The organism is Micromonospora sp. CPCC 206061 (assembly GCF_036906915.1).
GTDB lineage: Bacteria > Actinomycetota > Actinomycetes > Mycobacteriales > Micromonosporaceae > Phytohabitans.
This window is the reverse complement of record NZ_JBAKHX010000009.1, coordinates 1-57,671: the sequence shown is the minus strand read 5'-3', so window position 1 is coordinate 57,671 and position 57,671 is coordinate 1. Positions and strand designations below refer to the sequence as shown.

Sequence of the window (57,671 nt, the reverse complement as noted above, 5' to 3'; positions counted from 1 at the left end):
ACGACGACACCCTGCAGGTCGCTGAGCTGATCTCGCGGATGGCGTCGCTGGCCGACACGGTTGCGATGATGCGGCGTGCCCAGCGGCGGATTGCGCAGGCCGCGGAGGCGGCCGGGGCGGCGGCGGAGCTGCGGGCGCAGGTGGGCGTCTACACGGGACGCCGGGTGAGCGCAGCAGCGACTGCTACACCAGCCCCGGCGCCGTCGCGGCGCCCTCCGTCCCGACCACCCCGGAAGGGTGGACCGTCACGATAAGGAGATGCGAGTTCGATGAGTGACGTAGTGGAGCAGCGGTTCCCTGACCCGATCGGGGAGGCCTTGCGCCGGCAACTGAACAACCTGACGGTGGCCGCGTCGTTTGCCGAGGCGGTGGCGCGGTGGCGGTATGTGCGGCTACAGGAGCGGGCGGAGCGGGACGCCCGCGCGGCGGAGCAGGCGACCCGCGCGGCCGAGCAGGCCGCCGCCGACGAGGAAGTGATCCGCCGGTTCAATCAGGCGCAGCGGCGGGCGGCCGGTGGGGTCTACGGTCGCGCGTTCGACAACGACTTTCTGCTGCGGGCGGACCTTCGGACGCTTGGGGAGACGTGGGTAGCGGCGGCCGCGTACCGCGACGATCCGCGGGCGGCCGAGGCGATGACGCGGGTCGAGATTCGGCTGCGGGTCCTGCACCCGGAGGCGATGGCCCGGTACGACCAGCTGCGGGCGGATGGGATCACGCCGGGCGAGGCCATGTTCAAGGCGGTCCGGTTGATGGATCCGGGAGGTCCGGAACCTTCGGAGGGGCAAGAAGCCCGGCCGGCTGGTCACCGTGCTGGCGCGGTGGACGGCGGACCGGCCGCCGGTGGTGAGCTCGTACGGGTGGGCAGCTCGGCTGACGTGCCGCGCCCTGCAGCTACAGAGGAGATGTTGGCGCATCTGCGCAATGTGGACGTCTACCTGTCCAGCGTGGCGGCGGCGTCACCGGGCGACGAGGCCGCGGCGGCTCGGATCGCCGAGGTGCGGGCCGGGGTGCGCCGAAACATCGACCACATCGAGGGCGTGCTGCGTAGCGGAGGGCGCAGTACGTCGGTGGGTTGGGCGTACGAGCGGGCGATGGGCCGTTGGGTGCGGTTGGAGACCCAGACGCCGCCGAGCGGGCCGGGCGCCGACGTCGATCCGGCGGGCCGGTTCAACGAGGCTCAGCGGCAGGCGGCGTCCTCGGTGTTCAGCAGGGCTTTCGACGACGATTGGCTGCAACGAGCGGATGTGCGGCAGCTGGGCGAGACGTGGGCCGCGGCCGCCGCGTACCCGGGTGACCGGCGGGCTGTCGCGGCGCGAGAGCGGGTCGAGACCGCGCTGCGGGGCAGTGAGCCGGCGGCGATGACGGTGTACGACAGCCTGCGTGGTCTGGGCCATGAGCCGGGCGACGCGATGCTGCGGTCGGTGCCGCTGATGGAGCCGGGCCGGGCGCCGCTGAGTCCTGGCGAACTGCCGAACGTGGCGGCCGCGACTAGGCTCGGCGACGTGCCGGTACCGCCGGTCGCGGAACCGATGCCATCGGGGCGATCTGGCCGGCAGCACGTCGAGAACCGGTTGCGGGAGCTCGACCAGCACCTGGCCGCGATCGTCGCGAGCGGTCCTCGTGGCCGCCAGTGGCAGGAGCAGGCAGGGCAGGCACGGAATGTGATTCTGGGCGAGATCGTCGCCGGTGAAAACGGGGCTGGCAGCGACGGCTTGGCGGGCCAGGACGGCGGCGACGCGACACGCTTGCCGCGTAACGCAGCGGATCTGGCTGGTGAGGGGTTCCCGCAGACCGCCGAGACGGAGGTGGCGAACGCTCGGCAGACTCGCGCGTCCGACGCGTCGACGCAGGCGGCGTCGCCGTCGACGGCGGGCCCGACACCGCCGGCTCCTGGACCGGCTCCAGGACGGTGATGGAGTGTCGCTGAACGTTTACCGGGAAGACCCCGACCGGCCCGAGGGTGTGGTCACGTGCGACGCCGAGTACGCCGAGGACTGCCACTTCGTGGAGGAACTGGGCGTTCGGCCGGGCGCCAGCTACGCCGACTTCCATGAGCTGGTTGTGGGTGCGACGTTTGGGTGGAGTTTCGAGGCGCGGCACCAGCAGTACGCCTGCCCGCCGTGCACGGTGATCGGTCAGCAGCGCCGGACGGCGACGGCACTGGCTCGGGAAGGGTTTCCGGTGCCGTTCGGCGTGGGCCCGCGTAGCGCAGCGGCGCCGACGGGTGACCGTGCGGCAGATGGCTAGCGGTGCAGGGGCGATGCGCTGAACCGGGACGGCACGACGGCGAGCCGGTCGCTGGTGTTTCTCCGGCCCCCGGTTGGTACCGGGGGCGCTCGTGGAGGGGACCGCACCGGCTCGGTGCGCCGCAGCGGGCACGGCGTGGTCGCTTGGGTCAACGGTGTGTGTGCCGGAGGCTTGCCGCCCACCTGTTCGTTTGCTGGGACCAGTGCGGGGCGTTTGGATGGAGGGCGGTGTTGTGCCCGGCTTTCGGGACCACCATGATTCGCAGCTGTGCTTGGTCGCTGAAGTGCGGGCTTTCGCGTTTGGACACTGCGGCGGAGCTGAAACAGGGGAGCGTGTTTCCGTCGCAGACGAGCGTGTCCATTGCTCCCACGACAATGAGCACCGGAACGCGGATCGCACGGGAGTAGATGGGGTCCCGGGGTAGGTTAATGGTGGCCAGTTCTCCCGTTGTTACCGTTTGTTTGAGTCTTTCGTCGGTGGCCACGGTGCGCCTGTCCGCGTATGCGGGATTGTAGTAGTTGCGAATTCGTGTCCCTGGGCGTGTGGTCATGTAGCCCGAGGGCTGATGTCGGAAGCGCAGGATCGGGTCGTCGGCGGCTGGGTGCATGCTTGCCCGGGAGGCGGCCTGGCTAGCGGCGTTGGGCTGGTGAAGCCAGCCGGTCAGGATGATGGCATCCAGGTCGCCGTATCCGGGGCAGGCGGTGGCGGCCGTGTCCGGTGAGGGTGATCCGGCCGCGCATACCAGGATGCTGGAACCGAGTGAGTGGCCGACCCCGATTATCGTCCTGAACTTCGTGCCGCCGATCTTTCCGTTTCGCAGGTCCTGGACGATCTGGTGGACCACCCACGCGTGAACGGGCACAGTGAGTTGGTCGGCTGGAGGGCGGTCGCTTTCGCCGACGCCGAGCCGGTCGATCGTCAGCACAGTGAACCCTGCGCGCGTAGTCCTGTGTACGTAGGAGTAGCGGTCCCGGTCGACGTCGACGGGCATGTCCCAGTAATGGTGGTCGTAGGTGGCGCCGGAGACGAGTAGCTGGATTGCGTCACCGCGGACGTTTCTTGTTGGTCGGCATAGCCAGCCGACAACGTGGGAGGTCGTGGGGGCGGTTGGGGACAGCGAGACTGCGATGGGGGTGCGGACGCAGCTTGGCCTCGCTGTTTTGTCGGTCTGGGCGGCGATTGGCGCTAAAGGTGTGGCGAGGCTGGCGAGGATGATTGATATGGCCAGAATGAGGAGGCTTCGTCTCATTCCTGATCCTTTCTGGTCGGTGCCGGTCGGTAGCTGTTCGGTGGTGTGTCGCGCATTGGCGGTTTGGTGGCCCATGTCCAGGGCCGTCGTCTTCTTGCGCGACGGCCATGGCGTCCGGCTTGGCTGTCGCGAGCCCGTCACCGGTCGGGTTGGTGGGCCGTGTGGACCGGTGTCTTCGGTGCCCGTCGGGGGATCTCGAGGACTCGGAGCGCGCGCCCGGGAACGGGCGGGTGAGGGCCGGGCCGAGGCCGTGGTCGACACCAGGGCGGCTCGCTGTTTGTTGTGTTGATCTATAATTTCGCGCAACATGTGTTGCGCACAGCGAGGATACGTCAGGTGGGGGCCTGTCAACAGGTGTTTCGCGGATAGGATCGATCACGCAACGCCTGTTGCGCGCCGTGTCCGGCTGCCCGGTTGAGGCCACGCCCGCACCCGCCGGCACGACGGCGCGGGACGGGCTGCGCCCGCAGGTGCGGGTGGCGGTTCGGCCGCGACACCGAGGGACTTCTGGCGCCCGACAGTGTGTTGGCCGCCTCGCCCAACTGCGAAGAGACGGGAGGCTCAGGCGTCCGCCGACTCGGGTGCCGCGACCGTCAAGAGAGGCGTAGGAGGTTGAGTCGCAGTGGCTGACCGAGGTTCACGCTCACCGAACGCCGACCGCGCGCGAATCACCGCCGTGAACCGATCCGCACTGCTGTTCTACCGCGCACAACTGGTACCAGGTGGGCCCGCGGAGACGTACGTGCGGCACCGGCTCGGAGCGCTGCCGCGAGGCTGGTCACTTGGATACGCGCCGCGGGAAGGCCGTGGCGTGGTGGCCTACCTGGGCAGGCGCGGGTTCACCCCCGCTGATGTCGTGGCGGCTGGGCTGGCACGCCGTACCCGCGGCGGGCGGCATGTAGACCGGTTTCGCGGCCGGATCATGTTCCCGGTCCGGGACGTGGCCGGCGAACCAGTGGGGTTCCTTGCCCGCGCGTGCCCGCCGCACGCGAGTCGAGGGCCGAAGTACATCAACACCCCAGCCACCGCCGCCTACACCAAAAGCGAACTGCTGTACGGACTTGCGGAACAGCGGCGAATTCTCGCCGGCGGCGCTCGACCGGTGATCGTGGAAGGTCCCCTCGATGTGCTGGCCGTAGGGCTCGCCGACGAGGGCCGCGGCGAACTGGCCGGCGTCGCGGCGTGCGGTACCGCGTTCACCGCCGCGCACCTTGCGGCGCTGTCCGCGGCGGCCCATCTGGACGAGGGCATGGTCACCGCGCTGGACGCGGACGCTGCGGGGCGGCGGGCGACCGCCAGAGTGTGGCGGCTGCTGCGGCCGCATCGCGGATGGACGGCCGCTGCCCGCGCTGCGGCGCTGCCACCGGGCGGGGACCCCGCCGCTGTGCTGCGCGGCGGTGGTGTGCAGGCGCTGCGGCGCGCGCTGCTGGACCAGAGTCGGCCCCTGCTGGACGCCGTCGTTGACGCGGTACTGGACGATGCCGGCTACGGCGACGTCGCGTCAGTGGACCTGGAGACCAGGTTCGCGCTGCTGCGTCGTGTCGCGCCGGTGGTCGTGGCGACCGGGCTCGCCGAGGACATGGTCCGGCTGGTGGTACACCTGGCCGGCCGCCTGGACCTGATGCATTCGACGGTGACGGGTGCGGTGTGCGATGCGCTGACCTCACCGCCCGGGACGCACGAGCAGGCGACGCGGGCGGGTTATCCACAACCGAGCCGGCCGTCCACAGGCGACGCGCGGAACGTTGTGTCAGAGGCGAAGGAGCCGGTTCAGTGGCTGACATGAGTTCCTACATCAGCTTGCTCAAGGATGCGAAGCGAGACCTCGCCGGTGACTTTGCCCCGGACGGGATGCTCGCGCGTCAGGCGCTGTTGCTGGCCGAACGAACTGCGGCCGTGGCGGATAGCTGCCCGCCGGGGCAGGCCGCCGGTTGGGACATGTTCGGCGCCTACCTCGCCGACGCGGTGGCCGAGCTGGAGGCCGACCTGGACGACCCGGCGGTTCTGACGCAGGAGGTGGACCCCGCCGGGTCCGACGCCGACGAACTGCGTGAGGAGGCCGCCGGCTTGGCGCGGTGGCTGGCGGACCTGTACGCGTCGGCTGCCGCCGGCGAGGCCGGTTCGGGTTGGCGTCGGCTGGTCTGGGCGGCCGTCGCGCGACGGCTCGACGACGCCGCCGCGGAGCTGTCATGAACGTGGGTGACCGTCTTGAAGACGCGGCCGCGGGCCTGGCTCGCGCGTTGGCGCTGAGCCGCCGGCAGCCACCGATCGGGCCGCAGGAGCAGGCCGCGGTGGCGGTGGCGCGGGTTCGGCTGTACCAGGGGTTGGGGCAGCAGGCAGCCTTGCTGCGGGGCATGCTGCCTGGTCCCATCCCGCGGGTGCGAGACGTGGCCGCGTTTCGGCTTCCCGATCCACCGCAATTGAGCATGATGGCCTCGGAGCTGCGGGAGGCGACCGTGCGCGCGGCGGCGGCGATGCCGCACCGGCTGCCTGAGGTGCCGGCGAGCGGGCCGGTCGGCCGGGCGCTGACCGACGCCGCTGACGCGGTACACGCCGCGAACGAGTTGATCTCCGCGCACTTCGGCGGCGCCCGGCAGCGACCGCCCACCCTGGAAGGTGTGGCACTGTCGGCCGGGCACGGCAAAGACGACAACATCGCGTTGACCGCCCGGCTCGTGGGCGCGGTGGTCGACCTGGACGTCCGGTTGCGGCTTAGTCGCTGGCTGGAGCCGGGCGAGGACGCTGGCGTGTGGCGGCCGCTGCTGCTGGCGGTCAACGCGGACATCCGCCACACCCCGGATACGGCGCTGGGAGTTCACGCGTACCGCGTCGCTTTGGGTGGCGCCGGTGACCGGGCGCCCGTACGCGCGCTGGAACCGGTACCGCTGACGGATGATCCGGCCCGGTGGGCGAGCGTGCGGTCCGGGCGGGAAGCGATCGCCGCCATGGACGCCGCCCGGGCGTGGCTGCTGCGTCACGGGGACCGGATCACTGCCGGGCAGGTCGCCGCCGCCAGCCGAGCCGCGCTGGTGATGACCCACCACATCGGTCACGTGCTCGGACATACCACCGATGTGGACGGAGGCCAACTCGTCGAGGTCACGCTCAAGGTCGGCAAGGACTGGCGTGCGGCGACCATGGCCGCCGCCACACTGCGCAGCAATGTGCGGGCAAGAGACGACCACAGCACACTTACCGTGGCGCTGGGTGCGGTGGCTGGCTGGCTGCACGGGCAACTGCGCAGCGACGGGGGCTGGCGACCGGCTTCGGAGTGGGCCGGCAGCGAGCGGCAGCGAGCGGCGTGGCGGCGGACGGTGGGCCAGATCGCCGCCCGGTTGCCCGACGTTGCGGCGCTGATGCGTACCGGCCTGCAGCACGCACAGCGCAGCGGCAACCTGTTGCGCGTCGGTGACCTGCGTCAGACCGGCCGGATGCTGATTCAATTCCCGCAGTGGGTGCGCGCTGAGGAGACCCACCCGCAGTACGGCTACCTTCGGGGAATGCTGAGGCGGTTGGGCAAGGGGAATAACCCGCTCGCCGTGCTCGCCGGCGTCGCCAGGCCCCCGGGCTTGAAGGAGGCGGCCACAGCCGAGCGGATGGCCCGATCGGTGCCCCAGTCCCCTTGGCAGCTGGCGGCCGCAGGCTTCCCCAGCCCGACGGACGCTCGGACGGTGCGGGCCGGGCCCGGGCGTGCGGACCGGCCGGTCGAGGCCGCGCGGCTTGCCAGGTACCAGACACCCCTGAGCGAACCACCGCGCAAGGGCCGCTGAGCAGGCGCCGGCAGCCCGACGCTTACGGCGTCGGTGTCGCTCCCGGCGAAGCTCGCGATGGGCACGCAAAGAGGGTGCCCCCAAGACCCGGTCTGGGTCAGGCCTCGGGGACACCCTGGTCTAGGCGTGAGCGCCGTAGCCCTCCACCGCCCGGCCCTCAGCAGACGTCGCGCGCGACCGCGACGACGATGCAGTCCATCGGCTTGGCAACGATCAGCGTTGCCGGCGTGGGCCGCTGCTGACCCGACGCCACGGAAACAGACGTCAGGGCCGCCTCCGACCGCTGCATGTCGGTGCCGTCGGCGACCCTCAGCGGGGACGCCAACGCGGCAATCACCAGCGCCGCCCGTGCTGCCGCAACGCCCCTTTCGCGATGCGATCTCATGTCCCTCCCCTTTCTCTGCGGTGCGTGGCCGCCACCGCGGCCCGCCGCACTGCTGGCGTTTTGATGGCTTCTTTCTGATCACGGTCGGGGCATCCCGGGCGCCGGGCTGCGGGCAGTTGCCCGCAGCGCGTTCAGGTCACGCCTGGACCAGCGTCCGGAACTTGGGGCCCGCGTACCGAATGAGGATCGATGCCACCTCCTCCCGGCTCAGCCGAAGGTTTTCCAGCTCCACCAGGACGTGCCCCTTGGGGCCCGGGCCGGCGGGCGGGAACGTCGGTCGGTGCCGCATGCGGACCCCATCGGCGACCCACAGCACGAGCACGTCCCGTGACATCGGCGGGTCACCGGCCGGCGGGGTTGCCTCGATGCTGATCGCTTCGACGTCGGACCAGGGACCCTCGAAGACTTGGCCGTCCGCGCGGACGTGCAGGCCCGCCTCATCGAGGCGAATGCGGAACGGGCGCAGGCTCAGTACCAGGAACAGCAACCCGAGTAGTAGGAAGAACACCCCGGTCACCCACAAGAACACCGCCGCGAACGCCACCAGGGGTCCACCCAGCAGCAGGACGAGGCCGGTACCCACGAGGGGTGCCAGGATGCCGTAGCCGATCCCGACCAGGCTCAGCTTCTGGTCGTTCCTGTTGCGATGGAGCTCCATTTTCCTCCTTCTCTTTGGTGCGGGCCCGGGCCCAGTCGGGACCGGCGCACGTCAAACATCGAGGCCGCCCAGAACGGCGAGCGCGGCCAGCGCGAGCAGCCCCAGCAACGCCGCCGAGGCGACGGCGACCAAGCCGGCGAGCGCCACGAGCTTGCGGTGCCGGGGCGGCGGCGGGTCCGTAGAGGCGGGAGGCCACGTGCCCACCGATAGCGGCGGCGTATCGGCGCCCGTCGTGCTGGACGCGGCGGCGGCGGGTGCCGACGGTTGTTTCGGGCCCGGTGGCATGGCCCGCACGATGAGGGCGGCGAGCAGCGGCGACACGGCCACCACGGCGAGGGAGCCGTACGGGCCCAGTGGGCTGGACAACGCGCTGGCGGCGGCCGAACCGATCGCCCCGCCGACGAAGAACGCCATCGTGAGCAGGCCGATCCCGGCGCCGCGGTCAGCTGCCGCGATCGCGGCCGACACCCGGGCCGTCAACGCCACCTGCGCGGCCGCCACCGCCGCGAAAGACAGCGCCGCCCCGGCGACCAACACCAGCGCGCCGGCAGGCAGGAACGCCGCTGAACCAAGACAGACCGCGCAGGCAGCGGCGCACGCAGCCAGCAGCCGCAGGCCGTGGTCGGACTTTTCGCGGCGCCCCACCAGACGGGCCACGACCGCGCCGACCACCGCGCCGGGTAACAGCACCGCCCCCACCGCCTCGACGCCCCAGCCGTAGGTTTGGGCCAGCAGGTGAGGGACCACGTACATGGTGGCGAACAGCCCGCCATAGATGCCGGCGCCCGCTGCCGCACCCGCGCGCAGCGTCGGATTCGTGACCAACCGGCGTGGCACGAACCCGTCGGGGCGGCGTGAACGCCGCGCCAGCATCGCGGTCGCGCACACCAGCAGCAGCACGGCCACCGTCACGGCCGGCGCTGGCAGCGCGAGGGATCTGGCCTGGATCAGCACGAGCACAGCGGCCACCGCTGTGGCCAGTAACGCGGCGCCGAGGGCGTCGACCTGTCGATGCGCGCGGGGCCGGGACGCGGTCACCGGAAGGCACAACGGCACAGCCAGCATCGACAGTCCGGGTAGCGCGCAGGTCACCCGCCATGAGGTGGCCGCGGTCACCAGACCGCCAACCAGCGTGGCGCTGGCCGAGAACACCGACATGACGGTGCCCAACACCGCGAACACCTGAGCCCGCTGGGCGATCACGCCGGACACCGCGAGGCTCAACGCACCGCAGGTCATCGCACCGGACCCCGCCCCCAGCAGCAGCCGACCCATCACCAGGACCGGCAGCGTCGGCGCGGCGAGGCACAACACCGCCCCTGCGCCGAGGGCCAAGGCGCCGGCGAGCAGGGTGCGACGGGCCCCCCAAGAGTCGGAGATCCGCCCGAACAGCGCCGTGCCGATACCCAGCCCCATCCCATGCGCTGTCAACACCCACCCGCCGGCGGTAGAGGCGACGGCGAGGTCGGCGGTCAGTACGGGCAGAGCGACCCCAGCGGCACTGGCGCCCCAGATGGCCGGCCCGTACAGCAAGCCCAGCCGCACACCGATGAAAAGCGCTCCTGTGTGGCCGGGGTTCACCGCGGCAGGGCTGGCGCTCGTCATGCTGGTCACGCCGTCACCGGACCGCCGGCAGGTGCGACGCCGCGCCCGGCTGGTTGACGATGTCGGCCAGGTTGGGCGCCGAGCCAGAGTCGAAGACGCGGATACGCCGTACCTGTCGCAGGTACGGCACACCCTCGGTGTAGCCGGTACCGGGCCGGTCGCCGAGCATGCGGACCGCCAGTCGATGATGCGTTTGTCGCCAGTGCACCAACGCGGCGGCGAACCGCCGCATCGCCCGCTCGAACTGCCCACGCGAGCGAGGGTCGAGGCGGCCCTGCTCGCACGCCTGCCGGTAGACGTCGCTGATCGACGGGATACCGGTCAGGACCGCGTCGCGTAGGTCAGGCACGGACCGGTATGCCGGCGAATCGAGGCGGTCGGGGTCCGGGCGTCGGCAGAGGGCCTCGACGAGTTTGTACGAGCGGCTTTGGATGGCGCTGGCGCCCTCGGTCCAGGTACGGAACTCGCGGAACGCGTCGACCTGCATCGTGGCCAGGAGGCTGAACAGCGGGGCGGCCTCCTCCAGGCTGGCGGCGGCCGAGGTCAGCTGCCCGGCGGCGGCATGCGGGTCGCCGCCGCGCCAGGCGTCCGCGACAGCTCGCAGGTGGGTGGCCAACAGCGCGAACCGGTTCTCCCACAGCTGTAGAACCCGCAGGAACAGGTACTCGTCGTGCACGGTCGCGACAGGCAGCATGGACAGGCGTACGGCGAACCGTTCGTCGACCAGCATGCTGGCGTTGGCCACCGTCCACAGTTGGCGGGCGGCCTCGGTCAGGTCGGACGCGTTCACCGACGTCGCCATCCCCGTGCGCCGCGCCGCCGGCTTCACGGCCCGCAGGGCCAGACGCAGCCGCTTGCTGGTTGTCTTGCGGTCCGGGCGCCGCCGCGGCAGCAGATCCGTCGTTCCGGCCGCGGCGGCCACCTCGAAGCGCAGCAGGTCCGCGAGCAGGTTGACGCTTAACCGGTCGTGTGCGCGCAGTGCCGTGGCGGGTGTGCACGCCGCGTCGAGGGGCACCGGTAGGGGCAGCATCGCCAGCGCGAGATAGGTCCGGTAGTCGTAGCGGCCGTCGTGCTTGTCCAGCAGGCAGTCCAGGTAGCCGTGCAGCCGCCGGCCCGCCGGCGTGTCGGGCGATGGGCCCAACTCGCGGCGAGCCTGATCGAGCACGACGAGCAGCCGCTTGGCAACGAAGTGCTTGCCGGCCCGCTGAAACGCCTCGTGGACCGCCTCGAACGGAAACCTCGCAGGGCTCCGGTCGCGCATCCAGGTGGTCAACTCGTCCATGCGGTCGCCTTCCGGTAGGCGGTGATGGTGGCGCAGGCGGCCTCCACGTCCGCGGGGGTGTTGTAGGCGTGAAAGGCCAGCCGGACCACGTCACCTCGAGGGGCCACGATGACCCGGTGGTTGGCCAGCCAGCGGGCCATGGCTGCGGCCGCCGGCTCGACGAGGGCGACGTGCGCGCCCCGCGCCGTTCGGTTCGCCGGCACCCGGACCTTCTCCCCCTGTGCGGTGAGCATGTCGGTGGCGTAGTCGACGAGGCCGGCCACATGGGTCCGCACCGCCGCCAGGTCCAAATCGGAGATCAGCGCCACTCCCGCGCCCGCGGCGTAGACCGAGGGAACGGCCATGGTGCCGGTCTCGACGCGCCGCGCCTCGTCGGGATGGTCGAGCGTGAACGGGTCGAACGCGAACGGGTCGACGCGGCCGAGCCAACCGGTCAACGTCGGTGGGCCCAGCTCGTCGGGAGATCTGATGTAGACGCTGGCCAGGCCGGGCAGACCGACCAGATACTTGGCGAACCCGGCAACCAGGAAGTCACACTGCAAGTCATCGACGTTGACAGGCTCCACGCCGGCCGCCTGGTACGCGTCGACGAAGACCTCGCCGCCGGCCGCGTGCACCGCGGCGGCGATCTCCGCGACCGGCAACCGCACCCCGTCCCGCATGCTGATCAGCGGTATCGATACCAGGCCGGTCGCCTCCCCGAGGACGGCCAGGTAGTCCTTGGCCTCCACGTTGCCGTTGTCGTCACCGACCCAGACCACGTCGGCGCCGAGCCGCTGCGCGGACAACCAGACGTGCGCGATACCTGGAAACTCGGTCACCGGCGCGACCAGCTGCCGGCGGCGCCACCACTGCATGCCCGAGGCGACCTGGTAGGCGGCCGTCGAGGCGTTGGGCAGGAGGGCGATCTGGGTTGGGCTGGCGTTGAACAGCCGCCCGATCGCCCGCCGCACCGTCGAGATCTCCCCCTCGAAGATCTCCCACGGCGACCTCGCGTTCAGCACGGACAGCATGGCCGACAACGCCTCGTCCAACCGTGACGAGCGGGCGCCGACGGAGCAGCTGGCCAGGAACACGGTATGGGCCAGGTCGGGAAACTGGCGGCGGAACGCCGTCGCGTCGAACGCGGGGGCCGGTGCGGTCAGCATGACGGCCCACCGTTTTGTGCGGCCACTGGGTGGACGGCGGTGAGGGCGTCGCGGACCTGCCACAGCTCGGGAAAGAAGCGCTGCTCCACCAGGCGTGCCAGCACGTTCACCGGCGTCCCCTTGGTGCCGACGGCGCCGGCGCCGATCGTCCGCGACGCGATCAGGTAGTGCTGCATCCGCCACACCGCGATCCGCTCGTCCCAGCCGATGAGCGCTTCCGCGAGCCGGTACAGGGGCGCGGTCGGATCACCCCGATACAGGTCGACCAGGTCGAGACCGTGGCCGGGGAGCAGTTGCGTCCACGCGTGCGCCAGGGACCGGCTCACCCGGCGCACCCCGCGCCATCCGGGTGACTCGCCGCCGGATCCGTGCCCCAGCGCCGGGCGGATGACGGCGAAGTCTTTCGGCGCCAGCTGTCGCAGCATTTCCAGATCCGCCGTGATGAGCTGGATCGCTAGCGCGGCGCGGCCCAAAAGACGCACCGCCGGCTCGAGTTGCCCGGCGCGCAGCTGGCGTACCGCCTCCCAACCCTCGTGACAGGCCAGCCGCAGCCACAGCTCGGTCGCCTGATGAACAACCGTGAACAGCATCTCGTCGCGGTGCACCCATCGATCTGGGCCAGGTTGCAGGCTCAGCAGATTCTCGGTGCGCATGTACCGCTCGTAGTCCGAGCCGCCCGCGCCAGGCAGCACCGGAACGGAATAGTCGGCCGTCATGGTCCCCCGTCCGCCACATCCGGCGCAGCGGGCCGGCGGCCGCAGTGCGGCGCGGAACGCCGGGTGGGGGTGCCTTTGGAAGGGTTGTCATGGGCACACCCAGCCCGGCATGTGCGCGCCGTATGTTTCTCGGCTCCGGCATTCTGCGCAACGTGTGTTGTGCGATCTGAGGATACGCCCGCCGACCGTCCTGTCAACAGGTGTTTCGTGAACATGGGGTACGGCGCAACGCCTGTTGATTACCCCCGGCCGGTCCGTCGCGCGCCGTCAAACTGCCGTGCCGCTAGCCAGCCTCAACGCAGTTCAACCGGCCGACCGATCAAACGCCCGCGCGCAGACCCCGGCCCGAACTCGTTCCTGAGGCCGCCACGCTGGACGAGATCTGAATTCCTCGACGGAAGACCGACACCCCGGGGCCGCCATCATGGCGAAGCCACGCACCGGCCAGCATCACCAACCCGGCGGCGGCGAAACGCGCAGCCCGCCTCCCGCCGGGACCGAGAAGAGCTACCTCTTGTCGCGAGTCCGCCGTGTCCCACGGCGACTGGGATCTGCCTCGCCAACCGGCCGGCCCGGCTCGTTACCGCCAGCATCCAGCAACTTCCGGACCAGGCTCTGAACGAGCTCGACCGAGTCCTCTCCCAGACCTGAGTCAACCAGCACGGTTCGGAGCGCGACCTCATGAACACCCATGCTGCGCAAGTCAAGGAGCAGCTTGATATCCCGCTGAACCTGCTCCGTGACCCGATCATCGATCAGGTAGCTGGGGTCCACGCCGAAGGCCCACGCCACCGCCTTGGCATGGGACACCCGAGGATCGGTCGCACCCCGCACCCCACGGCGAAGCTCGCCAACGTACTGCGGAGTGATCGTCACATCCCACGGGTTACCCGCGTTGATCTTGTCTGCGATCTCATAGTTCAGGTACGGACGGCCCGCCTCATCCTTGGGGCCAAGCTCATCCGGCGACGGGCGGATCTTGTCGAACAACCACTCCAGTCGCTCGGCCAAGGTGCTCGCACCAGCCGGACGATCTGCTGCTGGCTCGCCCATCGACAACCCCTCACCACCCCGTCCGGCGCCGCAAACGAGTGTATTTGATCATAACTGTGCGCGATAGGCCGGTAAGTGGGGTACTGGCACCACCCGCAAAACGGCCTACAACTGTTTCGCGTCCCCCCATCATCGCGAAACGTGCGTTGTACCGACAGTCAGGGATGGTAGGCAAAGACGGAGCGTCCTGGTGTCCCGCAGTGCCATCGGCGTGTTCATCAACCAGTACCTCGCACCTGAAGGTCTGCGCGCACTGCAGCCGCCCGTGGCAGGTCAACACCGATGGCGCCTGCGAGCACTCCCCGGCTGTGGCACGGACCAACTCCTCCCAGCGCCGCCGAGGCCCAGCAGATGCCCAAGCATCTGATCACCAACCTCGCCGAGCCGGGACCTACAGGGGACTAGCTCGCGGCGTCACACGACTGTGATGCGGTATCGCCGTCGTGTGACGCCGAACGCCACGAGACTCGCCTCATGACTGTTTGTGGCAACTAGCGGCCAGGGGACTCCGCGGCCAGCAGCGCGTCCAAGGCAGCGTGCCGCTGCTGCGCCCAACCACATCGCATGCCGGTCACGTCGATTGGACTTGCGCCACCTTCGATCGCGGCAGCGGCTTCGCCGCAGGGCTCGCATTGTCCGTCGGCGCTGTGGCCTACAAGCACCTCTGCGACCTGCTGCGGCGTCCGGTTCGGTCCCTGCAGCATGCGCCGGAAGGTGTCGATCAATAGGTCCGCGCCTTCGAACGTGCCACAAAGAGCCACACCGCGTGTCAAGCCCGTTACGGAGCGTACCCATACGGCTGGCATGGTGTGGCCCTCCACGAGGGTGACGCCAATCTCCAGTCCGAGTATCTCGTCCTCCCAGCTGCGCGAGTTGTGCCAATTGTCGTTGTCTGGCTGCACAGTGGCGGTCCTCTCCCGAAATGATCAATGAGTCTTGTGTCAGTTCACGCGGCCATCCAGGCCGCCGAGCGGGTCTCGATGTGCGCGGTGGCCTCCGCCGAGCGCCCGGCACCGGCCACTGCTCTTCTGGGACGCCAATGAGCTGGCGCCGGGCGGCGGCCACCGCCGACTGACGCCGCGACGTCGAACATGTCATTGATGTCCATCACGGGGCCCCTTCCCTATTCGGTTTCGACGGAAAACGGGTTGATCGCTGGTAGCACTCCGCCACTGCCTGATGCCGCCGGCATCACTCTCGCCTTGCTGTTCGCGCCCACTTTCCCCGGTTGATCAACTTGCTGTTGCGGGAGGAACACCACCGCGGGCGCGGCGGGTGGTCGCGGTGGTGGCGGCGGTGTGGGTTCATGAGTTGGAGCCCGTTCGCCGTGTCGGGTGTAGCTGGCCCATTGGGGGTCGAGGGCGTTCAACACGGCGACCCAGCTTTCGTCCCGGCATCCCTGCCGGTATTCCTGGCGTCGGGTAGACAGCCATGTGCCGAACTTGAATCCGCTCGGTGCGATGTACTCGACGGGGACGCGAAGGTGCCCGTGCTCGGCGTGGTACGCACGGGCCTCGGCGAGCCCTCTCTGCCGACGCTCCTCATACGGGTTCCACACCATGCCAAGCCGTTCGGCGGTCCTCACCCGGTCGGCCGGTAGACGTCCCTTCCGGTACTGCTGCCGGACCCGACCGACCGCCTCACCAAGCCCGTAGCCGTCAGGGGTGCGCCATTTCGTGGGCACGAGCAAGTCACCATGGTCCAGGCGGTACTGTTCGGCGGCCGCGACGAAACGCTCCCAAGCCGTGCGAAATGGATCCAGGTCAATGCCCACGGCCTGCAGAGCAGCCGCACGATGGCGCAGCAGGTCGCCGTCGCTGTACAGCTGCCGTTGGTGGCGCACCCAGCGCTCGCCCGGCGTTCCCGGCGGTGGCAGGCTGCGGTGTTCCGCGTACCAGTCTCGCAGCTCGGCGAGTTGCCGCTGCCAGGTCGCTTCCGCGGTGTCCCAAATCATGCCGATCTTGTCCAGCATCTCAATCTGCTCTTTGGAGAGCAGGCCATGCCGGCGCGACCACCGCTGCTTGATCAGCCACTTCCACAACCGGTAGTGCTCGTCGGTGTTGGGTGGGATCAAGTGGCCGTGTTCGGCGTAGAAGCGCGCCGCGACCTCGTAGCTGTCCTGCCACGCGGTGGCGAACAACTGCGCCGCCTGTAGCCGGACCCGGCCGGCGAAGCCGGCCGGCACCTGCCGACCGGTGGCCACCAGCCAGGGCAGCTCACGGGCCTTGCCCGCCCCAGTAGATCCGCTGCGGGACGCTCGGGCACTCTCCACGTGTGTATCGAGCCGCTCGTCGTGTGCACGCAAGGCGCGCACCACCTGCCAGACCCCGTCCCAAGCCCTATCGAACCGTTCAGCGGCCAGGTCTTCTTCAGTAGTCAGGACCGGCACGAGGACGGTGGCGACCTTCGCCGGGTCGTCGCCCTTGCGCAACGTCCGGCCCACCGCCTGCACCACATCCACAGTGGACTGCTTGGCGTCGCCGAACATCACCGCATCCAGGGCCGGTACATCGATCCCCTCGCCGAAGACCTTGGCATTGGCCGCCACGACCGTGCGCTCGCCAGGTGCGCGCAGGCTATCCAGCACCAGCCTGCGATGTTGGCCGGTGGAGCGACCACTGACCGCCCACGCCGCCACCGGTCGGTCTCCCCGCTCCGAACTCGGCAGCAGGGAAAGCGCATTCGGCAGGGTGGCAGCGAACCGCGTGGCAGCAGCGATCCGCGAGTGGTAGGTGATCAACCGACGCAGGTCGTAATCGCCGACCGCCCGGGCCAGAGCGATCTGCGCGGCCAGCATCCGTGCCGGAACCGGCCGGCCATCGAGCGTCAATACCTCTCGCTCGGTAAGGGCCGCCAGCTCCGCATCCGTCACGATCGCGGCCACGAGGCGATAGTCGGCCAACAAACCCAACTGGATGGCCTTGGCGAAGGTGAGCCGGTGCACCACCGGCCCGAAGACCTTCTCGTCATCCATGCTGATGGTCGGACCTTTGCCGGTGACGATCCGGGGCGTGGCAGTCATGTACAGCCGGCGCCGCGCCGCGACCGCCGAGTCGTCGTGCACCGCGGCCCACGCCTTCCCCTCCCTACCGGCCGTGCGGTGCGCCTCGTCCACCACCACCAGCTCCCAGGCCCGGGCATTGTGCCGCGCGTGAGCTTCTTGGATAACGGGCAGGCTGGCGTAGGTGGCGAAAACGGTCACCCGGTCGTCGACCAGCTCGGCCGCCAGCCGCGCGGCGTCCGTGGTGACCAGCACACCCAAGGCAGCCAAGCCATCAGCCGCACCCCAGCCGGCGTGACGCACCTCGCGCCCCTCGCACACCGCGATCACCCGACCAGCAGATCGGCCTAGGTAGGCGATCCACTCCCGTACGGTCTGGGCCAACAGCTCGACCGTCGGAACGAAGTACGACACAGGGGCTGTGGGCGCTATCCGGCGGGACACCTCGGCGGCAGTCAACGTCTTACCCGTACCGCACGCCGAGACCAACGTGCTCCGCTCGCCGTCCCGTGCACCCGAGAGGATCGCGCGTATCGCTTGGCGCTGATGCGGCCACAGCGCCACCGCCGGGCCCTGGCCGCTTCGTTCAGGTCGGCCGCGGCTATCGCGCAGCATGTAAGTCCCTCCACCCGATCCGCCAACGGCTCCTGCGGTTGGAGGCCGCAGCCAGGCCGCGCTGGAGGCAGCAGGACTGGCGCGGCCGGCAATCGGGTCCCTTGAGCACGGGCTTCCTACGCGGCGACGGCTGGGCAAGCGGATGCTGTTGAACGGTCACGGTAAGTCGCTGGCCATTCGCCTCGCGAGGCGGTCCACCATCGTGTGGACCACGCTGTGCCGCACCTTCCATACGGCGTCGACGTGCACCCACACAGGGGTAGCGGCCGATTCAATCGGGCTGCCGTCGCCGGTCGCAACGCCGGGCTCGCACTCGGTCACATCTACGGCGTACATGACGTAGCGGCTGGAGGAACCCTTGCTGGCGTAGACGTGACCGAGTGAGATCAGCTCGTCGGCGGCGACCTCGTAGCCGGTCTCCTCGGCTAACTCCCGCACCGCGTCGTCTACCGGATCGGCGGATTCAGGCGTACCGGTGATGGCCGACAGTCCCTGCCCGTGCCAGGCCGGCACGACCTCGTCGGTCAGCAACACCTCCCACCCGCCAACCGGCAGGCCTCGGAATGGCAGCACAGCGACGATGGGCCTATCGCCGTACCAGCGGGTGTAGACGTAGCCATCGACGCCGGCTCCTGGATGGCGCCGCACGCATACATCCACGCGGCCCCCCTGGTACAGCACCACATCCTCGGCCTTTTCGCTGTGGGGTTCTGGCGGCCACAGCAGGCGCACCACGGCCTCGACGCCCGCGTCGGCGAGAACGCCGACCACGGTGCGCACCACGGCCTGCTCGAGGTCCCGCTCCCGCCCGGGCCGATCGCTGACCGAGCTCATGGCTTGCCCTCGATGTTGGAAAGCAACCGCGTTACCGTCTCGGTTTCCCGGTCGCCAAGCCGGTCGAACAGGTCTCGTGCGGATGTCAGATGGTCAATCGCTTGGTCGATGCGGCCGCTACGGTGCGCGATCTGGCCGAGAATCCAATGCGCGAGCGCTTGTCCTCGTGGCGAGGCGAGTGCCGTCATGCGGGCCAATGCATCGTCGAGGAGCTTGCTGGCCTTGTCGGTATGGCCGGCGTCGACCAGCGCCCGGGCGTAGTTGATGGCGGTTAGAGCCTCGTTGTAATGGTCGAGGTCTCCCAGGTCGGCGAACAACGCTAGGGCGCCTTCCAGGTACTGGGCGGCTTGCTGGATCTGGCCGGCTGCAGCGTCGGCCTTGCCGAGGTTGTGCAGGGCCATCGCGATCGGGCGCGTCTCGGCCTGCTCCTCGGCCAAGGCCAACTGGTGGGCGAACAGATCGTGGGCGGCGTTCGTGTTGGCCTGGGCTAGCCGCGTGTTGCCCAGTCCGTCTAGTGCGGCGCCGGCACGGGTCGCGTCGTCGAGTCGCTCCGCCAACAGCAGCGCTTCGCTGAAAGTGGCAGCGGCTCCGGTGAGGTCGCCGCGGTCGAACTGGCCCCAGCCTTGCCTGGTCAGCGCGTCGGCCAGTTGGGGATCGCCGAGCTGGCGGGCGCACTGGACCGCTACCTGGTCAATCCATTCCCGGTCCCGGTGATGGCGGTTGAGGTGAAACAGCGGCCACATCACGTGGGCCAGCTGCCATGCCAATCGGGGCGACCACTGCGCGCTCTCGGTAACGGCTGCAACCAGGTTGAGCCTCTCCTGCTCCAGCCATCCCAGGGCGTCGGCGCGACCGGAGACCGGCATCGGCGCCGGCGCAAGCTCCCGCGCGATCGAGGTCAGATGCCGCATGTAAGGAGTCAGTAGCCGCGCGGATGCGAGCGCCATCATCAGATACCAGCGGATGATCCGTTCCCGGGCCTGCCGCCGGTCCGGGTCGTCGGTGGCCGCGATCAGGGCGTACTCTCGGGCGCTCTGCGGGTAGCGCCAGCGTCCCGGCACCGGCTGCTCCAGCAGGTCAGCCGCTTCGAGCTCATCGAGCAGAGCAACAGCGGTGTCGCGTGCGGTGGTCAGCGCGGCGGCGGCGACCTTTGACCCGAACTCGCTGCCGGGGTGCAGCGCCAAGAGCCGAAAGCAGCGCGCCGCGTCCGGCGACAAACCCCGGTACGCCATGTCTAGGGCGAAAGCCATCGAGGGTACTCCCCCAAAAGATTGCAGATCCTGGTGGATCGGCACGAGATCACGAATAGACCAACGGGGATGGGCTGCGAGGCGGGCGGCCGTGAGGGTCACCGCGTGTGGCAGACCGCCGCAGACGCGCACCAGGTCCTCGGCAGCGGCCAGGTCTTGCCGGACCCGAGCGTCGCCGAGGAACTGCCTCAATAGATCGATCGCGTCGGTGTGCGCGAGCGGCGCCAGGTGTATGGCGTGAGCGCCGTCGACCGCCAGCTCGGGCAGCCGGGTGCGGGCGGTGACCAAGACCACGCAGTCGTTGGACGCGGGCAGCAGCGGCCGCACATGCTCTGGCGAGTGGGCGCCGTCCAAGACCATCAGTAGCCGGCGATCGGTGGTCACCGTCCGCCACAGCGCCGCCTGCTCCGCGACGGTGCTCGGGACCTGATCCGCCGGCACGCGCAGCGAACGCAGGAGCTGGCCCAGCGCCTCCTCGATAGGCAGCGGCTGGGGCCCGGTGAGGTCGAGATACAGCTGCCCATCCGGCGCCATGCCCATTTCGGTGCACACCTGAGCGGCCGCGCGCAGCGCCAGGGCACTCTTGCCGACGCCGGGCAGCCCACTGATCACCAGCCGCCGCTGCCCGTCGCGTATCGCATGAAGGACGGCGGCGAGCTCGCCGGCACGGTCCACCCACCGCGCCGGCGCGAGCGGTAGCTGCCGCGGCCCCGGCAGCTGAGTTCCCACCTGCACCACCAGGTCCGCCACGTCCGGTGCCGCGGCCGCCAGCCGCGCCAGCGCGGTACGCGCCGCGATGAGCGCCTGATCATGGGGTAATGCGCGGGCGCCCTCCAGCACGGCCGCGGTCTGCGGATCCTCACGGGCCCGACGACGCAGCCGGCCCACCAGAATCCGCCCTGCCTCGCCGAGCCGCTCGACGGTGGCACCGACGAGTGTGGACACCACAGCCGCGAGCAGGTACTCGTCTATCACGGCACCACCACCACAATCACACTCATCGACTCTCCGCTGATGGTTCGTCTACCGAGGCCGGCGCCAGGTTCACGTCCAGGACGGGGGACCATGTGATGTGCTGCCCGTCATGGCTTTGCGCGACCAGCGATACGCGGTCTACTCGGAAGGTGACTGGTTGAGCGTCGCAATCGGACAGCCATACCGCCATCGAGCGTGAATCGATGCCGTCAGCGGTCGCATAAGCGATTGAGGCGTGTGGATAGTAGACCTCGGGTCGGGTCGTGTACTGACCATCGGTCTCCGCCGTGGTGATGTCAGCCAGAAGCTGCCAGAGCCGCCGGGCGGGTCCGCCGGGCCGGCCGGGGCATTCGACGGCCACCGGGCCGAGATCCGGGCGATCCAGGGTCAGGTCGAACACCGGAATGTGTGCGCACTCGGCCCTGGCCCGGTCCACGATCCGCTCTAAAACTGCCCGGTCTAGGTCGACGACCGGGGCGGAGTGCAGCACCGTTACGTGGATCCATTCCGGGCGCACGCGTGCGAGTCCAACACCGCCGGTCAATGGCAGGTACGGCTCGACCAGAGCGTCGGCGGCATGGCGAGGCGGCAGGATGTGCCAGTGGTAGTCCCGACGGCCAGCTGGCCAGCGGTGACTCACAGCCGCGAAAAAGTTGTTCATGTAATCCCTCTCCAGAACTTGTCCAAATCGCGCGAACAGTTAGCGGAGCCTGGCGATCTGCGGCTCCCGGAAAAGTTCGACCAGTTCAGATCGAGATCACGTCAAGCGTGATGGTGTCGTCGTTGCGTCCGTCATGGGTGACCGCGACCCAGTCCTCCCCCACCCCATGCAGCCATCCCGGCCACACCCCCAGCTGCCGCCCGGTCATCGCCTCATAGACGACGACTCGTGGCCGGTCACCGACCGCGCCGGTTACAGCGACCAGCCGCTGGGAGACAGCGGTGTGCCAGCTCACCGACCTACCCGATAGGCCGGGGTCGGGTGCGGTCCACCGCAGGGCACCGGTTCGCGCGTCGAGCATCGCGATGCCGCCGGCATCAGCCTGCCTGCGCACGAGGATGGCTCGATCGGTGCCGTCGATCGGGATCCCTGGTTCGCTGCCCGTCCATAGCGGGCGCCCCGTCTTCAGGTCGACAGCTTGCGGCCGGCCGGTCGAGGTCGCGGCCGCGATCCACGTGCCAGCGCCGATGACGACTCTGTCCTGATTCTCGTGGTCGGCCAGCCGCTTGGCGCACGTGCCGTCGGCGCGCCGGCCACTGTAGAGGGGGTGCGCCCACGCCCGGGCGCCCGTTCGAACGTCGATCGCGGACACGGTGATCGTGCAGGCCGAATCACTATCAGGCGGGTCATGGTCGGTGGTCACCAGAACGGGTCCAGCGGCGAATTCGTACCAGGACGTCCCCGTCCGCGCGGCGGCGCGCAGGACCCGCCCATTCGTGGTGTCGATCAGGGCTTCAGTGCGGTCACCGTAGACCGGCAGGTATCGCTGCCCGGGCGGCACGTCGGGAACCGCAGGGCCGATCAAGTCCCCCGACAGGCCGACGCCCCGTGCGGACCAGCGGACCCGGCCGTCGCGAACCTCCCTAGCGGTGGTGGTGCAGCCGCGCCCCAAATTGCTCGGAGCCAGCTGGCAGGTGGTCTCGTACACAGCGTCCTGGAGCACATGGACCTGCTGTATATGCCCGGTGACCCGCCACCGGGTCGCGCCGGTCGCCGGGTCGATGACCTCGACCGAGCCGGCATCGCTGCCCAGCTGCGCCTCGGCCACGAGCACGAGCAGACCCGAGACGATCCGTAGGAGGCCGGGCACCGCACGCCGCCACCTGGCTACCCCGGTAGACCGGTCGGCGGCCACCAGGTCGCTGCCATCGCGGTACACCAGCACCTGCCCAACCTGCCCAAACCGATCGAAGTACCCCTTCGACACGATCCGGGCCGACCAAACCCCGGATCGCACGTTCGGCAGGGATGGCAGCCGTACCACGCCGGGTGACCGCTCAGGCGGTGAGAGGCTCGGCACCGTGCAACCAGCCGCGGCGATACAAAAGGCGGCTACCAGGTATGCCAGCCAGCGGCGGGTTCGTCCGCACACCTCAACCACCCGCCTGACCCGTCTTGCAGCCGACACCGACGTGCGTGCCGGACCGCCGTGCATCGTCGGGAAACTCCCACGGCACGTCCGCCTGGGTCGGGCGCCACTGGGGCGCATACACCAACCCCGGCTCCACCATCTCCAGACCGTCGAAGAACCGGGCGACCTCGTCATGGGTGCGAACCACCGGCGGTGCCTGGCCCGCCGCGGCGTACTGCTGCCGCACCCGGGCCACCTCATCGGCCCCGAACGACTCCTTCGCCAGGTGCGAGAAGACCAGGAAGCTGCCGCCGCGGAGCGCGCGAACGTACTGTTCGACCAACGCGTAGGGGTCTGTGTCGTGCTCGAAGTGCAGGACGGCAACCATCAGCAGCGCGGCCGGTTGGTTGAGGTCGACCGGCAGACGCGGGTCGGTGAGCCGGAACAACAACTGGTCGGGGCGCCGTAGGTCACCGGGGATCGCAGACGCATTCGGATTGTCCAGCAGTAACTCGCGGGCGAAAGCGACCGCCACCGGGTCGATGTCGACGTAGACGACCCGCGCGTCAGGCGCCACGGCCTGCGCGACTTCGTGGACGCTGCCCTGCGTGGGAAAGCCTGAGCCGAGATCGATGAACTGGCGCACCCCCATCTGCGCCAAGGCACCCACCGCCCGGTTGAGGAAGGCACGGTTCGTCTGGGCCACCAGCGGCGCCCGCGGGTCGACAACTGTGATCTTCTCGGCCTCGCACCGCTCCCTCTCGGTGTTGTGACCACCGCCCAGCAACGCGTCGTAAATGCCCGCCACCGTTGGGCCGGTCATCCGCCGCGAACCGTCTACCCAGAAGGGGCGGTCGATCTCGTCGTACTGCGTGCTGTCCACGCTGGTCTCCCTTGGTGCCGTGGCCAACATCAGGCGACGACGTCGATCGTGGATGGCTGGTGGTGTGGTGGGGCGGTGTGGATCGCCCTGGGGTCGTAGAGGACGCCGGTCGGCGTGTGACCGGACGCTCGGCGCGCCTCGTCGGTGTGCAGGATTAGCCGCTCGCGGATGGCGTCAACGGCATCCGCCGTGGCCATAACCGAGTCGGCGGCGCGGTATCCGTCCTCTGCCCCCGGCCAGTGCCCGGTGGTGACAGGCCGGCGTGGGCCGAGCTTGACCGCGGCGTCGTACAGGTGGCCGCCGCACAGGATGCTCGCTGCCGCCCGGTCCACGCCGTCGTGCGGGTTGAGCAAGACAGCGCCGGGCGAAGGATTGGCCAGCCACAAACCATGGCGATCGAGGTAGTGGTACTCGTTGTCCCAGTCGCCGCCGATCAGCCCAGGACAGGCGCGCTGCATGGCTGTGACGACCTGGATCGCCTCGTTGGGCCGGCGCCGGCCGCCTTCGGCCGGCGGTGCGTGGTAGCTGCCGTGCCAGACCCAGCGATCCTCGACGAGCAGTTCCACCAGCAGCAGCGCGTGCCACCATTCCGGGCCGGTGTAGACACGCATGTCCAACCGGTCGGCCCAGACTTCGCGCTGCCACATGATCCCGACCGCGAGGTCATGGCCGCCGCGCACGGCCGCGACCGGGCCGGTGTGGTCGCGCCCGAGCCGGCACACCAGCCCGGTAGCGTCCGCCAGGCGTAGCAGTGCCGCCTCAGCACGGTCCTGGCTTTGGCCGGGCAAACCCTGCACCGCGATGACGTCCGGAGCCGCGTAGCGGACGACCCGCTCGGTCAGCTCGGAGTCCGTCAGGTGGTACGTCCAGAAACGGATCATGGTATTTCCTCGATCATGGGGCCCTGGTCCCGGCCGAGAGGTGTGGCCGGGACCAGGGAATTGGGGTGTTGCGGCCGGTCGTCGCCGATCCAGCGATGGGTGCGGGCTATGGCTCGACCCGTCATCGACGCCGGTCAGTGCCGGCGTATCTGACCGGGTTCGAGCAGGGCCTTGAATCGGACGAGCTCGTGGTGACTCCCGCGACGGGCACCGAGGGTCGTAACGGCGGGGCTTCTAGAGCGTTGACGCCCGGTCCGCGCTCACCAGCCCGGCGCCGAAGAACCCGTTGCCGTGCGTCGTCGCCTCGCATACCGCGTCGTAGACCTCGGGTGCGTGGGGGTAGACGTACGGGTTGCTGTCCGGGCAGGCGACGGGAGTCGCGGTCTCGCGCAGGAGCCGCTCGACCTGGTCCGGGTTCATCGTGACCCCGCCATGGAGCCGGTCGCGATGGCCGCGTTGCGCCACGATGATCGCCATCACGCCCGCCGCGTACGGTGAGGCCATCGACGTGCCTTGGGCATACGCGTACAGGCCACATGCCCCGCTGGCGCTGGGAGCGCAGTCGCGCACCAGCGGCGTCGTGCGTGGCTGGGAGCCGGGCACAGGCCCGCAGGTGGTCAGTCCGTTCGGTACACCTTCCGCGTCGACCTCACCGCACTCCCGCGCCACGGCCAGCGGGTAAGGAGCTAAGATCCGGTTCTCGGGCCGGTTGTATCCCGGCTTGCCGAAGAACTCTCGGCTGTCGCCGCCGGGGGCGGCGACGACGACCGGCTCACCCCAGTTGGAGTAGTACGCCTTGCGGAATTCGCCGTCCTCGTTCGGCGGCCCGACGGCCGACACGTCCAGCACGCCGGGCGCATCGGACGGCAGCGTCAGACAGTCGTTCGGGTCGATCTGCCGGTCGCGTGCGGCGCCGGCTGGGAAGTTGGGACTGGACCCGTCGGCGTGCGGCTTGCCGAGGTCAACCCATTCGTTGCCGGTGGCGGCGACCATGGAGACGCCCTGGCTGCGCGCGAACTGGGTGACCCGCAGGACCGCCTCGATCCTGGCGCGCTGCTCGGCCTGCTCCGCCGGCGAGTCAGCCGGATTCGTCCGGCAGTTGCGCAGCCATGGGTCCAGATAGATCGACAGGTTGACCACGTCGACACCGTTCAGGGCCGCGTACACCATGGCCAGCAGGAACGGGCGGAGCAGGAAGTATCCGGAGTCCTGGCCGGCTCGGAGAGAGATCAGGTCGACGCCCGGTGCGACACCGGCGGTGCCGATCCCGTTGAGCGCTGCCGCGATCGTGCCGGCCACGTGGGTGCCGTGGCCGAACGGATCCACATCTGGCGGGTCGACACAGGACGGCACCTCGCACGGGCCGTCATCAATGCCGGCCTCGTTGTCGATGGTGAAGTTCCGGCTCAGTCGCCGGTTGAGGACCGGGGCGAGATCGGGATGCGAGGCGTCCACCCCGGTGTCGATGACCGCGACCCGCACGGCGCGGCTTCCCCGCTCGTGCGCGTACGAGCCAGCGGCGGTGGCGCCGATCAGCCGATTACCCCACTGGGCAGGGGCCAGCGGATCGTCGCCGGCTGGCTTCGCACGCCGGATGGTGGCCGTGCCGGTGCTCGCGTCCTGGGCGACGTCGCCGCCGAACAGGCGCTTACGCTGCTCACCCTGACCGATCACCGAGCTGGCCTCGGTGGTGCCGAAGATGGCCGCCTGGCCGGAGGCCTTCTCGACGAACTCGGGGTCGGTGGTGCGGACGGTGGCCACACCGACCGCGCCGATTTCCTCGACCACCGTGCCGCCCGCGGCCCGTATCGCCGCGTGGGCTGCGTCCCGGCTCACCCCGGTCCGGTAGACCACCAGGTGTTCGGAGCTTGCTACCGCCGGTGCGGCGGCCGCGCCGGGTAGCGGGACCGTGAAGGCGGCAACGCCGAGCGCACCGATCGTCACCGCCAGCATGGCCTGCTTGGGTCGGGACTTGGCTCCGGCGAGGGACCTCGCTTGGGCTTTGATGCCCACGTATTTCTCCTCTTCTGTTACCGGTGGGTCTGGTGCGGTTCGCGCCAGACGGGCTTTTGGGCCGCCCCTGTCGCAGCTGATGCCGCCGGCATCAGCCAGCGGCAGGCGGTCTGCCGTCGGTGGATGAATTCGGTGTGGTGCTGTCGGGTCATGCGCCGATTCCCAGCAGGGCCCAGTACGCGATGCCGGTGGCGTAGAACTCGGCGATCGGTGGGCACCCGGTCAGGTGTGCGTTGCAGTCGACACTGACGCTGAACGAGACGTTGGCGCGCTGGCCGTACACGGCGATCGAGTCGCGGCCCAGGACAATGACCACATCGGATCCCGGCATGTATGGCAGCGGCCTTGCCCAGGGCATGTTGCCGAGGTGGATCGCGTGGGCGCGGCCAGCCGCTGCGACCGGGCTGCGCAGCTGGCGCCAGCCGTGCACGGTGGTCCGCAGCGTCATCCGTGTCAGCGTTGGCGTGCCCTGTCCCCCAGGTGTCGGAGCGCGGGTCGTGTCCCACGTGCAGGAGGTCCCGGTGCCGTAGGTGTCACGGCCGGCGGTGACGGTGTGGTGGCCGAGCCACCAAGGGCCATGGTGCAACGCGACGCTATCGAGCACCTGGCAGGCGGTGGTGGCCGCCGGGACGGTGTGCGTCCACGGGCCGATCAGCCCTCGCTCGACGATTCGGTTGGACCCTCCGGCGATGACCAGCAGCGCTGCCAACGCGCTGAATACGAAGGCGCGGTGACGGGAGCGGATCGTCACGCTCGGCTGGTATGTGGCGGCCACGGCCGCGAGCTTGGCGGTGTTGGCGGTCAAGGCGCGGTCCGGTAGTGGATAGGTGCCGGTCAGGCTCCACAGGCGCACGCTGCGACCGTGGTGCAGCCGCATGTCCAGGTACCGGCCGCCGCCGGGTGCGGCGACGACGTCGATGGCGGCGATCTGACTCCACGGTGTCAGGCCGCCGTCGACTTCGATCCCGGCGCGGGTTAGGTGGACCTGGCGCCGAGACCACAAGGGCCGCCACCGAAGCCCCATGACTGCGGTCAGCACCGCGATACAGGCGCCGATCATCAGGGGCCGCGCCAGGTCGACCGGCCCGCTCGCGGGTTCGGCCCAAATCACCAGGCTGGTCGCAGCGCACAGGATCAGGGCGCAGCTGGCGGCCCGTTCGACCAGCAGTGGCCACCATTTGCCTGGAGTCAGGACCTCCCAGATGGCCGCAGTGGCGGTCGGCTGGGCCGGTGGGCCGGATGCGGGCAGGGTAACGCTGTCCACCGTCACCGGCCTCCGACGTGGGCGGTTCCCGGCGGCACCGAGTTGTGCTCACAGCCGGCCGGCGGACTATCGACGGAGCGGGTGCGCTGGGCCGCGGTGTAGAGGCGGTAGCCCACCACGTTCTCCACGTAGCCGGGCTCCGGCGTGGCCGGCGGCTCGACGACGGTCCGCTCGAACACCAACAGGTGCCCGGAGGCGTCGAACAGCATGCTGAAGCCCAACAGGCCGCCGACGGTGTCCCGCTCGGCTACGGTGACCTGCACGCCGCGCCGGCCCAGCGGGTCGGCACCGTTCTGGAGTTCGATGCCGGGCAACGACGCCAGCAGCCGAAGGGTCGCCGCCCGCGCTTGCAGGTCCGGATAGGAGGCGTCGGCCATCATGGCGATCGCGGACACCGCAGTTCCGGGGCGGAAGCCGTCCGGGGTGCCGAGTTGGCGGCGTAGCCCGTCGGCGTCGCGGGCCGGCTCCTGCCCGGGCGGGAGTAGTCCGGGCATGCCGCTGCTCCACCGAACGTCGCCGTCGTCTTGCCGGCAACCACCGCCCGTGTGATCCCACCTGACCTCACGGCCGGCACCGATCGCGTCGCGCCATCGCTGCTGCCGGGTGACCATCGGCCGCCAGCGGGCGGGGTCGTCCGGGTCGGGACCGTGGGCCCACTGCCAGACTTCCGTGTACGCGTACGGGCCCTGCGTGGCGTCCGACTGTGACGGCCGCAGCTCATCGGCGAGCCGTCGAAGCTCATCCTGCGCCTGTGTCCCGGTGCGCACCGGACCATCGGTGGTCGTCGACGGGGCGCCGGGCGCGGTCACCGTCGTTGCTGGCTGCCGCGGCGAGGCAGAGCGGCAGTGGTCGGTGCATCCCTGGGCAAGGATCAGGATCGCGACCAGGGACAAGGTGACCACCACGGCGCCCAGACCGACGCCTATCCAGATCGTCCGGTTCGAGCGGCGGTCAGGCGGCGCGGGTGGCGGTATATGGATGCTCATTTATGATCTCCGTCCAGTGGGTGCGTCTGCCGAGCTCCGCAACGGCCGAGCGGATCAAGAGGGAACCGCGCCGATCTCGTCGACGCGTCCGTGCGCGAGCCAGGTCACTTCCTGCCGCACCGCGCCTGGGGGCGTGCGGACCCAGGTCACCCGATAGGCGACCGGGCCGGCGTTGCTCGCGTCGATCACCAACCGGTCTTGGGTCCGGCCGTCCTCGCTGCGCATCGACACCACGACCGTCGGCACGCCCACGTTGCTCGACCGCTCGCAGCGCAGCCCGTGCGTCTGCGCGAGCAGCCGCAGCATCGCGACCCGAGTAGGTCGCTGCGGCCACTGCGCCTGATAGACGTCCACCACCGCGCGGAGCAACCACTCGGGACGGTGCACGGGGGGACGGGACCTCGAGAGCTGGGCGGCCAAGGCCGGCAAATCGGTCACCGTCGGATCGGCAAGCCCACCGTGCATCCCGCCGGGGCCGTAGTCGACTCGGGCGGCCGGCAGCGACGGGTTCCCCGGCACCGGCTTCCGCACCAGCCGGCCCGAGCGATCGTCGGCCCGCCACTGCTCTTCGTCGCTGGCCATCAGTCGTCCACCGTCCTGATCGGCCAGGTGACGCATCCGCAAATAGAGGTACCGACCCTGCGATGGCGAGTCCGTGCCGCCAGCAACCCGCTCGGCCAGCGCCCCGAGACATGGCACCCGATACGCCGGCGACGCCGAGGCGGTCGGCGCCGAACTGCTGGGGCTCGAAACGGACACCGGTGTCGGGCTGACCTCGCCGTGGCGTAGCCAGACCAACGCGCTCGTCGCGACGACTACGACAAGCGCCGGCATGACGAGAAGGACGGGGCGGATCGTCCGAGACCGGCGCCGCTCGGGGCTTGCGGTGTTGTTCACGGCACTCCATGCGGGAAGGGGCTTGGGGGTTGGCGGGGAGGGCCGCAGGCCACGGCCCTCCCCGCCTGGGGGCGCACCGCAGCGTCCACACGGGATGTGGATCGGTCCGTGCTCGCGCAGGCGCTTCGGTGTGTGTTGTGCTTGGGGTGATGCCGCCGGCATCGGTCGTTGGCCTAGGGCGAAGCGGCGGACCAGGGTTGGGCTGCAACAGCGGACCGGCGCCGGCCCCAGCTGGCGGGAGCGGACGCGCTGGGGGAACGTCCAAGTGGGCCGGAGGGCCGGACCAGCCGCGATCCACGGGGGCTGGGTGGGTGGTCCGGCCCTCCGGCGGCCATCCGAGTGGGTGGCGAGCCCACCGCGGACGGCATGGGAACCGTGGCCCAACGAGTGGAGCCCAGGCCGCGGATTCCCGGGATGGTGGTCATGAGCGCCGCCCGGTGGGCGCCGCACCGTGTTGACAGCCGGCTGGTGATGAGCGCACCTCGCGTCCACCGCCACCGGTGTCGCGGTGCGCTTTGGATGCTGCCGGTCATCATTGCTCCTACTGGAGGGAATCGGTCTGGTCGAGGGGTGGGCGGGGAGGTCCTGCAGCCACAAAGGACCTCCCCGCCTTCGTGGCGCCGCAGCGTTTGTCCGGGACGTTCGTCCCGCACTCGCGCAGACACCGAGGCTGTTACCGGTCGGGCCGGTGGTGTAGGTGCCGGTTGGGTTCGCGGACCATCGGCCGCAGGACGGGCCCTTTGTCGAGAGGGGTTGCCGGTGGGCCGTGGGCCAGGAAGCGGTGTCGGGTCAGCCACTTCACTAGCGCTGGGCTGGTTGCTACGGCGTAGGCGGTAAGGCGTTGCCGGTCGAGTTCCCTAAGCCGGTGGCCCAGCAGGGTGGTAGCGCGGCCGTGCCCGCGGTGGCGAGGGTGGACGCAGATGTGCATCAACTGGTGGTGTCGCTCAGGTGGCGGCGCCAGGCTCAATAGCGCCCGGTGGAACGCTTCGAAGCGCTCGCTGTGGCGACCGGTTGCCGCGGCTAGCTCGGCCCACCAGGCCGTCGGCGGCTCGGGCGGGCCGGGAAGCCACACCGCGACTGCGTGCCGGTCACGGGTCGCGTCCACGACGCCACGGGTGGCGGCGTCCTCGAGCACGAGTGCCGCCCAACCCTCCAGCGTCGCGCGGCGCTCACCGCCGGAGGGCACCAGCCATGCGCCGAGCCGGGTCCGCTGGTAGGCGGCGGTCAGCACCATGGCTGCTTCGCCCGGTACACGCGCGGTTTCCGCCGAGGGCGCTGCCGTCGGTGCGGCGCCTTCATGCCTGCCGGTCATCGTCGTCATCCGCGACATCACTCCCCCGGATCCCCGCCGGTCGCGGCGTCCTGGGCCATTTCGGGGTTGAGCGGCGCAACGTCGCCTGGTTCGCCTGACAAGCGGAGGGCAGGGCTGGCGGTCGTCGGCGCAGCTACTCCGAGCAGGCGTTGTAGGCAGGCCCGCTGTGCCGGCTCATACAGTTCGTGCGTGGGGCAAGCAACGGCGATGCGGCCCTGACTCAGGATGAGGACCCGTTCGCTGATCGCGGTGGCGAGGTCGAGATTTTGCTCAGCGATCAGCACAGCCAGGCCGCCGTCGACGAGCGTGCTGATGGTGTCGGTGAGTTGTGCGATGACCGAGGGCGCCAGTCCCTCGCTCGGCTCGTCGAGCAGAAGCACCCGCGGGTTGGTCAGCAGCGCACGCGCTATGGCGAGCATCTGCTGTTCGCCGCCGGACAGCCGGTCGGCCCGGTGCTGCATCCGTGTGGCGAGCGCGGGCAGCAGTTCCAGGACCTTCTCGACGGTCCATGACCGGCCACCCGGGGTGGCCGGCGCGGTGCACAGGGCGGCGGCGCAGCGCAGGTGCTCGGCGACGGTGAGCGGGCCGAACAGGCGTCGGCCCTGTGGTACCAGGGCCAGGCCGGCACGGGCGAGATGGTGCGGCCGCGGTCGACGAGGCAGGACACGGCCAATGAGTTCGACGCGGCTGGCCGCATAAGGTGGCACCAGCCCGGCGAGGGTGGCCAGCAGGGTGGTTTTGCCAGCGCCGTTGCGGCCGAGCACAGCTAACGCCTCCCCTTGCCGCACGTCCAGATCGACGCCCAGCAGGACAGGTGCGCCGTGGTAGCCGGCGCGCAGGTCGCGGACCCGCAGCACAACCGGCTGCTCGGGCTGCTCGGCTGCGGCTTGGCGCGGGTGGTTGGAGATGTCGGCGCCGGGGTGGGATGGGACGGATCGTCGGCGTCCCACCCGGGGGTTCTGTGGGCTCGTGCCGGTCAGGTAGGCGCTTTGCACCTTGGGGTCGGTGCGGACCGCGTCGATGGAACCGGTGGTGAGCAGGCGGCCGTGGTGCAGCACGGTCACCGTGTGCGCCAGTGACCAGATCAGGTCGAGGTTGTGGTCGACCAGCAGCACGGTGACGGCGGCGGGTAGGGCGAGGATCTGCTCGATCAGATGGGTGATCTCGATCGGGTCCAGGCCGGCGGAGGGTTCGTCGAGCAGCAGCAGCCGGGGCCGTTGCGCCAACGCCATGGCCAGTTCCAGGCGGCGTTTGCGCCCGTAGGGCAGCGCGCCCGCCCGGGTGCCAACGTCACCAGCGAGCCCGGCGTGTTCCAGGAGCGTGCCCAACTGGCCTCTACGACCCCTGCGGTCGGACCGGTTCACGCCCGTCTCGGGTGCGCGTAGGGCGAGGTCGAGGTTCGCGTAGACGGTCAGGCGCGGAAAGATCGCCGGATGCTGCCAGGTGCGGCTGATCCCCCGCCGGGCGCGTGCCGGCATGGACAGCCCGGTGATGTCGTGCCCGTCGAACAGCACCGTGCCGCCGGTTGGGGGCAGCGCCCCAGCGATGAGGTTGAGCAGGGTGGTTTTGCCGGCGCCGTTGGGTCCGATAACGGCGTGCCGGGTGCCGGCCTCGACCTCCAGTGCCACGTCGCGCAGCGCCTCAAGTCCGCCGAAGCGGCGGCCGACCCCGGTCAGGTGAAGCAGGGCGGTCATCGGCGCCCGCCCTGCACGCGAGTGCGCAGCCACTCCTGGGCCGGTCGCCGGTAGGCGACGAGCAGGAACACCGCGCCTAGCACGGCGGTGGCGTGGCCGCCGGTGTCGGTGCCCAGCAGGTCGCGCACAGCGACCACCAGGACGGCGCCGGCGACCGCGCCGCGCATGCTTCCCGCCCCGATAGCCGCGGCGAGCAGAGCCAGGGCGGACACGTCCAGGCCCATGTCGGCTGGGGACAAGTAGCGGTTCACCGCCACCAGCAGGGCGCCGCCCGCGCCGGCCACGGCGCCGGCGGCGAGGAACCCGGCCGTCAGAGCGGCGGTGACGCGGTGGCCGAGCGCACCCAGACGTGGCTCGTGGTCGGCGGCGCCGCGCAGGACCAGCGCCAGCCGGGTGCGCAGCAGCAGCGCCACCAGAGCGGCCAAGACCAGGAAGCAGACCAGCACATAGAGGTAGATGTAGCCGTCCACGCGCAGCGGTGCCGTGCCGGGCCAGACGGTGACCGGTGGCGTGTGCAGCCCGTCGTCCCCGCCGGTGATGGCCGCCCATTGGCTGGCCGCCGTGCGGCCAACCTCGGCGACCGCGAAGGTGACCATCAGGAAGGTGGTGCCGCGGGTGCGTAGCACCAGCGGCGCGGTCACCGCGGCGGCGGCCGCACCGGTCAGCGCGGCGGCGGCGAGTTGGGTGGGTCCGTTGGTGTAGCCGGCGTTTGCCAACAGCGCCGCGGTGTAGGCGCCGACCCCGAGGTACGCGGCCTGGCCAAGGGACGGCAACCCGGCCACGCCGGTCACCAGCTGGGCGCTCATCGCGAGGGTGGCCAGTACCAGCGCGGTGGAGGCGATCGAGATGGTGTAGGCGTCGACGACGGCGGGAAGGGCCAGCGCGGTGAGCACCACGGCAGCGGTGACGCCGACGGACCGCGGCCGCGGGTGACGCTGCCGCCCGGCAGGGTCAACGACGGTCATCGGCTCGGCGGTCGTGCTCTCGACGCTCACGCGGGCCTCACCGCCGGCCGGGTGCGGGTGCGGGCGGTCAGGGTCACGAGCAGGACCGCGAGCAGCGCGAACGGTGCGACGGAGGGCGCGACGATGACGCCGACGGTTTGGACCTGGCCCACGACCAGCGCGGCGGCGAGAGTGCCGGGTATGGAGCTGGAGCCGCCGATGACGACCACGATCAACGACAGCACCAGCACGGTGGTGTCCACGCCCGGCGCCGGGCCCAGCAGCGGCGCGCCGAGGACCCCGGCGGTGACGGCCAGGACACCGCCCGCGGCCAGCGCGGCGCCTTGCACCCGGCGGGTGTTGATGCCGGTAGCGGCGGCCATGGCCGGGTCGGCGACGGTGGCGCGCAGCATGACGCCGTGGCGGGTGCGGGTGATGACCAGGTGCAGGCCGATGGCCAGCAGGCCGGCGATGGCGATGAACAGCAGCCGGTAGATCGGGTAGCCGTGCCCGGCCAGGGAGATGCTGCCGGCAAGCAGCCGGGGCGGGTCGGTGGGCAGCGGCGCGCCGCCGAAGCCGGTGGTGAAGCCGTCCGCTGCCACGAACGCGATGCCGAGGGTGGCCAGGGCTTGGTCCAGGTGACCGTGGCCGGCGATCGGTCGCATCGCGGCGGCCAGGGCCGCGCCGCCGGCGGCGCCGACAACGACGCCGACGGCGAGCGCGGCGCCCAACCTCAGCAGGTCGCCGCCGCTGAGCAGGTACGCGAGGTAGGCGCCGGCCAGGTACAGGCTGCCGTGGGCGAGGTTGAGCACGTCCATGACGCCGAAGATCAGGGTCAGGCCGGCCGCGACGGTGAACAGCAGCAGCCCGAACGCGATCCCATCCACGGCGGTTACCGCGTACGTCACGAGCCCACCCGCCCGTCGGACGTCCAAGCCGCTTCCGCGCCGACCCGTCCGGTGCCGGCGCGCACGCCGGCGTGGCCAGTGTCGCCCTGCCACGCACTGGTATGGCCGGTGCGTCGCCGCATTGGTTGCCTCCCCACCTCGAATTCCCCTCAGGTCGTCAGGCCTGAGGCCGGTAGCCCTTGGGCTGGTAGCCGACGGTGGTGTACATGCGGTAGCAGTAGGCGAGGGTCTTGGGGTCGTGCATCGCCTCCCGCAGCACACGCAGCTGCTCGGCGGTGACGCCGTGGGTGAGCAGAGCTCCTTCCAGCTGCCGGGAGTTGCTCTCGTGCAGCAGGCAGCCGGGTTCCCCGCCGGCCCACAGCCGGGTGTGTTCTTCGGCGGTGACGTCGACGAGCTGCGCCGACCGCATGGCCAGTGGCGCTCGCCAGGCCCAACCGAGGTCGGCGCCGTTGGCTCGCAGGGTGGCCCGCAGCGCGTTCTGGTACGCGGTGAACGCCTCGCGGGCGGTCTCGGTGGGCGCTTCCAGCAGCATGTCGTCGTGGGTGGCGTCCCAGTCGGACACGACCAGTACGCCGCCGGGTTTCAACGCGGAGATGAGCCGGTCGAGGACCTTCTCCCGTTCGGGGATGTGCAGCAGCACCAGCCGGGCGTGGACGACGTCGTAGTGAGCCTGTTCGAGGCCGAGGGTGCGCACATCGCCAGCGACGACGGTCACGTTCGGGGCGGGCTTGACGTGGCGGGGGTCCAGGTCCAGCGCGGTGACGTGGCCGCTGGGGCCGACCTTCTTCGCCAGCCAGTGGGTGATGGTGCCGGCGCCCGGGCCAAGGTCCAAACATCGCCAGCCGCGGGTGACGCCGACACGCGTGAGCACGTCGATGGAGTGGTGCTCGTCGAGGATGGCCGACAGCAGCGACAGCAGCCGTTTGCCCTCCTGGTCGTGGCTGTTGTCGAAGGTGTATCGCGGGGCGTCGTCGACGTCCGGTGCTGGGGTGGTGGTCATGAGGCGTCTCCTGGGTGGCTATCGGCCGAGGGTGGTGAGGGTCTGGACGACGACGTTGGCGCGGCCACGCCCGTCCGGGCGGACCTGGCGCAGGTACCACGGTTGGATCGGGGAATGCTCGGTGCCGAACCGCCACTGGCCCCGAGGGCTGTCGATCGCGCCGAGCCGGCTGATCGCCGCGTTGATCGACTCGCTGGTCGGGTTCGGGCCGGCGTCGGCGATCGCTCGATCCAGCAACAGCGCGGCGTCGTAGGCGGTGACGTTGTACAGGTCCGGGATCGCGTTGTGCTTCTGTTGGAAGGCGCTGGCGAAGGCGCGGTTGGCGGCGTTGTCCAGGTCCGGGGCGTAGTTCAGCGAGGAGTAGATGCCATCGGCGGCGGGCCCTTGCGCGGCCAGGACGGCGCCCTCGGTGGTGAACCCGGCCGCGTACAGCGGCAGCTTCGATCCGGACTGGTCGTATTGCTTGACGAAGTTCACCGCGTTGGTGCCGCCGAAGAAACAGAACACCGCCTGGGCGTCGGTCGCCGCGATCGCGTTGATGTAGGGCAGGAAGTTGTCCGTGTTAGGAAACGGCGTGTAGGTCGGTTTGCCGTCCGGGTTGGCCAGCTTCCCGCCGCCGGCGACGAACGGACCGACGAAGCCGCTCACCTGGTCCCATCCGCCCTGGTAGTCCGGGCCGATCGCGTAGACCGGGCCTTTGACAGTCGTGCGCAAGTAATCCGCGATCGCGTTGCCGGCGTCGCGGTTCTGCCACGACGTGTGCCAGGTGTGGCTCACGTCGGTCAGCGTGGTGGGACGTCCGCCCGTCGCGATGTACGGGACCTTCTTCTCGGTGATCACGGGGTGGATCGCCTGTACCGCGTCGGAGCTGATCGTGCCCACCACCACGCGGACACGGTCCTGCTCGATCAGCTTCTTGATGCCGGTGCGTGCGGACTGTTTTCCGTCGGCCTCGTCGACGACCGTGGTCCTGATCTCGCGGCCGCCGAGCTTGCCACCGTGGGTGTCCAGGTAGAGCTGCCAGCCGCGGGCGAAGTCGTCGCCGACCGTTTTGTAGACGCCAGATTGCGGCCACATCAGCCCGATGTGGATCGGCCCGCCGGCGGCGGCCGGGTCATCGGGATCGAGGCTGGATCCGGAACAGCCCCCGATGGCCAGCGCGGCCGCCGCTAGCCCGGCGCCCAGGCGCCATCGCGTTCGTCGTCGCGTCATGTTTCTCCTCATCTCGTCGCGGGTTGGGTGAGACGCTGGCCCAGTACGTGTTCGACCAGCGCGATCAGGGTTTGGCTGACCTCGTCGCGGTCGCGGGCGTCGCAGCGCAGCAGCGGCACCTGCTCGGGGATGCCCAGCGCGTGCCGCACCTCGCCCGTCTCGTGGGTCGGGGCACCGTCGAAGCCATTGACCGCCACCACATAGGGCAGGTGCCGTTCTTCCATGTAGTCGATGACCGAGAAGCAGTCCTCGAGGCGGCGGGTGTCGGTCAGCACGACGGCGCCGATAGCCCCCCGGCACACTTCGTCCCACATGAACCAGAAGCGGGTCTGTCCGGGAGTGCCGAACAGGTAGAGAATCAGTGCGCTGTCGATGGTGATCCGCCCGAAGTCCATCGCCACGGTGGTGGTCGCCTTATTGGGAACGGCGCTGGTGTCGTCGAGGCCCACGCTCGCCGCCGTCATGACCTCCTCTGTCCGCAGCGGACGGATCTCTGAGACCGCGCCGACGAACGTGGTCTTGCCCACGCCGAACCCACCCGCGATGACGATCTTCACGGAGTGGACACGGGCCGCGGCTGTCCCCGCTGGGCTAGCCGAACCCGCTGCTGCCTGTGGTGTGCTCATGACCGGTGCGGCGTCCTCGGAGCCGGGACCAACGCGCCGCCCACGCGGTTGATCAGCACCGCCATTTCATAGGTGACCTGGCCGAGGTCACAGTGCTTTGTGGCCAGCACGGTCAGGCTCGATCCGTCACCGATTGCCATGACGATCAAATAGCCATCCGCCATCTCGGTGACGTTCTGCTCCACGGGCGCGGCGCCCATCAGGTCCGCGGCGCCGTTGGTCAGCGATGCCAGCCCGCTCGTGATCGCCGCCAGCTGATCGGCGCGGTCGGCGGGCAAGCCGCGACTCAAGGCGAGCTTGAGCCCATCGGCGGTTACCGCCATCGCGTGGCTGATTCCAGGGACCTGCCCGCACAGCTGATCCAGCAGGTAGCCCCAGTTGTGCTCGGGTGTCATGGTTCGGTCGTCCTCGCTACGTTGTGGGTTTGCCGCCGTGCGGCCCTGGTCAGCCCGTGTTGGTATGCGGCCATCTGCGCTCGCACCCGATCTGGTTGGCGTGGCACCGGTTTCGCTGGCGCTGCGGTCTGACTGCTTGCTGGCGGCATCGCCGCCCGGCGAGGCTGGCGGATAGGTAGTCCGGAGGCAGTGCGCTGCTCCGGGGCCGCCGAGACGTCCAGGGTGGTCGCGCTGGCCACGGCGGCCCATGCTGTCGCCGCGCCGACGGGTGCCCGTTCGGCGGGCGGCGCGGCACCATCCCCGTCGCCTGGGCGGAACCAGGACCGGTCGTTCCTCATCTGCTCGAAGATCACCGGCTCGGCGGTGGGCTGGGCCGCGGCCGGCGAAGGTGGCGGCCACGTCGGTGGCGGCGCCGCGGACACCTCGGCGGAGATGGCACGTAGCTCGGTCGTCTCCTGCTCCACGACGGGTGCCTGGCTGGTGAACCATTTGTTGGGGACGGTGACGTCGACCCGCGTCCCAGCCCCTGGCTGCGACCGGAACTCGATCTTGATCCCTAGACGGTGGGCGACGGCGCCGACCGCTGGCAGCCCCATCTGTTGCGTCGTTCGGTGGTCCAGCCTTAACGGGTTCGCCACACGTTCCCGAGCCGCCCGCAGTTCCGCCTCGCCCATGCCGATGCCCTGGTCACGGACCTGGATGTGTAGCTGGTCGCCGACCCGCCGCCCCTCGATCTCGACGCGTGTCTCCGGCGGAGAGAAATGGGCGGCGTTGTCGAGCAGCTCGGACAACATGTGGATCAACTCGTCGACCACCTGGCCGGAGACCTGCACGTTGTCGTCGGCATCGGTCACGTCCACTCGCGCGTACGCCTCGATGCCTTGCCCCGCCGCCTGCAGAACGGCGGGCAGCCGCTCGGTGCCCTCGCGCGGCCGGCCCGCGAGGCCACCGCCGAGGATCAGAAGGTTCGCGATGAACCGGCGGATCAGCACGGCGGTGTGGTCCAAAACGAACAGCTTCCGCAACCGTTCCGGATCCTGCTCATCGCGTTCCAGGCCGTCGAGGCTCACCATCATCGCGTCCGCCCGCAGCTGCAGCCGCCGCGACAGCGCAACGAACATCGCACCGACGGCGGCGCGAAGCCCAGCCTGCTCCCCGGCCAGCCGCGCCGCGGACTTCGTGACCAGGTTGAACGCCTCAGCCACCCTGCCCACCTCGTCAGTGCCGTCGACAGGGATCGGTGCGGCCGCCTCCTCCACCAGCCGGTGGACCGTCTGCGGGTCAGCGTGGTCGATGTCCAGCTGCTGGACCATTCCTGGCAGACGACGGACCGCGACAGCGAACGCGCTGGCCTGTAGCCGGGTCAGCGATCCGGTCAGGGACTTGGCTACCCACCACCCGACGACGACCGCGATCAGCACCACCAGCCCGACCCCACCGGAGTTGACGAAGATCGTTCGCAGTTGCGCGTCCCGCTCAGCGGTGACCGCGGTCAGCAGCTCACCGTCGAGGTTGGCCTCCACGGCGTGCATCAGCTCCATGCGGGCCGCGATCGCTGTCGACCAGCCGCGCGCATCCGTATCCAGCTCAAGCCTCGCGCCGGGCTGTGCCCGGGTCGCGACCCCCTGCAGCCGCTCAGACTCGAGGATTTTCTGACCGCCGCCGATCCTGGTGTTCAGCACCGCCGGCCAATGAGCCGGCCCCAGATCACTGAACGCCTGCAGGGCCTCGCTGATACCGGTGTCGGCGCCAACGATCTCCTGCTGCCCGGCGGGAGTGAGTCGCCCGGCGGCGAGGGTTCTGATGGTGGCGGTCTGCAACTGTCCCAGAGACTCGATCGCCTGCGACAGCGACGCCGCGGCGCGCAGACCGTTCGCGGTAGACGCAGACGCACTGACCTGGCCCAGCGCTTGCCGGTAGGCAAGAACGTCCGCGATGACCGCTCGATACCGGAAAACGACGACGCTCAGAACCGCATCCGGTGCCGCAACGACCTTCTGCCGCAGAGACACCAAGCCGGCCAGCTCGTCGTCGATCCGCGCAAGCAGCGACCTGGCGGTGTCCGGCAGCCGGGTGCGAGCGCGCTCGGCCTGGAACTCAGTGACCAGCCAGTCGGTCGCGGCGGCTGCCCGCTGGTAACCGGCGACAGCCTCAGCCCGGCTGGACTCGGCGAACACCAACGCCGCGGCCGCGCGCTCCTGCTGCAGCCGCTCCGCCAGCCGAGCGCCCGTGCCGCCCAGGACGACCATCCCACGTGCCTGGTCCGCCTCCGTTGCCCGCTGAGCAGCCGACACGATCGTCAGCGCCGTTAACGACGTGACCGCGAAGATTGGCAGCGCCAGGATGATGGCGAGCTTGGTCCGGATGCGTCTGTTGCGTAGCCAGGGCCGCCGCCGTCCCGGCCGCGCGTGTGTCGGGTGCTCGGTCACGAAGGCCCAGTCCCCAAGAGGAGCACCACGGTGTTGGGGTGCCGGTCCCAGCCGGCCTCGCCACGTGAGGACACCTTCGCGACGTCGTCCCAGTCGCGGTCCACGCATGGATCCCGCTCGGTCCGCACCGTGATGTCCATCGGGAGCACCGTGTCCACGACGGTCCCAGGACCATCGCTGTACCGGTACCGCACCGCCGCGGCCGACGGCGAGGCGAACAGCGTCACCCCCGGCCACCAGCCATGCCGGTTGACCCACACCGGCTGACCCGCTCGGTACACGGCGGACGGCGGTACGACGGTCCCTCCGGGTTCGGCCCCCGTGCACTGGTGAATCTGGCGATGCGGCATATCAGGCCTCCCCTCCCAGTCGGTCAACTCGCTTCGATGCAGCCGCCGGCTACGCCCGTAGCGCGGCATTTAGCGTTCAGGCGCGCCAGACGAACACCAGTTCCTCCGGCAGCGTGCACACGCGTACAGCGGCCAGCCAGCGGCCAAACAGCGCCGCCCACTGGGCTCCGTTCGGTGTCTCCGCCGGCGCGCCGCCCCGACCGACCACCGCGTCGTAGGTGAGCCGCTCCGTAGTGGCGGCGTCCACAGGCATTAGGCGGCACCCGCAGGGCGAGCGGTAACAGCGCCGGCCGTCCGTACCCACGAGTGGGCTCAACCGAAGGTCGCAGCTGTCACACACAAGGAGCCCGGAAAGCGGGTATCGGGAGGTGCCTACAGAGGGCGCTGCCGTGATCGGCATCGAGCGCCCTCTCCTCGATACAGCGATGCCGGCCAGCACGTCTGCCCCGAAACGATCAACGAAAACTCCGGTGGTCACTGGCAGTCACCTCCCTCTGCTGTGCCCGTGAATTCGCACCCCAAGGTGGTGCAGAGCCGGCCACCGCGAAAGACCCTCAAGGAGGGAGGGATGAGGGATCCCTTCTGAACCAGGGGATCCCCCATCCCTCCCCTGTGCCCGCGGCAGCCGGGCCGTGCCCAGGCCGGCTGGTGAGGATGTATCCTCCGTTGGGAACGTCCGTGCGAATGCACAGTTCACTCACAGGGGTTGTCGCGGGAGGTGTGGCGTGATCAGCCCGTACGTCCGGCGGTTGCGCCTCGCGGCTGAGCTAGCGGCCCTCCGTCGCGCATGTGATCTCTCTGCGGAGAAGTTGGCTCGCGCAGTCGGGCTCCCCCGCACGACGATCTCCAGGCTGGAGAACGCCCGTCTCCGACCCGACATCAACGACGTAATCAAGATCCTTGATCAACTGGGTGTGACCGGTGAGAAATGGACTCAGCTTCTTGCCATTGCCCGTGAGGCCGCAGAGCGTGGCTGGTGGGAGTCCTTCGCCGACGAGATGGGCCCCCGGCAAGCGCTGTACGCGAACCTTGAAGCAGGCGCCGAGTCGATCGAGGAATATCATCTGACGTTGCTGCCTGGGCTGTTGCAGACCCCCGACTTCACATCGGCTCGCGCGGCCGTCGACAAGGCAGACTGGTCCGCGAACTTCAGCCCTGCCAGGGCCGTCGAAGCCCGGCGCCTGCGTCAGCGGATGCTGCATCGTCCTGACGGCGCGAAGTACAGCGTCGTCATTGACGAACTCGCGATCCGCCGCCCCGCCGCCCCGTCAGAGGTCGTAGTCCAGCAGCTCCGGCACATCGCGCAGGTCGTGGACAGCGACCAACCCCGGATCACGGTACGGGTGTTGCCCCTCGACAAGCCGATCGACGAGCACATCGTCCCCAGGTCAGGATTCTCGATCTACCGCTATCCCGATCCCGGCGACCCGGTCGTTGTTGCGGTCGACACGGTGACGGACGATCTGGTCCATACTCATCCGGAGCAGACCGCCCACTACCTCGATCTCCACAGGCGACTCACGGATGCAGCGCTTCCCCCCGACGAGAGCGTGCAGCTTCTACAGGCAGCTGCGCGCCGAGCTCCACGGTCGACAGAAAGGGCAGCGTGAGCACACCACAGATCAACTTCGCCATCTGGTGGAAGTCCAGCCGCAGCAGCGGCGGCGGTAACTGCGTCGAGGTGGCGGTCAAGGACTGCCACGTCGGCGTCCGCGACAGCAAGAATCCCGGCGCAGCCATGCTCGTCTTCTCCGCGCCAAGCTGGTCGCGCTTCGTGAGCGCCATTCGCGCAGGTCATCTGAAGCCCTGATCTTTAAGGACACTTTGGGGCTGACCCGTCGGGTCAGCCCCAAATGCTGTATTGGCACCCAGATGCCGGCTTGAGAAGACCGTCGGACAGTGCGATGCTACGAACATCGCAACAAGTGAACTGTTCAGCCGCGTGGATGTAAACTATAGTAACCACAAGGCTAGACGCGGGTAGCGGATACCAACCACGGTGACGACGCACCTGCGTTAGACGATCCGATCAGCGCAGGCAGTGGGGGGTCTCCTGGTGCCGCCGAACGACAAGCTTCGCAAGGCGCGCGAAGATCGCGGGATGGGCCGGCCGGACCTTGTCGCGGCGGTCAACACCGTGCTGTACGGCGAGCCCAAGTCTCCCTTCAGCGCGTTCACGACGAACTACCTGGGCAAGCTCGAAAAGGGGCGCATCCGGCGGCCCGGAGACGACTACCGCAGCGCGCTGCGCGAAGTCCTTCACTGTACCGACGCCGACCTCGGGTTCGAGGAGGACCCGCGCCCGCGCCTTCCAGAAGAGACCATCCCGGCCGCTGCTACACACCCCGGCCTACCCGCCGGGATCCCACTGCTGGGCACGTCCCTGGACGACCTACTCGGGCGGCCGCGGCCCGGGGAGCCTCCTCGCTGCATCGGTCGAGACCACATCACCCAAATAGTTGATGTCGCGAACTTCTTTGAGCACTGGGACAACACTCACGGCGGGGCCGCAGCTCGCGACATCGCCGACGATCGGCTGCGCCACCTGGCGTCGTGGATCAGTGTTCCCTGCCCAGCGAGCCTGAGGCTGGAGTTCCACACGGCTTTGGCGCATCTCGCAGGTGTCGTCGGGTTCATGCTGTTCGACGCGTACGAGCACGACGAAGCGCGTCGCCGTTTCGGCTTCGCACTGCACTGTGCAACGGATAACTGGCATCAACGAGCCATGCTGCTGTCCAGCATGGCTCGACAGGAGATCTGGTGCCGCCGGCCAGACGATGGTCTAACCTACGTCGAGATGGGCTTGGTCAGAGCTGATCGGCTCACCGCAACCGAGCGCGCCATGATGCACACCGTGAGGGCTCGCGCTTTGGCCAAGCTCGGGCCCGATCGCGCGCAAGAGGCGCTAAAAGCGGTAGGTGCGGCGGACGAAGAGTTCACACACTCCAACCCCGCCGAGGATCCTGTTTGGATGAGGTTCTACGACGTGGCCCAGCACCACGGAGACACCGCCCACGCTCTGTTCGACGTCGCCGTGAACACATCGCTCGAGACTGAAGCCGTGAGCCGATTTGCCCGCGCCGTTGAGCTCCATGCGCCTGAGTACGCACGATCAAGAGCAATCTCACGAACCAAGCTCGCCACGCTGACGATGGCACAGGGCGACCCCCAGGAGGCCGCTCAAATCGGCCACGAGGCGCTCAACGACGCGGGCCCGGTCCGGTCGAGGCGGGCGACGGACGATCTGCGTGCCCTCTATCGAGTGGCCGGCAAGCACGCCGGCATCGAGGAGGTTGATGCGCTCAGGGAGCGCCTCCTGGTCACCGTTGGCGCAGCCGCGTGACGAGGACGGGTACTGCGCTCGAACGCGCCTGCCGCTACGTCGGGATCGACTACGCAGGCGCCGAGGTTATCCGCGCCGGCGAGAACACGCTCTACCTTCTGAAAGGCGACATTGTCGCGCGGGTCGGCCGGCCAGGCCAAGTAGAAGCAGCCCAGAAGGAGGTACGGGTCTCCCGTTGGCTCAACAGTGTAGGGGTCGACGTTGTCGAGGCGATCCCCGACCTGGACCAGCCGGTGGTCATCAACGACTGTGCGGTCACGTTCTGGTACCGGCTTGCTGAGCACCACGAAGGCAGCATGGCCCAAGTAGCACAGACGCTGCGCCGGCTTCATCAACTGGTTCCGCCTCCCAGTCTGCAACTGCCGCCTCTCGCACCGTTCGTGCGGTTGAGGGAACGCATCGCCGAGGCCAGGGTTTTCCAACCCTCTGATCGGGCCTGGCTGGAGCAGCACCTCCAACGCCTTCAGGAGCGTTACGAGGATCTTCCGCCCGGACTCGCACCTGGCGCTGTTCACGGCGACGCTTGGGGCGGCAACATAGTCGCCACGACAACCGGGCCGGTGGTCCTAGACCTGGAGCGGTTCTCCTACGGCCCGCCTGAATGGGATCTCGCATCGATCGCTGTCGACCACTTCACCTTCGGTTCGCTTACCGAGGGAGAGTGGGCAACGTTCTGCGATCATTACGGCCACGATGTCACCGACTGGGAGGGGTACGGAACGCTCCGAGACGCTAGGGAGTTGCGCAAGGTGACCTTCGCTGCGCAGATGGCTGACCAGCATCCGCGCCTGCGTGACCAGGCCCGGTACCGGCTCCGCTGTATCCAGGGTCAGGAAGGTGGTCGTCCCTGGCATTGGCAGCCGGTGCCGTAGCAGCTGGATCTGGGAATAGCTTTATCGATCCGCCATCTCAGGTGGGTCCCACCAACCCTCCGGCGCGGGGACCGTGGCCAGGTCCTTTCCCCCGGCATGACGCTCGGGATTGCAACTGGCGAAAGGCCCGCTGGGGCCTAGCAGGTGCGGCAGGTGATGGTCGAGGCGTTCGCGCAACCAGGCGTCTAGGCCGAGCGGTTCGATTCGAAGCGTCTCCCAGGACCGCCACAGAGCCTCCAGGCGCGTGATCGCCTCGGCGTGTTCCCACCAGCGGGCGCACCAGCGAATCTGGCCGCCCACTGGGCGGGCATAGACCCGGACGAAGTGTTCGACCACCCACTGCTCCAGCGTGGGGTACCGCAGCTCAATCGGGATGCCCGAGGCCGCCTCCCCGGCCGGGGAAGGGGCCGGGGTGGCGGTCGGGGGTCGTGGTTGGCTGAGGAGAAGGTCGAGTTCCTCGACGGCGTTCTCGACGCGCTTAAGGCGGGGCTCGTAGTCGTCCTGCCATTCCTGCAGGAGCGCCGCGAAGTCGGGACTGGGCTCGGTCATGGGGATAGATGCCGTTCGGCGCGCGTGGTGAGATCCTTGATGGCCGCCGCTTCGGCGGCACGAATCCGGTCGGCTTGAGGACCGTCGAACCATGGACGTAGGGCGATCTGCGCTGCTCGGCAGCCGGTGGCCAGCAACAGGGCGGTGCCTTTGCGAAGTTCCCGAACCCTGTGAGGGCCGAGGATGGGCTGCTGGCGCAGCGTGACGGATTCGGACAACGTGCGGTCACGGCCGCCGCGGCTGTAGGACGTGACGGCGACGTCGTGCGGTCCGACGAGCCGGCTGAGCCGTTCACCGAGCCGGTCGTCATCAATGCCGCTACCAATCAGTTTGACCGTCGCCGCGCCCCACAGAGCTTCCATGCCGGCCCGGCCCCAGACAGTCTCGCCTTGCGCCCACGATTGCAGGATCGTGACGGGCAGGACACCGCGCGAGCCGAGGTGCGAGTACAGGGTCGGCAGGTCGGCGATGCGGCAGATGTTGGCTGCTTCGTCCAACACGACGGGCATCGGTGGATCGAGCCGCCCGCCGCGGGTTTCGGCCCGGCGTACGGCTTCCCGCATGACCCGGTCGGCGAGGGCTGCGATCAGCGGGGCGGCCGACCCACCGCCGTCTTTGCTGAGCAGGTAGAGCGTGTCTCGGGACTGGACGAACTTCCTGGGGTCAAAGGTCGCCAGGGTGCCAGACGGCGGTGGGGTGACCCACTTCATGATCTGCGGGTCGCGTAGGCAGCGGGCGCCGATCCGAGCGGTCACGTACAACCCCTGCTTGGTCTCTGGGGCCGTGTTCTGGATGCCGCGCAACCCCTTGGCTTGGGCGCTGAACTCTGGCCGCGACTCGAGGATGTCGACCGGTTCAGGGCTGCCGTCATCGACCAGCCAGAGGTAGACCTCGGTGAGCGACCGGCCGCTGATACCGGCGGCGAGCACCAGGGCCGACAGCAGTTCGGTGGCGCCCGGCCCCCAGATGTCGCGGCGCTGCGGGTCGTCGACGTTGAGGATGAAATGGCCCGCGAGGCGCTCGGCCTCCTCCACCGTGGTCACCCCGTCCAGCGCCGGCCACCACCAGTCCTGGTGCGCGAAGACGATCGATTGCGGATCGAACACCCACGCCTGCCGCGCGCCCTCTGTGCGCAGCTCGACGGTGGCGGCCCACAGGTCGGCCTTGTTGCTGGTCGCGACGACCGGGCCGGGAGCGGCCAGCACGGTCGGTATCGCCAGCGCGGTGCTCTTGAAACTTCGCGGGGCCATGATCGCCACCATCACGTCTTCCCAAGACGCTCGCAGCTCCGGTCCGCGTGGTTGGAGAGTGCCGAGCAGGACGCCGGTCTCCTCCGGCGGAAGGGATTCACGCGGCAGCCCGGCGAGCGACGGACGCAGCCGCCGGGCGCGGTCAGCGATCACCGGCGGCGTCAGCGGGGCGACCTGCTCGGGGGTGGCAAGCGATGCCAAGGGGTCGTCGGGCCGTGGCAGCCGTCGGGCGATCAGGCGCCAGCCGACCACGACGAGAGCGATCGCGGCCGCCAGCAGGACCGTGAAGACGGTCGCGATCAACCAGGCTGGCACACCCGGCAACATCTGAGCAGCCCGCCCGCGCAGTAGCCCACTGATGAACCGGGTGCCGAACGCCGGCCCTGTCGCCCACGAGTGGCCAGAGAGCACCGCGGCGATCCGTGCGGCCAGCCACGCAAGGAGCCCGAGCGCGTACACGCCGCCGACTCCCCCGACAATCAGCCACGGAGCGACCGAGCCCATGGGCACGGTCTTGGGGCGCAGCGTCCTCATAGCAGCGTCCCGGGCTGTGCCGCGAGGTCGCGCACGGCGGCATCCGTGTCGTACAGGAGCCGCTCGTCCCCTACCAGCGACAGCTCGACCGGGATGCCGATCCTCTCCCCCGTCTTGATCATGTATTTGCCGCGGCCGGGGTGAGTGGTACCGGGCAGCCACGACTCTGGCGCCGCCCACGACTTGATCAGGTCGATCTCCGGCTCCGTCAGTGGCGTCACCTCGCCGACGCGGCGCAGTTCCTTGAGGGGAAGACCAGCCAGCACGGTGATGGCGCTGCGCTCCATGAATCCACGAGCCTTGGCCCTGTCCTCCGAGGTGGGCAACGCGTCCAGGTCAGCGAGCGAGTGCGTGATCATCAGCGACGCCATGCCCTTTTGCCGATTCAGCCGCGTTAGCGCGTCGGCGTGTTCCACCAGCCCGGACGCTCCGCGCAGCGCTCTCCACAGCTCGTCCATGACCGCCAGGTACTGTCGCCGCGATGCCAGCCCGAGCTCCGCCAGGACGGCGGCAGCGTCGACCATGGCGAAGCCGTAGCTCCAGCAGCACAGCATCGCCGCGGCCACCAGCGTGTCCCCCGCGGCAGCCACGCGGGAGATGTCCACCGACACCGCTGGGGCGCCCAGATCCAGCGGTTGGGATGTGGGCCCGTCGAAGACGCCTGCGAGCGAACCGTTGCACAACAGGTCCAAGGTGAAAACAAGCTCGTCGACGCGTCGGCTGTAGTCTTCGTCGCTCGCGCGGGCCGCCGCCCGCAACTCGTCGGGACCGTCTTCGACAACACGGAGCACGTCGGGGACGGTGGGATCCTCGGCAGCGCGTTCGCTGAGCAGGTCGATCGCTCGCCCGAGCACCACCTCCTCCGCGTTGGACAGCCGGGTTCCGCGCACCAGCGCGCACAGAGCCAGCAGGAGGCTCAGGCGACGTCCCCGGATCTCCAGCCGCAGCCGTGCCGCGTCCGTGCCGCTCATCCGCTGCACCGCCTGCCCGAGCGGGCCGCTATCGAGCGGGTTGATCCGGTGCATTCCTCGTCCGACCTCGATCACCTGCCCGCCCAGGTGCCGCACCAGCGGCGTGTAGTCCGGCTTGGTGTCGCCGAGCACCAGCGCAGCGGTGCCGTACGCCACCATGCCCGTGATGAGCCGCTTGGAGATGGTGGACTTCCCGACGCCAGGCTGTCCGAGAATGAACACACCAGGATTGGTGACAAGGCCGTGGTTGAGCCACGCCAGCGGGTCCAGGCAAACCACTTCGCCCCACAGCATGTGCCGCCCGACCGGAACACCAACCGGTGGCGCACCGGAGCCGGCGACGAACGGGAACATTCCGCAGATCTGGACCGTCGTGCCCTGGTATTCGACGCCGCCGTTGACGTGAGACGCCCGCCCGGCGCCCGGGCCACGCCATCCCCACCCGGGCGCCGGCTCGCCACGGGCGGCCGCGAACCGCATCGCCGTGGCGCTGCTGGGCACGCCGGGAGGCACCAGCAATGGCCGTTCGGTACGGGCTTCGCCCCTTCTCCAAAGCATCGGACTCCCCTGTGGTACGTCGAGGCTGATCAGCGCGGCCAGCGCCGTGAGAGCATCGGCGGGCAGATTCCAGCCGGCAACGTCGCCGCGAACCCGGCCGCCTGGGACCGATACATCCGCCGCAGCCGGATCTTGGCCGTCTGCGCACGCGCTTCGAGGTCTGCGGTCGCCGTGAGCAGGTCGTCCTCATCCAGGACAGTGACCGTCGCGTAGAGACTGACCAGGCACACGCCGGCGCCCATCGCCTCCTCGCGGGCCGCCTGTCGGGCCCGCTGCTGGTCGGCCACGTCACGTGCGGTCGCGTCGCGCCCCTGCCGGCGGCTCAGCTCGGCCCGAAACGCCGCGGCGTTGACCTCGTTCTCGAGGATCCGCGCGGCCGCCGCCGCCGAGAAAGGTCGGTAGAGCAGCGTCACCCTCTTGGGGAACAACCCCGGCGAGACCAGCCGTGCCAGCACGTTGGAGTTGACATGCTGGCGGGGCGCCTCGTGCCAGGCATAGCTGACGCTGACCCCTGAGTCGTGCCGGTAACGATCCCAGCTCTCCTCGGCGGCAACCGGCCCAGCGTCGATCCAAGTCAGCAACTGGTACGGGTCGCCGGACTGCTGCAGCCGCTCCACCTCCCCCCGGGCTGCCGGGTCGAAGGCCGTTCGGACGATCCCAGCCAGGTCGACGGCCGAAGCGCGACCAAGAACAGTGACGCCGCACGAAGCCAGCGCACTGGTCAGCCCGTGCAGCATCCGCCCGAACTCCGCGGCCGCCGTCGGCAGGTCCTTCGGCCGCGAGGGCGAGCCCGCCGGGTCGAAGGTGATACTCACCCTCGTGTCGACGTCCGCGGCGGCCGCCGGCGAACGACGTACCAGCTCGGCCAGAAGGTGCCGCGCCGGGGCAGGTGCTGACGGATCCACCCGCGAGCTCACGTAGTCATCGAGCGTGGAACCTGGATCAGGTGCCGATTCCACCGTCACCGCCACCCACCGAATCGCTGGGAGGTGGCCCAAGCCCGCCACCCACGAGCCCCAGTTGGCCACCCACGTGTCCGCGTCCGAGCGGTTGGCCAGCCACGTGCTCGTCGCGGCGCACCGAAGCGTCGCCGTCAGCGTCCCGGCCCGACGATCCCACACGACCCCGTACGTGCCGCCGAGGCCGTCGTCGGCGGTGACCAACTCGGTGGAGGCCAGAACGCCGGGCAGCTGCCAAGCGCGGGGATGTTCGACCACGACACCGCCACGCCAAGAGTGGTAGCCGCGCATCATCCCGATCGTCCAGCGTGCACGTTCGACGAGCGCGTGCGACACCGGCACGCCATCCCACCGGATCAGTGTCGCGGCGATCAGCAGTCCGACCGGGGCGGCGAGGATCAATGCCGCCCGCAGGGAAAACGCCGCCGCCGTGATGAGGGAAAGAACGCCGCCGAGCACGACAGCTGAAGCCACCGGGCCCAGCCCGAAAAGCCCCATCCCCCGCGACCGCCGCCAGCCGCCGTAGGTGCGTACCTCCTGCGCCGACTGCGTCACCTCATCCTCCCATCGCGTCGGTGGCCTTGCTGGCAGCGTTCTTCGCTCCCTGCTGCGCTGCCTGCGCACCGACCACGGCGGCCACCCCGATCGGTCCGCCGGCGGCGCCCGCTCCGGCGGCGCCCGCCGCGGCACCACCTGCCCCGGCACCTGCTGCGGCGGCACCTCCCCCAGCGCCTGTCGCGCCCGCCCCGGCGCCCGCTGCGGCGCCGCCCGTCCTCGCGCCAGTTCCAGCGGCGCCAGGACCCGCGCCGACAGTCGCCCTGCCCGCCGTCGCGCCAGAGGACGACTGCGCCTGATCCGCCCCGACGCGCGGCTCCCTTGGGCCGGCCGCTGGCGCGGCACCGGCAGGCGCAGCCGACGCGCCGCCATCCGCAGGGCCAAGTGTCTGCTGCACGTAGCGGGCGTGTTCCGAGGCGCTGCTTCCGCCACCGCCACCGCCCAGCCAGGACGCCGCATGCAGCCCTCCGCCGGCTGCCGCCAGTCCGGCACCGAACCCGCCACCACTACCGCCGTCAACGGAACCGACGGACCAGTTGAAGAACTTCAGCAAGGCGGGTAACGCGATCAGCGACAAGCCCAGGATGGCGAAACCCATGAACAATGTCCGCACGCCGCTGCCTTCGCCGATCATGGCGAACCCGGTGGCGTACACGAGCGCCGCCACGGGCTTGTAGAAGATCAACGCCGGTCCCCAGGCCAGAATCTTGCGCAGCCAGGGCCTCGTGAGCGAGTTGAACTGACCGGACGCCGCGAAGACCACCGCCCCCGACAGGACGAGGACGGCGATCTCTCGGAAGATCAACAGTACGGCCTGGACGGCGCCGGCGCAGATGGCGAGGATGCCGAACACGATCACGAGGCCGGGACTCGCTAGCGCGGCGCTGAACGTGGCGACCATCCGCTCTTCAAACCGGCCACCCGTCGAGGTATCGAGGATCCAGCTGGACAACACGTCACTTGCCTGCAACGCGGCGGCGGGTGCCGCGATGCCGGCGGCGGACCAGAACGCGGTGCTGAACAGTCCCCGTCCAATGTCGATCAGCGGGTCGCCCTTTCGGCTGAGCGTCATGCGGATGCCAGCGAACATGAGACCCGCGATGGCGACGAAGATCGCCATGGGCAGCATGAAGCCGCGCAGCGTATGTACGACGTTGTCCTGGGCGGTCAGGTCGATGGAGGGCACGTCGATCCACCAGGTGACGGTCTCCGTGACCAGCGCGACCATGCCCTCACTGATTGCGTTGGCTAACGCCTCTACCCCGGAGTTGGCCACCTCCCGCCCGACTATGCACGGCAGCGGGCTCGTAATCCCGCACATCGCTACCTCCGTCTCGGGAACGCGGTGTAACCGTTGGTCGACGGAGCCTGGCCGGTCGCGTTCTGCCACCGCCCGCCCGGTGGTGCCACGAGCCGCCAGTCGCCTTCCGCCCAGCGCACCTCGATTCGGAAGTCGACGTAGACGGTGCCTTGGGCGTTGGGCCCGGGACTGGCGATCAGCAGCCGCAGGAACGCCGCCTGGTCTGTGTAGGACTCGACACGGTAGCCGGCGAGGCTCGCGTGGGTCCCTGGCAGTGGATCGCCTGCCGCGACGCCGGCCTCCGCACGCCGCCCTTCGTACTCGCTGTCGACGTTGGAGGCCAAAGCGTCGACGTCCGTGCCGATAACCTGCTGGTCGATGGTGGGCCGGTACACCCGCGGACCCACGATCGCGTCCGCCCGCACGGCGATGTGGGTCGCGGCCATCACCGAGCCGAACCGGTTGTGGGCGAATCCCCATGCTCGACCCTCGGCGACCGTGGCCGGCCCGTACCTTGCTGACACTGGCAACGCCATGCCACGCACGTCGACCCAGGTCACGGTGCCGAGGTCATCTGTCGCCGACCGCGTCTCCGACAGGGCGGATCCGAAGCCGTCACTGGGCGCGGCCGAACTTGAGGTTGCTGCCGGCGGCGGTGAGCCGTCGCCGCCACCCCACACGGCGAGGCCCCCGATTCCCGCGAGAGCGACTGCGACGACCGCGGTAGCGATCAGCGCGATCCGGCGGGTCCGTCGACGAACCTCTGCCTCGATGTCGTAGGTCATGGCGGCCCGCCTACGTGCCCAGGATCGTCAACACGACCCCGCCCGAGACCGAGATCACCGACAAGCCCGCGATGATCCACGGCATGCCGACGGCCCCCTCGACGGCCATGTTCGAGCGGCCACGCCGGCCGATGGTCATCATGATCCCGGTGATCATGAAGCCGACAAAACCGCCCACCAAGCCGCCCCACTTCAGCCAGCCAAGGAACATGTTGGTGGGATCCTGAAGCCCTGGCGGAGCCTGCGGCGGAACATCCCAGTCCGACGTTGGAGTCGGCTCCGGTGCGACCAGCGGCTGCAAGGCAGCCTCCAGCACGGTTCGTATGCTCACGTGCTACCTCCCTGAGGTATGCGGGTTGCGGAGCGGATCTGGTCCAAGGCCCGCACGACCCGGCGCGGTACCGTGTCCGCGACCGGGTCGTCGACGTACCGCCACCGCGTCACATACGGCAGGCGCACGATGACCGGCACGAGGCTCCCGAGTAGCCGCAACCGCAGTGTCGCCAGTCGCGGCTCGGGCCACGGCCCGTCGCTGACGACCACCAGCGCGTGCGGCGCGATTCCAGCGGCACGGGCGCGCTCGAGCACCCAGGTCGCGCGGTTGGCGCCGTGCGGTGTACCGCGAGTCACCAGCACCAGCGGCAGCCAGGGGGGCTGGGGCAGCCCCAGGCCGGAGTCAGCGGCGTCGCCCAGCAGTCTGGCAAGTGTGCTGGTGCCCGCTCCCCCGTGGCAGCCGGTCAGAATCAAGGCGCGCGGCGGGTGCGTGTCGCTGTCCGGCGGGCGCACCTTGGCGGGCGTAGTGTGGACTACAGCCATCGTCAGTTCGCCTCCTGGCTTATGGGTCGAGGCCGGCGCTACGCAGGAACGCGATCGGGTCAACCGCGCCGGCGTTGCTTCGGTCGTTGTTGAGATGGACCTCGAAATGCAGGTGCGGACCCGATGAGTGTCCGCTGGTGCCCACCCACCCGATCTGCTCGCCGCTGGCGACCTGCTGCTCGACCTTGACGATCGGCTTGCGGACCTGGTGGCAGTAGCGGGTGATCACCCCGTCCGCGTGACGGATGTCGATCATCCACCCACAGCCGGACGTGGTCGGAGAACCGTCCGAATCGCACCGATACGGCGGTTCCGCATCATCGTCACACTTCACTACGATCACTGTGCCGGCCGACGCCGCGTAGATCGGCGTTTCCCTACCAGCGATCAGGTCGACGCCGGCGTGCAGCCGCCCTCCGCGTGGCCCGAACGGCGAACCGACCTCGTACTGGCCTTTCGCCAGAGGCAGCGACCAGCCACCGACCACGATCACCGGGCTGGCGGCGTACGTCGGGATCTTCGATCGGACCTTGCCCGGGTACTCGTGTGCCATGCCAGCTGTTGGAACGCCTCCTGCCTTCTGGACGCAGGCGCGGCCGCAAAAGTAGGCCGCGAGGGCGAGGTCGAGCGGGTCGCCGGTCAGCGACGCGTCCTTGACGCCGGCCCTCGCCCAGCGGGTCAGGTCGCACATCAGCGTTCCCAGCGCCATGATGGCGTCCTCCGGGTCGAACGGCGAGTTGGTTCCGTCGCCGTCGGCGTCTCTGCCCCAGGCGTCCCATGTGCCTTGCTGGAACTGCGCCAAGCCCATCGCGTCGCCGCCACGGTCTGCGGGGTTGCGGGCCACGGCGGTCGGATTCCAGCTGCTCTCGGTGTCGACCTGCGCTGCGGCCAGCGCCGGGGTGACGTCCTTGCAGAGGTCTCCTGCCCGATTGACCCACAGCGCCCATGACGGGTTGGGGATCGGCGCATCTGGGCGTAGCGCGCCGCCGGGCAGTTGCTGGTTGGCGTAGTCGTCGGCGCCGTCGTTGTTGGCGTCCGACGCTGCGAAGCCCGTCACGACGATGAACGGCACAAGCAGAAAGGCCGAGATGCCGAGGATGGTCAGACGGGCGGCGCTGACCTGCATCATGGCCCCAGGGGTTCAGTTTCGTAGGCGCTGACCAGCAGTCGCCCTTGGTCCTGGACCTTCAGGACACAATGCACTACGTAGCGGGCCGGCTGGCCCTGCCACCCGTCGCGACCGATAGCGGTGACGACGGCCAGACGGGAGCTGATCGGCTGAGCAGGTTCCGGGGCGGCGTCACCTGCGTAGTGACTGGTCACGACCTGGGTGTGCGCCTTGTGGCCCACCAGGTCCTGCCATTCGGCGTCGGCCCGCGAATCGGCAGCCGCGCCGGACAGCGACATGGTCATATACGGTGCGGCTCGGCGAAACGCGTCGGCCGGCGATGCGTCCGCCAGGGCGTCGCGGGTCATGACCGTGCGTACGAAGGCGTCACACACCGCATCCCCGTCGTGATAGTCGACCCCTGGATCCAGTGCGGCCGGCGCGGGCTGGCTGGGCGGCGGCAGATGCTGCGGGCGTTTCGTGTCAGCATCACATCCAGCGGCAGTCGCCGCCCCCGCCAGCATTAGAGCGACCCACAAAGCCGGCGACCAGGCAGGGCGAGGGGCGCGGCGGGTGAGAGACGCAAGCGGGGGAACGTCTCTCACCTGCGGCGCCCCCCGATCTGCCGCCATGACCACCGTCCTTGCACCTCCATCAGCCCGGAGCCGTTGCCGGCACAGCCTGCTACGCAGGCAGTCCCCGTTTACCGTCACGGCCCCCAACGCTGACCAGGCGCGGCGACCCCGCGCCGGGGGCCCCCTGAGTTAGCGGCCAAGAGGACCCCCGGCCTTGGAGCGAACACATCCGCACGGACAACGGATCCGTACCTGATCCGCCATCCCAAACCGCACGGCAAGTGTTGCGCATTGCAGGGGGTGTGCGCAACACCCGTTTCGCGCCCGTCCGGGGAGGCCGCCGATCGGCGGCCTCCCCGGAGTCGGTGCGGTGGCCGCCAGTTGTCGCAGTGCCCGGCCCGCGCGAGTTCGGTGCAACTACCCGCGGGTCCGCTTGCGGGACGCCCGGTGGAGTGATGCGCCGCTACTACGCCGTCGAGATCCAGAGGAGACCCGGGCAAGCCGGGGCGTTGCGCACCACGCGATGCGACGCCCCGCTCTCGATTGCGCTAGATGGGGCAACCGATGATCGGCGCAGCTGTACGACCTGGCGGCGAGCCGGGTGAAGCCGCAAGCAACCGGGCGATGCAGCGCACCATGCAACGGCCTGACGGAACAACGACGACACGACGCTCCGTGCGACCGGCATCACAGCCAGAACACAGACCGACGAGGAGCACGGACGACACGGCCAGCCCTCTAACGACGGACCGAGCGACGCGACGCACTAACCAACCGAAGCACGACGACACGCGCACACGTCAGACCACCGCCAGGCCATCACGGCCGCCAGACCGAACAAGTGGAGACCGCGCAAGACAAGGCACGGGCGCACCGAGCCGGCACAAGAGCGAATGCACGAACGGACAGCCCAGCCGACCAACGAACGTACGCCCATACGAACCACGAACCGGGATAGGGGCCGACAAGCCTGCGCACCGAACTTACAGACGCCCAACCAGCCACCGAGGCGGACACGCCACCAGGCCGACGAGCAAAGGAACGCGAAGCCCCCCGAAGGAACGCCGGCACAGACCAAAACCCAGCACGCCGGACAGACAGAAGAGCGTGCGCACAAAAGAACGAGCGAACGACGGGGCAAAGGCGAGGGCGGGAAGCCGGAGCAGAGAACGAGCACCCGCACGCACGGACGACCGAAACGGAGTGCAAACAAGGACCGAGGCGGGCTAACGCAAGGCCGGCAACACAGGGAGGAAGGCGACAGCCCATGCAAGCAGAAAGACGGGCAGACCACACGACGCCACAACGAGAGCACCACCACGGAGCGCAAACACCAGACGAACGACCGGACAAGCGAGCAAGCACATGCCGAACCGAGCGCGCAGAGCACCGAAAAGAAGAACGGGCACGCGAACAGTAGAACAGTCGAACAGTCGAACAGTCGAACAGTAGGCGAGCCTGCGGAGTGTCGCGTAGCGCGAACGACGCGACGTCTGATAGGCAGTAGACCCATCAGGAACCCTAACGAACCGGGAAGGACGAGCATGGGAGGGCTCAACAGCTTCGGCACTGGCACTCAGAAAGGAGGACCCGGCAAGACGACCATCACCCTGAACGTCGCCGCGGCCCTTGCGCTGGGCGGCAACCGCGTCGCGATCGTGGACCTCGACCTCCAGGGCGACGCCACCATCGCGATGGGGGTCGAAGCCACCCCAGGCAAGACCGTGGGCAGCCTCATCACCAACAAGGCGCTCACGATCGAGGACGTCATCGTTGACCGCACCGATGCGCTCGACGGCGTGCCAGGCCGGGAGGAGGGCGGCAAGCTTTACGTCCTCCCCGCCGAACGTGGCGACCTCATTCAGGCGGTCACCGAGATGCAGAAGAACCCAATCGCCGGCGCGTACGCCGTACGGAACATCGTCCGGCAGATGGAGGGCGGCGTCGACTGGGTAGCGATCGACTTTCGGCCTGACCTCGACATCCTGGTTGGTGCGGGAACCGCTGCCGTCGACGCCGTCATGGCGGTCATGCATCCTCAGCTCGCCACCTTTCGTGGCGGCCTGGCGTTCCAACAGTCGATCGACCAACTGCGGGCAGAGGCAGGAGCAACCACGCGCTTCCTCGGTGTGGTCCTCAACCAGTACGAGGACGGCGAGGAAGCCGGCTGGGTGGAGGGCGAGCTCGTCGAGGCTGGAACGAAGGTGTTCGAAACCAAGATTCCGCGGTCAAAGAACGCGTCGAAGTCCTACGCCTTCGGTCGTCCCGCCGTCCTCCAGTACCCCACCAGCCGTGTCGCGCAGCGCTTTGTAGATCTAGCCGTCGAGATGCTCGACCGATACGAAGGGCGGCGATAACCCTTGCCAGCGAAAGACCGCAAGCCGCGGCCGGCGCCGGCCGGCCTCAGCAGGCTACGGCGTAGCGCCACAGCAAGCGCAGAGTCCGCCGACTTCAGCGGTGGCTTCGCGTCCGGCGCGCCAACCGCAACACTGGCGCCACCGGAGGCGTCGCCCCAGGCAACAACTGCCAACGTGCCCGAGGACGAGCCAGCGACCAAGCAAACGCCCGAGGCGTCCTCGGCTGAGCAACCCGAACCCCCGGCGCAGCGCGCGGCAGACGAGCCAGCGACCAAGCAAACGCCCGAGGCGTCCTCGGCTGAGCAACCCGAACCCCCGGCGCAGCGCGCGGCAGACGAGCCAGCGACCAAGCAAACGCCCGAGGCGTCCTCGGCTGAGCAACCCGAACCCCCGGCGCAGCGCGCGGCAGACGAGCCAGCGACCAAGCAAACGCCCGAGGCGTCCTCGGCTGAGCAACCCGAACCCCCGGCGCAGCGCGCGGCAGA

52 protein-coding genes (1 of these 52 running past the window's edge) are annotated in these 57,671 nt (G+C 69.6%); 11 read left to right on the top strand and 41 right to left on the bottom strand.

Going from position 1 to position 57,671, the window contains the following annotated elements:
• The 3 genes in view from V6V89_RS09870 to V6V89_RS09860 are tightly spaced (at most 15 nt apart) and all read left to right on the top strand, a layout consistent with a single transcriptional unit that may run on beyond the window.
• Positions 1-254, top strand: the 3' end of a protein-coding gene (locus V6V89_RS09870) for a relaxase/mobilization nuclease domain-containing protein (protein WP_334618709.1). It extends 1,207 nt beyond the left edge of the window; 254 of the gene's 1,461 nt are visible here — the last part of the coding sequence; its start codon lies off the left edge, out of view; the stop codon is at positions 252-254.
• Positions 255-269: 15 nt separating this feature from the next.
• A complete protein-coding gene (locus tag V6V89_RS09865) occupies positions 270-1,913 on the top strand; it encodes a hypothetical protein (RefSeq protein WP_334618708.1) in 1,644 nt (547 codons plus the stop codon).
• Between the two features lie 4 nt (positions 1,914-1,917).
• Positions 1,918-2,247 (top strand): hypothetical protein, encoded by a 330-nt coding sequence (locus V6V89_RS09860; protein ID WP_334618707.1) that lies wholly within the window; start codon positions 1,918-1,920, stop codon positions 2,245-2,247.
• Positions 2,248-2,395: 148 nt separating this feature from the next.
• On the opposite strand, the gene V6V89_RS09855 is transcribed toward V6V89_RS09860, so the two are convergent.
• Positions 2,396-3,496, bottom strand: coding sequence for an alpha/beta hydrolase (locus tag V6V89_RS09855; RefSeq protein WP_334618706.1), 1,101 nt, complete (start codon positions 3,494-3,496; stop codon positions 2,396-2,398).
• Positions 3,497-4,172: 676 nt separating this feature from the next.
• On the opposite strand from V6V89_RS09855, the gene V6V89_RS09850 reads away from it, so the two are divergent.
• From V6V89_RS09850 to V6V89_RS09840, 3 genes are read left to right on the top strand one after another with little or no spacing between them, the layout of a single operon-like run.
• Positions 4,173-5,282 (top strand): toprim domain-containing protein, encoded by a 1,110-nt coding sequence (locus tag V6V89_RS09850; protein ID WP_334618705.1) that lies wholly within the window; start codon positions 4,173-4,175, stop codon positions 5,280-5,282.
• On the top strand, positions 5,279-5,689 hold the full coding sequence (locus tag V6V89_RS09845; RefSeq protein ID WP_334618704.1) for a hypothetical protein: 411 nt from the start codon (positions 5,279-5,281) through the stop codon (positions 5,687-5,689). The genes V6V89_RS09850 and V6V89_RS09845 overlap by 4 nt, the downstream gene beginning before the upstream one ends.
• Positions 5,686-7,266 (top strand): hypothetical protein, encoded by a 1,581-nt coding sequence (locus V6V89_RS09840; protein WP_334618703.1) that lies wholly within the window; start codon positions 5,686-5,688, stop codon positions 7,264-7,266. The genes V6V89_RS09845 and V6V89_RS09840 overlap by 4 nt, the downstream gene beginning before the upstream one ends.
• Before the next feature lie 157 nt (positions 7,267-7,423).
• Here the strand turns inward: V6V89_RS09840 and V6V89_RS09835 are convergent, their stop codons facing one another.
• The 30 genes from V6V89_RS09835 to V6V89_RS09690 form a co-directional block, all read right to left on the bottom strand.
• On the bottom strand, positions 7,424-7,651 hold the full coding sequence (locus tag V6V89_RS09835) for a hypothetical protein (protein ID WP_334618702.1): 228 nt from the start codon (positions 7,649-7,651) through the stop codon (positions 7,424-7,426).
• A 136-nt stretch (positions 7,652-7,787) separates the two neighbouring features.
• Positions 7,788-8,309 (bottom strand): hypothetical protein, encoded by a 522-nt coding sequence (locus V6V89_RS09830; protein ID WP_334618701.1) that lies wholly within the window; start codon positions 8,307-8,309, stop codon positions 7,788-7,790.
• A 51-nt stretch (positions 8,310-8,360) separates the two neighbouring features.
• A complete protein-coding gene (locus tag V6V89_RS09825) occupies positions 8,361-9,914 on the bottom strand; it encodes an MFS transporter (RefSeq protein WP_334618817.1) in 1,554 nt (517 codons plus the stop codon).
• Positions 9,915-9,927: 13 nt separating this feature from the next.
• Positions 9,928-11,196: a hypothetical protein gene (locus V6V89_RS09820; protein ID WP_334618700.1), complete on the bottom strand. Its 1,269-nt coding sequence runs from the start codon at positions 11,194-11,196 to the stop codon at positions 9,928-9,930.
• Positions 11,184-12,344, bottom strand: coding sequence for an aminotransferase class V-fold PLP-dependent enzyme (locus V6V89_RS09815; RefSeq protein ID WP_334618699.1), 1,161 nt, complete (start codon positions 12,342-12,344; stop codon positions 11,184-11,186). Before V6V89_RS09815 ends, V6V89_RS09820 begins: the two co-directional genes overlap by 13 nt.
• Entirely contained in the window at positions 12,338-13,060 is a 723-nt protein-coding gene (locus tag V6V89_RS09810; RefSeq protein ID WP_334618698.1) for a tryptophan 2,3-dioxygenase family protein, read from the bottom strand. The genes V6V89_RS09815 and V6V89_RS09810 overlap by 7 nt, the downstream gene beginning before the upstream one ends.
• A gap of 507 nt (positions 13,061-13,567) precedes the next feature.
• A complete protein-coding gene (locus tag V6V89_RS09805; RefSeq protein WP_334618697.1) occupies positions 13,568-14,113 on the bottom strand; it encodes a hypothetical protein in 546 nt (181 codons plus the stop codon).
• Positions 14,114-15,059: 946 nt separating this feature from the next.
• Positions 15,060-15,221, bottom strand: coding sequence for a hypothetical protein (locus V6V89_RS09800; protein ID WP_334618696.1), 162 nt, complete (start codon positions 15,219-15,221; stop codon positions 15,060-15,062).
• A 15-nt stretch (positions 15,222-15,236) separates the two neighbouring features.
• Positions 15,237-17,729, bottom strand: a complete 2,493-nt coding sequence (locus V6V89_RS09795; protein ID WP_334618695.1) for a DEAD/DEAH box helicase — start codon at positions 17,727-17,729, stop codon at positions 15,237-15,239.
• Between the two features lie 156 nt (positions 17,730-17,885).
• A complete protein-coding gene (locus V6V89_RS09790; RefSeq protein WP_334618694.1) occupies positions 17,886-18,563 on the bottom strand; it encodes an NUDIX domain-containing protein in 678 nt (225 codons plus the stop codon).
• Positions 18,560-20,788 carry a tetratricopeptide repeat protein gene (locus V6V89_RS09785; RefSeq protein WP_334618693.1) on the bottom strand — a complete coding sequence of 743 codons (2,229 nt, stop codon included), beginning with the start codon at positions 20,786-20,788 and terminating at the stop codon, positions 18,560-18,562. The genes V6V89_RS09790 and V6V89_RS09785 overlap by 4 nt, the downstream gene beginning before the upstream one ends.
• A 22-nt stretch (positions 20,789-20,810) precedes the next feature.
• The gene (locus tag V6V89_RS09780) at positions 20,811-21,449 is read right to left on the bottom strand and encodes a 2'-5' RNA ligase family protein (RefSeq protein ID WP_334618692.1); all 639 of its coding nucleotides are present in this window, start codon (positions 21,447-21,449) and stop codon (positions 20,811-20,813) included.
• Between the two features lie 85 nt (positions 21,450-21,534).
• A complete protein-coding gene (locus V6V89_RS09775; protein WP_334618691.1) occupies positions 21,535-22,881 on the bottom strand; it encodes an outer membrane protein assembly factor BamB family protein in 1,347 nt (448 codons plus the stop codon).
• Position 22,882: 1 nt separating this feature from the next.
• Positions 22,883-23,743, bottom strand: a complete 861-nt coding sequence (locus V6V89_RS09770) for an SAM-dependent methyltransferase (RefSeq protein WP_334618690.1) — start codon at positions 23,741-23,743, stop codon at positions 22,883-22,885.
• A gap of 29 nt (positions 23,744-23,772) precedes the next feature.
• Positions 23,773-24,624: a hypothetical protein gene (locus V6V89_RS09765; RefSeq protein ID WP_334618689.1), complete on the bottom strand. Its 852-nt coding sequence runs from the start codon at positions 24,622-24,624 to the stop codon at positions 23,773-23,775.
• Positions 24,625-24,858: 234 nt separating this feature from the next.
• Complete coding sequence (locus V6V89_RS09760; RefSeq protein WP_334618688.1) at positions 24,859-26,637, bottom strand: S8 family serine peptidase; 1,779 nt, start codon at positions 26,635-26,637, stop codon at positions 24,859-24,861.
• A 148-nt stretch (positions 26,638-26,785) separates the two neighbouring features.
• Positions 26,786-27,901, bottom strand: coding sequence for a hypothetical protein (locus V6V89_RS09755; protein ID WP_334618687.1), 1,116 nt, complete (start codon positions 27,899-27,901; stop codon positions 26,786-26,788).
• A gap of 2 nt (positions 27,902-27,903) precedes the next feature.
• Positions 27,904-28,887 carry a hypothetical protein gene (locus V6V89_RS09750; protein WP_334618686.1) on the bottom strand — a complete coding sequence of 328 codons (984 nt, stop codon included), beginning with the start codon at positions 28,885-28,887 and terminating at the stop codon, positions 27,904-27,906.
• Positions 28,888-28,941: 54 nt separating this feature from the next.
• On the bottom strand, positions 28,942-29,784 hold the full coding sequence (locus tag V6V89_RS09745) for a hypothetical protein (protein WP_334618685.1): 843 nt from the start codon (positions 29,782-29,784) through the stop codon (positions 28,942-28,944).
• 673 nt (positions 29,785-30,457) lie between these two features.
• Positions 30,458-31,096, bottom strand: coding sequence for a GNAT family N-acetyltransferase (locus V6V89_RS09740; RefSeq protein ID WP_334618684.1), 639 nt, complete (start codon positions 31,094-31,096; stop codon positions 30,458-30,460).
• A 17-nt stretch (positions 31,097-31,113) separates the two neighbouring features.
• Positions 31,114-32,790: an ATP-binding cassette domain-containing protein gene (locus V6V89_RS09735; RefSeq protein WP_334618683.1), complete on the bottom strand. Its 1,677-nt coding sequence runs from the start codon at positions 32,788-32,790 to the stop codon at positions 31,114-31,116.
• Complete coding sequence (locus tag V6V89_RS09730) at positions 32,787-33,785, bottom strand: branched-chain amino acid ABC transporter permease (RefSeq protein WP_334618682.1); 999 nt, start codon at positions 33,783-33,785, stop codon at positions 32,787-32,789. The genes V6V89_RS09735 and V6V89_RS09730 overlap by 4 nt, the downstream gene beginning before the upstream one ends.
• Positions 33,782-34,642, bottom strand: coding sequence for a branched-chain amino acid ABC transporter permease (locus V6V89_RS09725; RefSeq protein ID WP_334618681.1), 861 nt, complete (start codon positions 34,640-34,642; stop codon positions 33,782-33,784). Before V6V89_RS09725 ends, V6V89_RS09730 begins: the two co-directional genes overlap by 4 nt.
• A gap of 157 nt (positions 34,643-34,799) precedes the next feature.
• Entirely contained in the window at positions 34,800-35,642 is an 843-nt protein-coding gene (locus V6V89_RS09720) for a class I SAM-dependent methyltransferase (RefSeq protein ID WP_334618680.1), read from the bottom strand.
• Positions 35,643-35,660: 18 nt separating this feature from the next.
• Positions 35,661-36,854, bottom strand: a complete 1,194-nt coding sequence (locus V6V89_RS09715; RefSeq protein WP_334618679.1) for an ABC transporter substrate-binding protein — start codon at positions 36,852-36,854, stop codon at positions 35,661-35,663.
• An 8-nt stretch (positions 36,855-36,862) separates the two neighbouring features.
• On the bottom strand, positions 36,863-37,480 hold the full coding sequence (locus V6V89_RS09710) for a GTP-binding protein (RefSeq protein ID WP_334618678.1): 618 nt from the start codon (positions 37,478-37,480) through the stop codon (positions 36,863-36,865).
• Positions 37,477-37,875 (bottom strand): roadblock/LC7 domain-containing protein, encoded by a 399-nt coding sequence (locus tag V6V89_RS09705; protein WP_334618677.1) that lies wholly within the window; start codon positions 37,873-37,875, stop codon positions 37,477-37,479. The genes V6V89_RS09710 and V6V89_RS09705 overlap by 4 nt, the downstream gene beginning before the upstream one ends.
• Entirely contained in the window at positions 37,872-40,304 is a 2,433-nt protein-coding gene (locus V6V89_RS09700) for a nitrate- and nitrite sensing domain-containing protein (RefSeq protein WP_334618676.1), read from the bottom strand. The genes V6V89_RS09705 and V6V89_RS09700 overlap by 4 nt, the downstream gene beginning before the upstream one ends.
• Entirely contained in the window at positions 40,301-40,531 is a 231-nt protein-coding gene (locus V6V89_RS09695) for a hypothetical protein (protein ID WP_334618675.1), read from the bottom strand. The genes V6V89_RS09700 and V6V89_RS09695 overlap by 4 nt, the downstream gene beginning before the upstream one ends.
• A gap of 199 nt (positions 40,532-40,730) precedes the next feature.
• Positions 40,731-40,907: a hypothetical protein gene (locus V6V89_RS09690; RefSeq protein WP_334618674.1), complete on the bottom strand. Its 177-nt coding sequence runs from the start codon at positions 40,905-40,907 to the stop codon at positions 40,731-40,733.
• A 472-nt stretch (positions 40,908-41,379) separates the two neighbouring features.
• On the opposite strand from V6V89_RS09690, the gene V6V89_RS09685 reads away from it, so the two are divergent.
• The 4 genes from V6V89_RS09685 to V6V89_RS09670 all read left to right on the top strand — a co-directional run bounded on the left by V6V89_RS09685 (position 41,380) and on the right by V6V89_RS09670 (position 44,869).
• Positions 41,380-42,264, top strand: coding sequence for a helix-turn-helix domain-containing protein (locus tag V6V89_RS09685; protein WP_334618673.1), 885 nt, complete (start codon positions 41,380-41,382; stop codon positions 42,262-42,264).
• Positions 42,261-42,464 (top strand): DUF397 domain-containing protein, encoded by a 204-nt coding sequence (locus V6V89_RS09680; protein WP_334618672.1) that lies wholly within the window; start codon positions 42,261-42,263, stop codon positions 42,462-42,464. The genes V6V89_RS09685 and V6V89_RS09680 overlap by 4 nt, the downstream gene beginning before the upstream one ends.
• 246 nt (positions 42,465-42,710) lie before the next feature.
• Positions 42,711-43,997: a hypothetical protein gene (locus V6V89_RS09675; RefSeq protein WP_334618671.1), complete on the top strand. Its 1,287-nt coding sequence runs from the start codon at positions 42,711-42,713 to the stop codon at positions 43,995-43,997.
• Entirely contained in the window at positions 43,994-44,869 is an 876-nt protein-coding gene (locus V6V89_RS09670; RefSeq protein ID WP_334618670.1) for a phosphotransferase enzyme family protein, read from the top strand. The genes V6V89_RS09675 and V6V89_RS09670 overlap by 4 nt, the downstream gene beginning before the upstream one ends.
• Positions 44,870-44,890: 21 nt before the next feature.
• Here V6V89_RS09670 and V6V89_RS09665 read toward each other — a convergent pair whose 3' ends face one another.
• From V6V89_RS09665 to V6V89_RS09620, 10 genes are all read right to left on the bottom strand, one after another.
• Positions 44,891-45,418, bottom strand: coding sequence for a DUF4913 domain-containing protein (locus V6V89_RS09665; RefSeq protein ID WP_334618669.1), 528 nt, complete (start codon positions 45,416-45,418; stop codon positions 44,891-44,893).
• Positions 45,415-47,202: a type IV secretory system conjugative DNA transfer family protein gene (locus V6V89_RS09660; protein ID WP_334618668.1), complete on the bottom strand. Its 1,788-nt coding sequence runs from the start codon at positions 47,200-47,202 to the stop codon at positions 45,415-45,417. The genes V6V89_RS09665 and V6V89_RS09660 overlap by 4 nt, the downstream gene beginning before the upstream one ends.
• Positions 47,199-48,686 (bottom strand): hypothetical protein, encoded by a 1,488-nt coding sequence (locus V6V89_RS09655; RefSeq protein WP_334618816.1) that lies wholly within the window; start codon positions 48,684-48,686, stop codon positions 47,199-47,201. The genes V6V89_RS09660 and V6V89_RS09655 overlap by 4 nt, the downstream gene beginning before the upstream one ends.
• Positions 48,687-48,760: 74 nt before the next feature.
• Positions 48,761-50,245: an SCO6880 family protein gene (locus tag V6V89_RS09650; protein ID WP_334618667.1), complete on the bottom strand. Its 1,485-nt coding sequence runs from the start codon at positions 50,243-50,245 to the stop codon at positions 48,761-48,763.
• A 1-nt stretch (position 50,246) separates the two neighbouring features.
• A complete protein-coding gene (locus V6V89_RS09645) occupies positions 50,247-51,566 on the bottom strand; it encodes a hypothetical protein (RefSeq protein ID WP_334618666.1) in 1,320 nt (439 codons plus the stop codon).
• A gap of 2 nt (positions 51,567-51,568) precedes the next feature.
• Positions 51,569-52,330 carry a hypothetical protein gene (locus tag V6V89_RS09640; RefSeq protein ID WP_334618665.1) on the bottom strand — a complete coding sequence of 254 codons (762 nt, stop codon included), beginning with the start codon at positions 52,328-52,330 and terminating at the stop codon, positions 51,569-51,571.
• A gap of 10 nt (positions 52,331-52,340) precedes the next feature.
• Positions 52,341-52,646 carry a hypothetical protein gene (locus V6V89_RS09635; protein ID WP_334618664.1) on the bottom strand — a complete coding sequence of 102 codons (306 nt, stop codon included), beginning with the start codon at positions 52,644-52,646 and terminating at the stop codon, positions 52,341-52,343.
• An 11-nt stretch (positions 52,647-52,657) separates the two neighbouring features.
• Complete coding sequence (locus tag V6V89_RS09630) at positions 52,658-53,146, bottom strand: DUF6668 family protein (protein ID WP_334618663.1); 489 nt, start codon at positions 53,144-53,146, stop codon at positions 52,658-52,660.
• Between the two features lie 19 nt (positions 53,147-53,165).
• On the bottom strand, positions 53,166-54,275 hold the full coding sequence (locus V6V89_RS09625; RefSeq protein ID WP_334618662.1) for a peptidoglycan DD-metalloendopeptidase family protein: 1,110 nt from the start codon (positions 54,273-54,275) through the stop codon (positions 53,166-53,168).
• On the bottom strand, positions 54,272-54,622 hold the full coding sequence (locus tag V6V89_RS09620; RefSeq protein WP_334618661.1) for a hypothetical protein: 351 nt from the start codon (positions 54,620-54,622) through the stop codon (positions 54,272-54,274). Before V6V89_RS09620 ends, V6V89_RS09625 begins: the two co-directional genes overlap by 4 nt.
• A gap of 1,751 nt (positions 54,623-56,373) precedes the next feature.
• Here V6V89_RS09620 and V6V89_RS09615 point away from each other — a divergent pair.
• The gene (locus tag V6V89_RS09615; protein WP_334618660.1) at positions 56,374-57,186 is read left to right on the top strand and encodes a ParA family protein; all 813 of its coding nucleotides are present in this window, start codon (positions 56,374-56,376) and stop codon (positions 57,184-57,186) included.
• The last annotated feature ends 485 nt before the right edge of the window (positions 57,187-57,671 follow it).

Coding starts and splice junctions, on each gene's coding strand:
- V6V89_RS09805 (WP_334618697.1), bottom strand. CDS start 14,113: ATGGGCGAGCCAGCAGCAGATCGTCCGGCTGGTGCGAGCACCTTGGCC.
- V6V89_RS09825 (WP_334618817.1), bottom strand. CDS start 9,914: ATGACGAGCGCCAGCCCTGCCGCGGTGAACCCCGGCCACACAGGAGCG.
- V6V89_RS09810 (WP_334618698.1), bottom strand. CDS start 13,060: ATGACGGCCGACTATTCCGTTCCGGTGCTGCCTGGCGCGGGCGGCTCG.
- V6V89_RS09660 (WP_334618668.1), bottom strand. CDS start 47,202: ATGAGGACGCTGCGCCCCAAGACCGTGCCCATGGGCTCGGTCGCTCCG.
- V6V89_RS09820 (WP_334618700.1), bottom strand. CDS start 11,196: ATGGACGAGTTGACCACCTGGATGCGCGACCGGAGCCCTGCGAGGTTT.
- V6V89_RS09630 (WP_334618663.1), bottom strand. CDS start 53,146: ATGGCTGTAGTCCACACTACGCCCGCCAAGGTGCGCCCGCCGGACAGC.
- V6V89_RS09625 (WP_334618662.1), bottom strand. CDS start 54,275: ATGATGCAGGTCAGCGCCGCCCGTCTGACCATCCTCGGCATCTCGGCC.
- V6V89_RS09740 (WP_334618684.1), bottom strand. CDS start 31,096: ATGACCGGCAGGCATGAAGGCGCCGCACCGACGGCAGCGCCCTCGGCG.
- V6V89_RS09780 (WP_334618692.1), bottom strand. CDS start 21,449: ATGAACAACTTTTTCGCGGCTGTGAGTCACCGCTGGCCAGCTGGCCGT.
- V6V89_RS09645 (WP_334618666.1), bottom strand. CDS start 51,566: ATGTGCGGGATTACGAGCCCGCTGCCGTGCATAGTCGGGCGGGAGGTG.
- V6V89_RS09800 (WP_334618696.1), bottom strand. CDS start 15,221: ATGGACATCAATGACATGTTCGACGTCGCGGCGTCAGTCGGCGGTGGC.
- V6V89_RS09765 (WP_334618689.1), bottom strand. CDS start 24,624: ATGATCCGTTTCTGGACGTACCACCTGACGGACTCCGAGCTGACCGAG.
- V6V89_RS09690 (WP_334618674.1), bottom strand. CDS start 40,907: ATGCCTGTGGACGCCGCCACTACGGAGCGGCTCACCTACGACGCGGTG.
- V6V89_RS09815 (WP_334618699.1), bottom strand. CDS start 12,344: ATGCTGACCGCACCGGCCCCCGCGTTCGACGCGACGGCGTTCCGCCGC.
- V6V89_RS09845 (WP_334618704.1), top strand. CDS start 5,279: ATGAGTTCCTACATCAGCTTGCTCAAGGATGCGAAGCGAGACCTCGCC.
- V6V89_RS09795 (WP_334618695.1), bottom strand. CDS start 17,729: ATGCTGCGCGATAGCCGCGGCCGACCTGAACGAAGCGGCCAGGGCCCG.
- V6V89_RS09665 (WP_334618669.1), bottom strand. CDS start 45,418: ATGACCGAGCCCAGTCCCGACTTCGCGGCGCTCCTGCAGGAATGGCAG.
- V6V89_RS09835 (WP_334618702.1), bottom strand. CDS start 7,651: ATGAGATCGCATCGCGAAAGGGGCGTTGCGGCAGCACGGGCGGCGCTG.
- V6V89_RS09710 (WP_334618678.1), bottom strand. CDS start 37,480: ATGAGCACACCACAGGCAGCAGCGGGTTCGGCTAGCCCAGCGGGGACA.
- V6V89_RS09720 (WP_334618680.1), bottom strand. CDS start 35,642: ATGACCACCACCCCAGCACCGGACGTCGACGACGCCCCGCGATACACC.
- V6V89_RS09715 (WP_334618679.1), bottom strand. CDS start 36,854: ATGACGCGACGACGAACGCGATGGCGCCTGGGCGCCGGGCTAGCGGCG.
- V6V89_RS09620 (WP_334618661.1), bottom strand. CDS start 54,622: ATGACCCGCGACGCCCTGGCGGACGCATCGCCGGCCGACGCGTTTCGC.
- V6V89_RS09750 (WP_334618686.1), bottom strand. CDS start 28,887: ATGAGCATCCATATACCGCCACCCGCGCCGCCTGACCGCCGCTCGAAC.
- V6V89_RS09855 (WP_334618706.1), bottom strand. CDS start 3,496: ATGAGACGAAGCCTCCTCATTCTGGCCATATCAATCATCCTCGCCAGC.
- V6V89_RS09790 (WP_334618694.1), bottom strand. CDS start 18,563: ATGAGCTCGGTCAGCGATCGGCCCGGGCGGGAGCGGGACCTCGAGCAG.
- V6V89_RS09830 (WP_334618701.1), bottom strand. CDS start 8,309: ATGGAGCTCCATCGCAACAGGAACGACCAGAAGCTGAGCCTGGTCGGG.
- V6V89_RS09865 (WP_334618708.1), top strand. CDS start 270: ATGAGTGACGTAGTGGAGCAGCGGTTCCCTGACCCGATCGGGGAGGCC.
- V6V89_RS09840 (WP_334618703.1), top strand. CDS start 5,686: ATGAACGTGGGTGACCGTCTTGAAGACGCGGCCGCGGGCCTGGCTCGC.
- V6V89_RS09615 (WP_334618660.1), top strand. CDS start 56,374: ATGGGAGGGCTCAACAGCTTCGGCACTGGCACTCAGAAAGGAGGACCC.
- V6V89_RS09735 (WP_334618683.1), bottom strand. CDS start 32,790: ATGACCGCCCTGCTTCACCTGACCGGGGTCGGCCGCCGCTTCGGCGGA.
- V6V89_RS09640 (WP_334618665.1), bottom strand. CDS start 52,330: ATGACCTACGACATCGAGGCAGAGGTTCGTCGACGGACCCGCCGGATC.
- V6V89_RS09705 (WP_334618677.1), bottom strand. CDS start 37,875: ATGACACCCGAGCACAACTGGGGCTACCTGCTGGATCAGCTGTGCGGG.